Consider the following 57671-nt stretch of genomic DNA (forward strand, 5'->3'; position numbering starts at 1 on the left):
GCTCGAGACCACGGTCGACATCCTGCAGAACCTTGTTGCCAAATTCGCCGTGCCGCAGACGGCCGGCAAGCAGGCGGCCGGCCAGCAGGCGGCGCGATGAGCCCCCAGCTGGCAGATCTCTTCTCGGTGGCTGCCGCCGTGCTGCCCGCGCTTGCCTGCCTTGTCGAGTGGGCCGGCAGCGTTGGCATCTCGGAGCGCCACCACAGCCACCACGACACCTACGTGATCTCTTCGGCGCTCTCGCGTTCGCTGGCGTTTGCGATGGTGCTCATGGGGGCAATTGGCCTCATGCTGGGCTGGCTCTGCGACGTGGGCGGCTTTGACGCCAGCGCGGACGTGGTGGTGCCGTTCTTCTCGTCCTTCGTTGTCGTGCTCTTTGTGCTGTGGGCGTTCATGCGGCGCTACCGCGTCTCGCTCTACGACGACTTCATGGACGTGCGGCCCTACTTTGGCCACATGCGTACGGTGAAGTACGACCAGATCGAGCGCATGGAGTGGACTGGCGTGAGGTGTGGGACGGGCTTCAGGAGCCTCGTGATTCACCCGGCAGGGGAGCGCTCCGTGAAGCTTCCCGGTGTCCTCGATCTGGAGCATATCCTTACGCGCATCGACCGCGACGACGCGCTGGTTGGTGGCATGCCGCAGCGGCGCTAGCGGGGGGCTTCTCGGCGTGCAGGGTTTTCTTTGATGGCCTCTTTCGCGGAGCTTGCCAGAAGCTGACGTATGTCACCCGCCCCGCGCCTGTGCGCCCTTATGATGGTACCTAGTCGCACAACTGCGTTCCTCGGAGGTATCTCGTTGATTAAGCTTGTCCTCTCCGACATGGACAACACCCTCATTCCATTTGGCGCCCCGAGCGTCTCCCCGCGCACGCTCGAGGCAATCCACGACGTAATCAACGCCGGGATTCACTTTGGCCCGGATACCGGGCGCGACTACGTGGAGCTCATGCGCTTCTTCCACATGGACGAGTCCTGCTTCATGACGGGCATCATGTCCAACGGCAAGCGCGTGCGCGTGGACGGGCGCGACGTGTGGACCTACTCGATACCGCACGACTGGCTCCAGCGCGTAGCTGATGCGCTCAAGCCCGAGCGTGGCATGTTCCTCGTCTGCTTCCCCCTGGACACCAACCTCTTCAACCCCGCCTACGTGGTTGGCGCGTCCGAGGAGGAGATGAACGAGTACGAGCGACTCGTTCACTTTAACGGTGGCCGCGTGAACGACGTCCCTGACATCGACTTCATTGCTGCAGCCATTGCGTGCAACGGAGACGAGAAGCGCCATAGCTACTGTCAGCAGCTTGTTGCCAAGGCGTGTCCCGAGGTAGAGACCATCATGTCGATTCCCAACTGGTTTGACGTGCTGCCGCACGGGATTAACAAGGCGTCGGCACTTGATACCATCCTTGATGCCGTGGGGGCCACGCGCGACGAGGTTGTGGTCTTTGGCGACTCTGGCAACGACGTCGAGATTCTGAAAGAGGTCCACTACTCCGTCGCTGTGGCAAACGCGACGGACGAGGTCAAGGGAATCTGCAACTTTAGCTGCGGCGCGTCTGCGGACGAGGGCGTGGCGGACGCGCTGTTCGAGATTGCCCGTGCGGCGCGTGCACACGAGGTCCCGGCATTCCTGAGGGAGGGCTAATGGTACGGCTGATTGCAGCAGACATGGACGGCACCCTGCTCGACGAGAACTCGCTGCTGCCCAAGGAGACCTTCGAGCTCATCGAGGCGCTGCGCGACCGCGGGGTCCTTTTCTGCGCAAGCTCTGGGCGCAGATACGAGACGCTGCGATGGCTGTTCGAGCCCGTGGCGGACAGGATCGACTACGTGGCTTCTCTCGGCACGCAGGTCTATGCCGACGGTCAGCTGCTTGACCGCGAGGTCTTCTCGACGCGCGCGGTGCTGAGGCTCTTCCGCACGTGCCAGGAGTTCGACTGCTTTCACCTGGTGTTGTACGATCGTACCCATACCTTCCTGCTTGACGACCAGAGCAGCTACGTGCGCGAGCTTGACAAGGATTTGCCCAACGCCGAGCGCGTGTTCGATCCGCCGGCGCCGGACGTGAGCATCATCAAGGCTGCAATTTGCTACGACCGCCCGCACGAGATCATGGACATGGTCTATGTGCTTGAGCGCGAGCTTGGCGACGTCTTCTCGTTCATGCCGTCGGGCAACACCTGGATTGACGTGACGCCGCGCGGGATAAGCAAGGCAACGGGGCTGGAGGCACTGCTTGGTTACTACGGCATCGACCGTGCGGACGTGGTTGCGTTTGGCGACTCGATGAACGACTACGCGATGCTGCGCTATGTTGGGCATCCGTACGTGATGGGCAATGCGCGCTATGCGGTGAAGCAGATTGCCGAGAAGGTCGTGGGCACGAACGTCGAGCACGCCGTGCAGAAGGAGATGCGCAGGATTCTCGAGGAACTGGGGTAGGGTGGCTGTGAGGACGGCATTTCTTTGCACGTCTCGTCGCGCTTTTGTCTACTCTGTGAAGATATCGCGTGGTGTTGACCGGCGGCGTACGTGAGCCTATAGTTACTTCTTGCGCTGAGGCGCAGCCTATTGCGGGGTGGAGCAGTTTGGTAGCTCGTCGGGCTCATAACCCGAAGGTCGCAGGTTCAAATCCTGCCCCCGCGACCATAAATACTGCCCTGACCTGTGAAAACAGGCCAGGGTTTTGCTTTGAGGGTCGTCGATTTTCAGCGGCAGTAACTGTGTCGGTAACAGTATCGCGGAAAAAACATTCGGCTCACAGGCCCCTTCCGTGCGTCTTCGCACACGCTGCCCTATGTCGCAGTAGTTCACACTGCTCACCGCCCATACAGGTTGCCGCGGTTATCCCCCAGTCCCAGCACTTCTCACCATTTCCGCTTCTGCAATGACGCTGTCAAATTAACATGTATATTTACAGCACGGGGAGGCGCGACATGCCCAACATCAGGCCGATATCCGACCTCCGTTCTTATACGGCAGTGCTCGACGAGGTGGCGCAGGAATCTCCGGTGTCCCTCACTAAGAACGGGCGCGGGCGATACGTCATTCAGGACATCTCCGACTATGAGCGCAATGAGGCCGAGAAGACCCTCCCTCGCTCAGCTAGATTACGGCAAGCGCGTTGCTGACGAGCGCGGGGCTCTCACGACCGAACAGGTTAAGGGCATCTTCGAGGGGCGCTTTGCGCAGGAGGCCTAGATGGAACTCGTATGGTCGCCCGTGGCGGTGGACGAACTGAACGCCGGTGCCGACTGCATCGAGTCCGAGCTAGCAAGCCCTATGGCGGCGAGGCGCCTTGTCGATTCCGTGGTTGAGAAGGCGCAGCTTTTCGCCGACGCCCTGGGGGCTGGGATGGCGCTTCGTACTCTCAATGGGGTCGACACGGGATACCGCTACATGCTCAGCGGGAACTGGATGGTCTTCCTGAAGCGATACAACGGACGGGCGCTCGTTGTAAGGGTGCTCTGTGCGAAAAGCGACTATATGAAAACGCTTTTCGGGGAAGCCAGTGGCTAGCTCTAGCGCAGTGATGGCAGGCTGCGTGGCATAGGCTCATGCAACTAAGTTACCGAGCAATCCAGTTGCATAGACGCCCATCAATGCAACTCAGTTGCCGGGCAAATCAATCCCGTTTGCTCTATTGGACGAAATCGGGGAAATCCGTACAAGCCGTACTTCTGCCATGGTTCTACATGCGAGAATGATGTGAAAAAGGCATAGGTTCAGCGTGAGGCGCAGCACAAGGGGGCAGGTGCAGGTGAAGGTCACAAGTGTAGTGTCACGTGGCAACGGGCGCTTCAACATCAATCTGGACGACGGCTCCACCGTTAGGGTAATTGTGGAGGTCCTGCCGGAACTAGACAACCTCGTTACCTTTACGGCGATGACCCCTTCGGCTTGGACGCTTACTGGCGTTGTGGGCGGTATCGCTGGTGACGGTCTTGATTATTCGGTAGAGCCGATAGACATGGGCGGATTGGGCACGTTTGGCGACGCTCACGAGAGCATGTGCGCCATTGCAAAGTCTGGCGAGATGCTTGCTGCCACCATTGACGCGATTCGTGACATCATTGAGGACGTCTGCCCTGGTGCTTTGGATGAGCATTAACCGCTCGAAGTCCAAACGCGACCGGCAATCCCCGTGCATCGGGCTTGAGCTGTCCATCATTGCGCGCCAGTTGCGTTGCTGCGGGAGTGGTTGTCTGGGGTGAATGTTATCCTTGGCTTGTTGGCCGAAGGCGCTCGGGTTTGGGCCTGCCGACTCTTTGTCGGTGAGCACGTGTGACTTCTTCAGCGGAAAGGGGGACGTAATGCCTCTCGTCTGGTACAACGTGAGTAAGGAATCGTTCGAATAATTCTACGGGGATCAGACCGAGTTTATGGCCAAGCATCCTGGAGTTGCAAAGCCCCCAGAAGTATCTGAAGAGATTGCCCAACGAGCAGTGGAGATGAGCGGTTACTGGGGTGGACCGATTGCCTTCACGGATGGCTCGTTCTTTGCAGACTCTGGTAGAGGAGGGGCGGGCGTCGTCCTCTACGTGGGTGACCACTTCGACTTGGAAGCAAAGTCGGGTGACCCAACGCCGACGTGGACGTACCATGGTCCCTCCGACCCCATGGCAGAATCCGCGGGCTCGTCCGATGGCAAGGGTCCCGAATACGGCAACGCCCAGCTGGCAGGGGAGTTCGATGCTGTCAGGGTGCTGCTTGCCGAGGCGGTAAAGCGCAATCTCAAGGGCGTTACGATAGTCCACGACCTTATGGGGGTCTCTGAGTTCGCCCTGGGCCTTTTTCAGGCAAGAGCTGGGGTTACCAAGTCGTACGTCAAAGACATCTCCGATTTCATGACTAGCCATCCGAACTTTGAGCTCCGCTTTGTCTGGGTGCATTCGCATGCTGGTAACGGCACGTTTGCCCAGAGGGGTAATCAGCTTGCGGACCAGCTTGCCAAGCAGGGCGCGGAGGACAAGGGTGAGAGCGAGAGTTCCCACGACAAGGTCGACGATACGGGCTTTGTGACGGTGGGGAGACGTAGCCAAAAGACCTCCACGCTCAGACCCATTCCAATGGATTCCGTATTACCAGGGGGACTTGCTGATGGCAGGGCAATCTCTCGGCGCTGCGACGAGATAAAGGCCAGGCTTGGCGAGTGCGTTAAGGGGCAGGCTGGTCCAATCGAGAACTTCTGCACGGGGATTGAAGCGGCCCTCGTGTGTAGGCTCGTGCGCTCGAGAAGGAAGGCCGGCGGGCGGTCCGGCGACGACAAAAGGCCACTCGGTGTGTTTACGTTCTGCGGGCCCTCTGGCGTGGGGAAGAGCTTCCTATCTGAGAAGGCTGCCGAAGAGCTCGAAAGCTATGGCTTTTGCTATCACCGCTTTGACATGTCCGGCTACATGGATCACGAGTCTGCAAACTACCTTGTGGGATTTCCAAAGACGTATAAGGATGCACGATCGGGTGACCTTACGAGGTACGTGCGCGAGAACCCACAATCCGTGATTGTCTTCGACGAGATCGAGAAGGCACACGAGCAGGTGAAGCACCTGTTCCTGCAGGTGCTTCAGGAGGGTGAGCTCTACGACAACTATGAGGAGAAAAACGTCTCCTTCTCGGATACCATCCTGATCTTTACAACGAATGCTGGTCGGGCTGCATATGAAGGGGAGACCGGCACCGATTTATCAGGAATACCGACCCGAGTGATTGTCGACGCCATCGGGAAGGACAGGCTGAGCAATGGCGCCCCCGCAATCCCCTCGGCGCTTCTCTCGCGCCTTGCTGCTGGCAACGTGATCATGTTCAACCGGCTGGGGGCCCGCGACCTGCTTGCTATTTGCAACAAGGAATTCGATCGCATGGGTGCCCAGTACTTGGAGACCTCGAACATCGAAGTAACGCATGACGAGTATGTACCCACCGCGATTCTGCTTTCAAAGGGTGGATTGTCTGATGCCCGAAGCGTCCGGGGAGACACGGAGAAGTTCGTCACCGAGAACATGGGCGAGCTGTTCCATTCACTCGACGAGGAAGCAAGGCGGGGCGCTCAGCCAGATAGACCTCAAAAGGTCGAGTTCAGCGTCAACCTTGAAGGCATTGCCGACGAGCGCATTCGTGGCTACTTTACTGGCAAGCGCAGCTTCAAGGTGGCCTGCCTCGCAAATCCGAGCAATGCGACGCGCGAGAAGCTCAAGGGCAACGAAGTCGCGGAGCACACGACGCGCGATGGCAAAAGGGTCGAGTTCCTCTATCCGCGTGACCTTGGGTTTGGGGAGGCACCGGAGAACCGCCCAAGTCTCCCCGAAGTAGTTGACAAGCTGGATTCTTGTGACGCCGTGCTTATAGACTTTGCCTTTGGGTGGGACACGACTAGACCAGACGACTCTGTCCGCTTCTATGATGCGATGGACCTCAAGACCTATGGCCGAAGGTGCTTCGAGTACCTGCGGGCGCGGAAGCCCCTGCTTCCCGTCTTTGTCATCAGACCAAGGGGCGGATGGCACTATCCCAGTAAAGCCGAGCGCCAATCTTTCTTGGAAAAGGGCGCGCGCGGGTTTATCGACACGGAAAAGAGTTCCTTCTTCGAGGACCTCTGCGATGCAATCGATGTCGCCGAGCAGGAGAAGGATATACTCTCGCTCGCGCGTGCGAGAAAGGTGCTGGAGTTTCGAACGGTGATTCCTCGTGCGAGGAGATCTGGTCTCCTCTCAAGTAATGCCTACTCCATACGGCTAGATGAGTTCTCACTGAGCGTTGCTCCGGACTCTGGAGATGCTGACGATGTTCTCAATGGGCTCGACATTCCCGAGGACTCCTTTGACGACGTCATTGGCAACCGCGTTGCTGTAGACTCGCTGAAGAAGGCCTCCGCCTGTCTTCGGGATCCGTATCCGTTCTTGGACAATTCGCTCAGCATGCCCCGCGGCATCTTGCTCTATGGCTCTCCTGGCACGGGAAAGACGATGATGGCACGCGCGATGGCGCACGACGCAGATGCCGTGTTCATCCCAACGGAGGCAAACAAACTCCTCAACGGCGGATCACGAGAGATTCACCGCATCTTTGGGGTCGCGCGGCGCTATGCGCCTTCCATCATCTTTATCGATGAGTTTGACAACATTGGCCAGCCAAGGGAGAGGCTGTCCGTTGGTGGCCAGGCTGTGGTGAACGCGCTCCTCACCGAGATGGATGGGTTCAAAAACGATTCGACGCGCCCCGTGATGGTGCTTGCTGCAACGAACTTCTCCCCCTCCGACCTTGACGCGGCTGCGATGCGGCGATTCGACACGAAGCTTCTTATCACAGTACCGGGGGATAGCGATCGCGAGAGGCTCATCATGAGGGCGGTTGCCAGGATTCCGGCGCTTGGTGTGAACAAAGAAGGCACCAGAGGAATAAGTGCCGCTGGCATAACCTATCTTGTGAATGAGACCCGAGGGTGGAGTCCCGCGAAGATAGTCGACCTCATCAACTTCATGGGCAGGGAGGCCCTGCTCGCAGATGACAACTCGTCAAAGTCCTGCGACGCCTGGGTTCGCGAGCTCTTCGAGCTCCACGAGTACGGCGAGGCGCATGAGGTGAGTAAGGAGGACGAGAAGGCCGTTGCCGTGCACGAGTCCGGTCACGCCTTAGTTGCCTACGTGAGCGGCATCAGACCACGTAGCATCACGAATATTGCGCGCAGCTGGTATCTGGGACTGACGAAGGTCGACCTCGACACGCATTCGAACCGCAGCCTTGCGTCTTTTCTCGCAAATGTGCGCGTTTCTCTTGGCGGTCGTGCTGCGGAGTGCGACTATTTTGGGTCCATTCCGGGCAAGGGTTCGGCGGAGGGCATTAATACGGGTGCTAGGGCCGACCTCCAGAATGCTACGCAAAACCTCTTGAGAGCACTGTGCCAGTTTGGTCTCGACCGGAGATTTGGGATGGCAATATATCCAAATGGCCAGTATTCGCCATCTGCGACGGAGAGGGTGAATGGATACCTCGACTACGAGTTTTCGGAGGCGTGTCGGATTATCCAAGAGCACAAGGATGCTCTCTACGGACTCTCGACGGTTCTGAGTAACAAGAGATACTTGAGCGGTGACGAGATCAAGGGAATTCTCGAGGAGTATCACGTGAAGTTTGACAGCTACGTGCCTGCTGAGATTCCTGGCGGCGAGGAGGATGATGGCAGGTGACGGGAATGCGAGTCCACTGCCCACGCGGTAGATAGTGCTTTTCCGGCGGTCACCTGGTTGCCGGGTGGTCTGGAGGTTACCATGCAGCATGCAAGAGACGACTCAATGTCTTCTGGCGCCCGGGAACCGTCACGGGATAAGAGAGCAGGGCTTCTCGCTGCGCAGGCGCGGGTTGGACTACTCTGGACGGCCGAGGATGACTTGCTGTTTGGACCAGAAACACGTGAGCCCACAGGCAGTATTCCATGCGGTCTGGACGTGGGGGATTTGATTGACTGTATGATTCAGTCTACCGATGACCATGCGGTGCGTTCCCGTATTGGGTGGGTCTGTGAGGTTCGGGATCCCAAGGACGAAGTTGATTGGCGCATCCATATCGCCCCCGCGGTCGACTTCAACGATGCTCGTGGTGGTTGGCCATGGGGGTACAAGCCGAGATTCCGCAAGGAGGGCGTTGCATCCTTCGAGGACATGGCGAGCGCCAAGGCAGCCATCGACGAGGTGGTTGCAGAATGTGCCGACGTTCTTCTCGCCTGGCTCGACTCGGGTGAAGAGAAGTTCGAGATCACGCATACCATTTGCGGGGCGCATGATGGGGGCGTGGGGGTTGCGGCATGTAGGGGCGTTGCGTGGAATGCTAGGACAAACGCCATCCGCGAGACCTTGACGCATACGTTTGTGGTTGGACTCGCGCGTGCTGACCGCGCGATGGGCATGAGAGTGACGTATGCACGGCCGCTTGCGACATCGCCCGACGCAAGGGAGACCGACGCAGACCTGAGAGAGGCGTTTATTAGGGAGGTAGAGAGACCGCGTGTTCCAATTTACCGCGTCTACAACGAGTGCAGGCTCGACCCCTCCTGTCCCTTCGAGGTTCGGCTCTATATGGAAGACAACGCTGCGGATGAGGCCTGTGACGAGGTGGAGTTCCGCATAACCGAGCCAGATGGGGCAGTGGACCTGATTGCCGTCTCCGCGTGGACGTACGAACAGTCCGCGCTCACGATTCGTGGCCAAGATGCTGTGGAGTCTGATTTCACGAACTGGTTCTATGGCGAGAATGGCGCATCCTCTGAGGTGCCGGTGCGCTGGGCCGAGCTTCGGGACTATGCGAACGCCGCAGCGAGGCGTCTCGAGTACCTCGAGAACTAGGGATTCTGGGTTCGCATGCACAGGGGTCTGTGAGTTCGAGGCGGCCAGGATTCTGCTTGCCGAAGCGGCTAGGTGTGGGCTCTCGGGTGTTACGATTGCCTATGACTACCGTGGGGTTGCCGAGCTCTACCTTGGCCTTCAGAAGGCGACAACCTCGGTTCCAAGGCCTACGTCCATGACGTCTCCGAGTTCATGGCAAATCATTCCGGCTTCAATCTGCGCTTCGTTTGGGTGCACTCGCATGATGGCAAGAGCGCGTTTGCCAAAAGGGGCAATGCCCTTGCGGACCAGCTTGCCAAGCAGGGCGCGGGTGGCGCTTGGGGCTAGTCGGGGAAGTAGCAAACTGAGGGCCGAGAGTCTGCTGAGGGGTACCACTCGGCATTAGATGCCGTCCGGTGCCCGTGTACTTTTCCGGGCAACTCAATCCCGTCGCGAGAACATCGACGTTCCCTTCCGCGGGATTTTCTTCCCCGGCAACGGAATCCCGTTGCCGGGGAAGAAAATCCCGCGGGCAACTCAGTCCCGCAGTAGCGCCACAAGCTCGTCAACGTCCTCATCGATGGTGGCCCAGCTCGTTGCCAGCCGCACTGCCGTCCGGCCGTCGGCCAAGTGCTCCCAGAAGCTCATCTCGACGCGCTCCGAAAGGTGCACGTACTGCTTCTCGTCCAGCGCGACAAACACCTGGTTGGTCTGCTGCGGATACATAAGCTCGCAACCAGCGTCATCGAACGCCCGCGCGATTCGCCGAGCCTGCTCTACGGCACGTTGGCCAATCTGCTGGTAGAGGCCATCGGAGAAAAGCGTCTCAAACTGAATGCCTGCAACCATTCCCTTGGCGAGAAGAGCTCCGCGACGCTTTACAAGCGTGAAGAAGTGGGGGCACGTCTCCGGCTTGGGGAAGACCACCGCTTCGCCGAGAAGCGCCCCGCACTTTGTGCCGCCAATGTAGAAGGCGTCGGCAAGGCGGGCCAGGTCGGCAAGAGTCACGTCGTTTGCCGGCGCCGCCAGCGCGTACGCCAGTCGCGCGCCGTCAACGTAGAGTCGCATGTCGTGCTTGTCGCATGCTGCCCGCAACGCGATAAGCTCGCGCAGCGAGTAGAGCGTGCCGTACTCGGTTGGCTGGGAGATATACACCAGCCCCGGCATGACCATGTGGTCGCGGTTCTCGTCCTGCTCCCACGACGTTGCCAGGGCATCCACGTCGGCGGCCCCCAGCTTTCCGTCTGTCTCGGGCAGCTGGATAACCTTGTGCCCGCAGGCCTCGATCGCCCCGGCCTCGTGGACGCTTACGTGGCCCGAGCTCGCCGCGACGACGCCTTGCCAGGGGGCGAGAAGCGCATCAATCGTGACGGCATTCGCCTGCGTGCCCCCTACCAGGAAGTGGACCTCCGCCTGCGGCGCACTGCAGACATCGCAGATGAACTTGCGTGCGTGCTCGCTGTGGGCGTCCATCCCGTATCCGGCGTTGGCCTCCATGTTCGCGGCGGCCAGGCGCTCGAGGATGCGCGGGTGCGCACCCTGCTGGTAGTCGGATGCAAATGGCAGTCTCTTCTCGGTGGTCATCGTAATTCCTTCCTGCAAGGTCAACCGGACCCATAGGGTGGTGTGTCAAGTCCAAAACAGTGCTGTGGTACCGCGTTGGGCCTTGACCCTGATATGCTCTCTTGAGGTTACCTAATACAGGCGACAAGCAAAGGAGCTCCTCATGGCCATGATCATACTTATCGTCATTATTGCGGTTCTCGTGCTCTCGACGGGCTACGTCGTGCGCCAGCAGCATGTCGCGGTGATCGAGCGCCTGGGCAAGTTCCACGGGTTTGCCGGACCGGGCTTTCACGTGAAGTTCCCCTTTATTGACGTCACGCGCGACGTGAGCCTCATGACCGAGGACGAGCACATGACCTTTGATGCCAAGACATCGGATAACGTGACTATCGAGCTGGACGTCTCCATCCAGTACCACGTGGATTACGGCGACGTCGAGAAGGGCGCGGATTCTGGCGTCTATCGCAGCTTCTATACGCTGCAGGATCCCGTTGGGCAGATGCAGGACTACCTGGCCGACGCACTGCGCTCGCAGATTCCCGCGCGCACGCTTGACGAGGTCTTCTCCGAGAAGGACGCCATTGCCCACGCGATCGACGAGGTCGTTGCCGCCAAGATGCTCGACTACGGCTACGTGCTGGTGACCACCCTCATCACGCGAATTAAGCTCCCCAAGGAGGTTCAGGAGTCGATGAACCACATCATCGCCTCGAAGAACAACCTCGAGAGTGCGACCAACGACGCCAACGCGGCCAAGGCAAAGACCGTCATTGCGGCGCAGGCCAAAGCCGAGGCAATGGCAGCCGAGGGCAAGGGTATCGCCGACCAGCGCGTTGCCATCGCGCGCGGCATCAAGGACTCCATCGACACCATCCGCGAGTCCGGCGTGACCGAGGAAGAGGCCAACCGCCTCTTCGAGTTCACGCAGTGGACGGACATGATGAACAACTACGCCGCAAGCGGCAAGGCTACCACGGTGCTGCTGCCCGAGGACTTCGACCAAAGCGGCGTCTTCAAGAGCATCGTCGCTGGTAAGAAGGCCGGGGAGAAGTAGGCGAGAAGGCCGCAGGGCAGTGGGCGCCGCAGCGGGCGTTGCGGCGGGCGTTGCGGCGGGCGGCGGGCTTGGGCGCAGCCGGGTGCCGTCGGGGCTCCCCGCCGCTGCCTGGCGGCCTCGGAACCTTAGCTCTGCCTCAATCGGCACTCCAGGCGTTTGCTTACGGCGACAAGTGCCATCACGATTACGTAATAGATGACGGCGACGGCGATGAACGGCTCAAACGCGCGGTACGTGAGTGCTTGCACGCTCTGTGCCGCACGCATCATGTCCATGAGCCCGATGGTCGCCACAAGCGAAGAGCTCTTGAGCACCGTAATGACTTCGTTGACCAGAGCGGGGGCCACCGAGCGCAGCGCCTGCGGGATGATGATCTCCCACATCATGAGGTGGTAGGGGAGACCCAGTGCCCGCGCGGCGTCGTATTGACCGCGATCGACCCCCTCGATGCCCCCGCGCACGGTCTCGGAGACGGTGGCGGATCCGTTGAGTCCCAGCGTGAGCACCGAGGCGGCAAACATCGAGATCTTGTACCCGGTGAGCTGCGGCGTTGCGAAGTACGCAATGAAGAGCAGCACGATGAGGGGAATCCCGCGGAAGATCGATGTGTAGAAGTCGAGCACCACGCGGAGCGGCTTGCACGGCAGCACCTTGAGCACGGCGATGAGAAATCCCAGCACAAAGGCCAATACCAGGGCGGCTGCCGTCACCTCAAGGGTGACGGCGAGCCCGCTCAAGAACATGGGAGCATATGGTTCGATGACCGAGAAGTTCATGCCACTCTTTCGCTAGTTGGCGCTGGATGAACCCACGCCCTCGGTTGTAGAGCCAGATGCCGAGAAGTCACCGCCCCATTCGAAGTCTGGGCCAACGTAGGTGCCAATGAACTGGTCGATGGTTCCGTCCTCGAGCATCTCGCCGATGCATTGGTCGAAGGCGGCCACGAACGCTGCGCCCTTCGTGGCCATGACGCGGTAGACGCCCACGTAGTCCTTGGTCTCGTTTCGGTCGAGAAGGCCTAACACCAGGCCGTCGTTGGCGTCGCGCATGGACTGACCCTCGGCGCCGTCGCACACGTAGGCGTCGATGCGGCCGGCGAGAACCTCTTGCAGGCACTGGTCGCCGCCATCGTAGGTGTGGACATCGGCATCTGGCAGGACGGCAGTGACAAACTTGTTCTGTACCGTGCCCGTGGTGCAGGCAATGCTCTTGCCTGCCAGGCCGTCGATGCTTGTGATGGGGTCGCCTCCCAACGTGAGTACGCCAACGAGCGGCTGGTAGTAGCCGCGGGTGAAGTCATAGGTCTGCTCGCGCTCCGCGTTCGAGGACATGGCCATCGTGAAGGACGTGTCGCTTGCCTGGACGGAGGCAAGCGTTGCGGCAAACTCCTGCGGCTCGAAGTCGTAGGTGAAGCTAAGGCGGCTGGCCATCTCGTCTGCTATGGCGATATCCAGGCCAACGACCTTCTGGGTGCCGTCTGACTGCATCTCGATGTAGCGGTATGGCGCAAAGGCGTCGTCGCCCACGAAGGTGAGGTGCTGGCCAGAGAGGTCATTTGTCGCGGCGCCACTTGTGGCTGACGTGTCCGTGGCACTACTCGTGCCATCGCCCTGCTGCGTGCCGCCACATCCCGCAAGAGCCAGCGGCGCAAGGGCTGCTCCTGCTGCCATCACGCCGAGAAAAGATCTGCGATTCAAGGTGCTGCTATGTCTGGTGCGCATCCACTGTTCTCCAAAAGTTGACATCAGTGCTAGTCATTGTAGCCCACTAATAATCCCAGTCGATTAGTAGGATACAAAGTGGAAGCTTTGCATCGGTTGGCTTCGGATGAGGTGACATCGGAGGGGTCGCTGTGAGTGCCGGGGGCTAACCGGGTGGGCCGGTGCCGCAAAGCGGCGCCCGGCCAAGGCCGGACGCCGCCAGGGGTGACGCAATGGCGAGGGTCCTCGCCGTGATGCGCTGTGCTTGCCCTAGAGTTCGTCTCGAAGCTGGTCAACAAGCTGGGAGAAGTACGTCAGCGCGTCTTCGACCGGCTTGCTTGTGGCCATGTCCACGCCGGCGCCTCGCAGGAGCTCGATGGGAGGCTTGCTCGAGCCGCCCTTGAGGCAGCCCAGGTAGTCCTTCACCGCAGGCGCACCCTCGGCAAGGATGCGGTTCGAGATGGCGATGGCGGCAGCGTAGCTCGTCGCGTACTGGTAGACGTAATAGCCGTAGTAGAAGTGCGGGATGCGTGCCCATTCCAGGCGTATCCCGTCATCCACGGTCACCGCGTCGCCAAAGTACTGCGCGTTGAGCTCGCCCCAGCGCTCGCAGAGGGCGTCCGCCGTGACGCCGCGGCCGTCAGCGTTCATCTCATTCACGTCGCGCTCGAACTCGGCGAACATGCACTGGCGGTAGAGGGTGGCACGGAAGGACTCCACAAAGTTGTTGAGCACGTAGGCGTGGGTGGCAGGGTCCGTGGTGTGCTCGAGCAGGTAGTGCGAGAGCAGCGCCTCGTTGCAGGTGGAGGCAACCTCGGCCACGAAGATGGGATAGTCGCTGTAGGTAGGCGATTGCGTATGGCACGAGAGGTACGTGTGCACGGAGTGGCCCATCTCGTGCGCGAGCGTGAAGACGTCGTCAAGGCTTCCATCAAAGCTCGTGAGAATCACGGGATTGGTGCCGTAGGAGCCTGCGGAGTAGGCGCCAGAGCGCTTGCCGGGGGTCTCGTATACGTCGATCCAGCGCTGCTCGAGGCCCTGGCGCACGATGGCCAGGTAGTCCTCGCCAAGCGGTGCCAGTGCCTTCAGGATAAGGTCCCATGCCTCCTCGTAGGTGAAGGTAAGGTCCACGGAGTCGACGAGGGGCACGTACATGTCCCAGAAGTGCAGCTCATCTACGTCCAGCACGTCCTTGCGCAGGCTTGCGTAGTTGTGGAGCGCGCCGAGGTTCCTGTGCACCGCGTCCACGAGGTTGTCGTAGACGGAGGTGGGAACCTCGTTGGCATCGAGGCAGTACTCGAGGGCGTCCTTGTAGCGGCGGGAGTCCGCAAAGAACTTGAGCTGCTTGACCTGGGCGGCGAGAAGCCCGGCGCAGGTGTTGCGGTGCGCGCCGTAGCTCGCGTAGACCGAGTCGAAGGCGGACTTGCGCAGCACGCGGTCGTGGCTGCGCTCGAGGCCAATAAAGCTGCCGTGGCTCACAGAGTGCTTCTCGCCCTTTGAGTCCGTGGCGTCCGCAAAGGTGAGGTCGGCATCGTTGAGCTGCGAGAACACGCGCTCGGGCTGGGCCGCCGCGTCACCGGCGCGTGCGAGGATCGCCTCCTCTGCCGCCGAGAGGCGGTGCGGGCGCATGCGCAGCTCGCGCTCGATCGCGCGGCGGTAGTGCTCGAGGTCTGGCTCCTCGGCAAAGAAGGCGGCGAGCTTCTCGTCCGCCATGCCAAGAAGCTCTGCCGAGAACCACGAGCATGCTCCCTGCGTCTCCACCTCCAGGCCCATAACCTGGTCGGAGTAGACCTGGTAGCGTGCCACACGGGTGTCGACGTCGGCGCAGCGGTCGGCGTAGTTGCCCAGGCGACTGAGGGTGACGTTTGCCTCGTCCGAGAGGCGAAGGTAGGCAAGAAGGTCTGCCGCCGAGGCGCTCACACGCCCCTTGTAGGCCGCGAGCTTGCCGGGGAGGGCCTTGGCGTCCTCGAGCTGACGCTCGAAGTCCTTGTCGTCCGCGCACATGGACGAGAGGTCCCAACGGTACTTCTCGGGAATCTGGTCGCGCGACTGGTATTGCATACGTGCTCCTTAGGGTGGAGTTCTTTCAGACTTTCCCATGGTACACGCTGGGGCGCGCGGCGGGCGAGGCGCAGGCGCGGCGTGGCCGTCGGCTGGCAGGCGGTTACGCGCGGGCGGGAAGCTGCGCCACGGCCTCGGCAAGGATGTGGCCCTCCATGGCGTGGAGCAGCTCGTTGAGCCAGAACCCCTCCCTGAGCTGCGGCGCATTGTCAAGCGCATACACGCGCAGTGTGTAGGTGTGGTCACAGTCGGGTGGCTGCGGCCCGTTGTAGCGGCAGGTGAGGAGCGGGTCGTGGCTGCCCACCAGGCGCGACGCCGACGAGTTTTTGCCTTGGACCATTCCGCCAAAGCGCCGATTGGAGGCATCTGCGGGGAACTCGGTTGCGCTTGCCGGAATGTCGCAGGCGCACCAGTGAATCCAAGGGAAGCCGCACACGGGAATGGAGTCGACGTCGTAGAAGACCACGGCCAGCGTTGCAGCGCCCTTGGGTACGCCCGTGATCTCGAGGGGGAACGATCGGGTTGGCGTGCCGGCATACAGGCCGGCTGGGTCGGCAAACTTCGCGTAGGCGTCGGGAATGTAGCCGTTCTCGTCGAGCTTCACATGCACGTCCATGGTTGCCTCCTGAGGTTGGGATGCCACGTGCCTCTCGCCAGTATTGTATCTGGCGCCAAGCTTCTTCGGTCATCGGGCGCGCCCCTTCGTGCTACCGCTACCACCTGCCGGGCTGCTGCCGCCCCGCCCCGGGCTCCGACGGGCGGGCGGTCCTGCATGCTAGAATTACCTCGCCTGACGCGAGGCCAACTTTCGGCCGGACGAAAGGCTCCGCGCTCGGCCGCGCGTGCGGCCACACCACAGACGAGAGGCGCCCACCCAGCGACGCCGACAACATGTGAGGAGAAATCCATGCTCAAGAGCACCAACATCACCCGACGCCAGGCGCTTGCCGCACTCGGCTCCATCACCGCCGGGCTTGCGCTCGCTGCCTGCGGCACCGGTCAGACGGAGTCCACGGATGCGCCCTCTTCCAGCGATGCCTCGTCCTCCTCGGACGCCTCCGCCGCCTCCGAGGACGTGACCGTCCGCGTGGCATCCCTCAAGGGCCCCACCACCATTGGCCTGGTCTCGATGATGGATACCACCTCCGGTGTCCCCACCGAGGATGCCCCCACCGAGCCCGCCGAAGGCTCCACGGGCATCACCTACTCCTACACGATCTCCGGTGCGGCCGACCAGGTCCTGCCGCTGGTCATCCAGGGCGAGACAGACATTGCTCTGGTGCCCTCCAACGTGGCTTCGGTCCTCTACAACAAGACCAACGGCGGCATTCGCGTGATCGACGTCAACACGCTGGGCGTGCTCTCTGTGGTCTCCGGGGACGCCTCCGTCGAGCAGTTCGAGGACCTCGCCGGCCACACCGTCTACCTCTCCGGTCAGGGAGCCACCCCCGAGTACACGCTCAACTACTTGCTTGACCAGGCCGGGATCAGGGATCAGGTGACCATCGAGTTCAAGAGCGAGCACAGCGAGTGTGCGGCCGCCATCCAGGCAGACCCTACCGCCGTCGCCATCCTGCCCGAGCCCTTCACCACGGCAACGCTGGCCAAGGACTCCTCGCTCTCCGCGCCCGTGAGCCTCACTGACGTCTGGGATCGCTACGCCGGCGGCTCGGGCAGCCAGTTCGTGATGGGCGTGACCATCGCCCGCTCCGAGTTTGTGGACCAGCACCCCGCGGCCATCGCGGACTTCCTCTCTCGTCACGCCGAGTCCGTTGACACCGTGAACGGCGACCCGGCTGCAGCGGCGCCGCTCGTGGTGAAGGCCGGCATCGTGGCTAGCGAGGCCATTGCCGAGAAGGCCATCCCCAAGTGCAACATCGTGTGCACCACCGGCGAGGATATGCGCTCGGCGCTCTCCGGCTACCTGCAGGTTCTCTACGACGCCGATGCCTCCTCGGTGGGCGGCTCCCTTCCCGGCGACGACTTCTACTACGAGGCCTAGGCCGCAACTAGGGTGTCTGCCGAGAACAACAAAGCTTCCGTGACCCCGCGCGACGTTCTGCGCCGCGCGGGCGCCGTTGCCTTCTGGCTCCTCGTGTGGCAGCTCGCAAGCATGGCCGTTGGCTCCGAGCTTCTGCTTGCCGGCCCCGTGACGGTGCTTGTGCGCCTGACACAGCTCGTTCCCACGCCCGCCTTCTGGACCACGGTGGGCTTCTCGCTGGCGAGAATCGCCGCCGGCTTTGCCGTGGCGTTTGCGCTGGGTCTGGTGCTTGGCCTTCTCGCTCACCGCTGGTACGCGCTGGCGGAGCTTCTCGCCCCGGCAGTGAGCTTCCTTAAGAGCGTGCCCATCGTCTGCGTGATTGTGCTTTTGCTCATGTGGGTGGGGTCGGTGCGGGTCTCGGCCATCGCGGTCTTTCTCGCCGTGTTTCCCGCCATCTACTTCAGCGTGCTGGAGGGCCGCTCTGCGGCGGATCCCGGCCTTGGCGAGCTGCTCCGCGTGATGGGCGTGTCCGGCTGGCGGCGCTTCCTGGCAGACGCCTGGCAGCAGCTCCTCCCGTACCTTGTGGCAACGTGCAGGAACGCCTGTGGCATGGCCTGGAAGGCAGGCGTTGCCGCCGAGCTCATCGGCAGTCCGCGCGGCTCCATGGGCGAGCGCATCTACCAGGCAAAACTCCTGCTCGAGACCGGCGACCTCTTTGCGTGGACCATCGTGGTGGTGACGCTTTCCTGGGCGTGCGAGAAGGCCTTCCTGGCGCTTCTGCGCGCAACCGCTGACTGGGCGCTTGCGGCAAGCGTGCCACGGGTTGCGGCGGCGCAGCGCAAGCAGGCGGCGCCCGCGCCGGCGGGAATCTTGCTCGACAACGTGACGCTGGGTTACGACGGTGTGCCCGTTGCCACCTGCAACCTCGCGCTTGCGCCGGGCTCGCGCACGGTGCTCGCCGACCCCTCCGGCGCTGGCAAGACCACGCTGGTGCGCACGGTCTGCGGACTTCTTGCTCCGCTCTCGGGGCGCGTCCAGGCACCGGGCTCGGTTGCGCTCTCCGTGCAGTTCCAGGACACCCGACTGGTGGAGGCAATGACTGCCGAGCAGAACGTGCTGCTCTGCTCGGCGGGTGCGCTCTCGGCGGACGAGGCGCACACGCTTCTGGCAGAGCTGCTGCCTAAGGACGCGCTGGGTAGGCCGGTCTCGGAGCTCTCTGGTGGGCAGCGTCGCCGCGTTGAGCTTGCGCGGGCGTTCGCGCATCCCGGCGCGGCAGTTGTTCTCGACGAGCCCTTTGCCTCGCTTGATGCTGCCTCGCACCAGGCGGCGGCGGCCTTTGTGCTGCGCCATCTGGGCGGTCGCACGCTGCTTGTGGCCTCGCATGCCTCCGGTGACGTGGATCTTCTCCGTGCGACGCCTGCGCGCCTGGGCGACGCGTGCGGCGAGAGGTAGCGCGCCCCCGTTCTATGCCCTATACATCTGGTCAAGCGTCACAAGCATCACATCATTGCGGCTTTTGCACTTCTCAGCTGTTCCTTGCGAGACACTCTTTTTGGTAAAGAGCATGATGCCTTCTGTCGCATATCCCCTTACCAGTCCTCGCTTACCGTCGAGATCTGCAAGCTCGCTCGTCTCGTCAAACCCCTCGCGGTACTTGCATTCGCCTATAAGCATCGTGTGCTCCATGGGGTCCGCCGCGATGACGTCGATGTCGTCTTGTGCATGCGTGGAGGGGTTAGTTCCCCACCAGCTGCCCAGCCGCGTGACGGCAATGGGTAGCTGACCAGCGCGCGCCTGCTCTCCCAGCCACTCGAGACATAGACGCTCGAAACGGTGCCCCAGGTAGTCATCAAGCTGCTGCTCGGGAAGGCGATGGGCAAGGGTATCGCCAAAGCCCCCTTCAATGTCACTTACTCGAGGCATGACAAAGCGGAACCAAAAGTCATAGCAGGCGTCGCAGATCCGGTAGATTCCACGCTTGCTCGAGTGCTCGTTCTCCCCAAACGGCGTGGCCTTCTCGATGATGCCAAGCTGGCAAAGCGAGGAGAGGTACTTGGGGATTGTTGTGGCATCCACGCCGACTCTGTCCGCCATAAGCTTTGTCCGATTTGCACCGCCGGCAATTGCGCGGAGGAGGGACGCATAGAGTGCTGGCTCAGAGAACTCTTGACGCAACAGTCCATATGGTTCGTCAAAGAGAAACCCCGAGGGATTGAAGTAGAGATCTGCAAGGTTGTCTCTAAACCCGCGTTGAGGATCTACCTGTTCCAGGTAGTAAGGGACTCCTCCAAAGCATCCGTAATACTCGTATTGTTCCTGCGGAGAAAGGCCGGGAAACATCTGGGCAGCCTCAAGGTATCCCAGAGGCCCAATCTTCATCTGGGCTGTTCGCCTGCCGTAGAGTGGGCTCTTTCTCCCCAGGACATCGCTCTCCATAAAGCCTTCGTTGCTGCCGCAGAGCATCACGAATACATTTGTTTGCTTGAAGGCGCGGTCAATGGTGACCTGCAGCGCGGAGGGAATGGACTCGTTTCTCTGTGCGGCATAGGGAAGCTCGTCGAATACGAACACAAAGCGCTCGCGCTTGCCACGCTCGGCAATGAACTCGAAGGCATCCGCCCACGTGGCAAACGCACCTACCGTGGCGGGCAGGTCGAAGAATGAATAGACTGCACGGCTAAAGTCTGCAAGGTTGTCCTTGTCGGCCTGGTCAAGCGCGGTGAAGAAGAGCGTGCGCTTGTTCTCGCAGAACTTGGAGATAAGGGTGGTCTTGCCAACGCGTCTGCGCCCGTACACAACGACGAGCTGGAACTTCTCGGCTGTGTATAGCTGTTCGAGCTGTGCAAGCTCCCTCTGACGCCCAACGAACACGATGGCCTCCTCGTCTGTTTGAGCCCCTTTGCCCGTGCCGTCACGTTGTGTCCGGCAGTGAGAGATGCATTATTCTACAAAGAATAATTCTCTTGAGAATAATATATGCGAGAAACCGACGCGCCCGGACCAGAGGACTGGGGCGCGGACGCTGAGCGGAGATCTTTATCGCCGAGGCGCGCCTACTTGGAGTACGCCGCCCGTACGCTGACGCCGGGAATGGCGCCAATGCGCCCGGCCAGCGCCGCAATGGCGTCTTGCGGCGCATCGACCGCCACGGAGATGATGTTCATGCGCCGCTTGGGATAGGGGATGCCCATGCGCCCGATGATGATGCCGGCATTCTCGTGCAGCACCTCGTTGAGGTGCGCGACCGAATCCGGGTCTTCCACGATGATGCCCAGCACCGCTACGCGAGTCTCCATGGCTGCCTCCTGTGACCTGCGTTTCTCTCAGCTTCAACCGACAGAATACGCGCCTCAGGCGAGGTGATGTCGCCGGAAGGCTCCGTATGTTGCAAATCGCGCCAAAAGGGAGGCTCCGGCGACAAAATATCGCCGGAGAGGAGGTTTTTGCGACAATCTGCGCAAAACGTGCCCCTCCGGCGACAAACGCCCGTGCCGCGCCCCGCGCCCTACCGTGCGAGAAGCGGCGTCAGCTCTCCCTGCGACACAATTGTGACCTCGTGCATCGCGCGGCTGATGGCGGTGTAGAGCCTGCGGCGGGCAAGCGGCGTGTCCGGGTAGACCTGGGCCTGTGCGTCGGGCACCACCACGTGGTCAAACTCCAGGCCTTTTGCCAGGCGCAGGTCCATGAGCACCACGCCGCTTGCCGGCATGAGCGAGTTGCGGTCCACAAGCTGCACGCTCTCACCCAGCTGCTTCGAGAGCCAGTTTGCGCGCGCGGCGTCGGCGGCGACGATGGCGGTGAGGCCCTCCTCGCCCGCGGCCTTCTCGGCAATGCGTGCCAGCTCAGCCACGTAGTGCCCCGCGTCGCCGTCCACCACCTCCACAACGCGCGGCGGCGTGCCCGCGCGCTGCACCGAGGTGAGGCGCGCACGCTCGTCCAGCGGCAGCAGGCTCGTGAACAGCTCCGTAATCTCGGGACTCGAGCGGTAGCTGGTGAGAAGCTCGCAGGTCTCGACCTCGCCATGCGTTGCCGAGAAGATCTGGCGCACCTGGTCGAAGGTCGCCGTGCCCTCGCGGATGGCCTGGTGCTCGTCGCCCAGCAGCATGAAGTGGGCGCGCGGGAAGTAGCGCGCCAGCACCATGAGCTGCGTCACGGTGTAGTCCTGCACCTCGTCCACCATCACGTAGCGCGCGGACTTCTCGCCCCCGCCCATCACCAGCAACTTGAGGTAGACCCACTCGGCCGCCGTGAGCGCGCTCTTGCCCAGCACGCGCATGCCAATGCGGTCGATGCGCAGCCAGTTGCCGCGCTCGATCTCGTCGTGAGCGCCGCTAAAGAGATGCCGCAGGTAGGTGAGGGCGTAGGCGGCGCACTCATCGTCGTCGGCGGGGCTTATCGTCTGGCCAAAGACCTCGACCTGCTCCTCCACGTCAAGGCCCAGCATCTCCTCCCAGACCTCCTCGCTCTTGGAGAGCGCCGCGAGCTTGCGGTCAAGGCGGTCGTGCAGCTCGTCCTTCACCAGTGCGGTGAGGCGCGGACCCACGGGAATCTGCGAGAACTTGGCCACGGCGCCCGCCACCGAGGACGCCTTGAGCATCACGCGCTCTCCGCAGCGGACCTCGCGCAGGTCATCGGGCTCAAGCGTCATCGTGCGCACGCCCTCCTCCAGGTGCGCGAGCTCCTCCGGGTCTCCGTCGCGCCCGTCGCCGCGCTCGGAGAGGCCCAGGCTGGCGAGAAAGCCGCGCCACGTGAAGATGCGCGGGTTCTTCTCGCCCATGCTTGGCAGCACGGTGTCAATGTAGTGACGGAAGACGTCGTTGGGCGTGAAGAGAAAGATCTGGTCGGCCGAGAGGGTCTTGCGCTCCTGGTAGAAGAGGTACGCCACGCGCTGTAGCAGCACCGAGGTCTTGCCCGAGCCGGCGATGCCGCTCACGAGCAGCACCGGCACGTCCTCGTGGCGGATGACCGCGTTCTGCTCGCGCTGGATGGTCGCGGTGATGGCCGCGAGCTTCTCGGAGTGGTGCTTCTTGAGCGCGCCGAGAAGCAGCGAGTCCTCGATGGCCACGGTGGTGTCGAAGTATGAGTTGAGCGTGTCGCGCGTGATGTCGAACTGGCGGCGCAGCAGCAGGTTGACGGTGCGCGTGCGGCCGTCCACCTGGTAGGAGGTGGGGCCCATCTCCTGGTTGTAGTAGGTCTCGGCCACGGGGCTGCGCCAGTCCACGATGAGCGGGCGCTTGTGCTCGTCGGTCATGCCCGCGGCGCCAATGTAGACGTCGCGCGGCGGACGGCCGGGGCGCATCTCGAGCGTGACCTTGGCGAAGTAGGGCTGGCGCAGCAACAGGAGCACGCGCTGGAGCTTCTCGACGGTGAAGTCGTGGTACTGGTTGTACGTGTCGATGACCGAGTTGAGCGTTTCGATGGCGGCGAGCGTCTCCATGGTCTCGTCAGTGCCGCCAAAGTCGGGACGAATCTCCTCGCTCATCTCGCGAAGGTCGTCCGCGGCGCCCTTGTGGCTGGTCTCAATCTCCTCGGTGAGGGTGTCGCGCAGGTCGCAGAGCTGGGCGTATATCGCGCTCAGGTGGTCCTGCTCCTCGCGGAACGTTGCGTCGTGCGTCTCGTCTGCCATGCGTCCTCCCAGTGCCCGGCACGAAAGCGTGACGGACTATTGTAACGCGAGAGGAGCGGGCGGCGCAGCGCTCGAACGACGCCGGCGCGGCGGGCAGGACCGCGGGCGCTAGGCCGTGGCTTCCTCGCTCGTCACGATGCGCACGGTGCAGGAGGGGAAGCCCCCGGCGTTCGAGTACGTCACGGTGCAGGGGATGCGGGCGGGGAGCGCCTTGGGGTCGAGGCCTGCGCCCAGCGCCAACGCGCCCATCTCCTTTGCGTTGATACGGCCAACCAGCTCCTCGAAGACCTGACAACGCCAGGTGGAGCCAATGCCCAGCGGGCCCTTCTCGCGCACGAACTCGCCCGGCGCCGAGGTGACGGAGTGCTTGGTCATCTCGAGACCGGCGGCAAGGACCATCGTGGTGCTCTCAAAGACAAACTCCTCGAGCCTCTCGGGCTCGCGCCTACGTGCCGACATGCGTGTCTCCTTGTTGCGTTGGTGTTCTCGATGCGGGCGGCGTGCAGCGGCGGGTCGCGCTGACCGGTCTCGTCGTGTGCTGCCTAGTCGCAGGCCTTCTCGATGCGGTGGCGCAGCTCGTCGATGCCCAGGCCGGTCTGCGCGGAGGTAAGCAGCATCTGCTCGCGCGGCACCTCGAGCTGCTGCGAGAGAAGCTCCACCTGGCGCGTCTGCTTGGGTCGGCTGAGCTTGTCGGCCTTGGTGAGCGCAACCACAAAGGGGAGGTCGTTCTCGCGGAGAAACGCGAGCATGTCCTGGTCGAGCTTTTGCGCCTCCAGGCGCACGTCGACAAGGGCGATGACCAGGTTGAAGCTGCGCTCCTGGGCAAAGTAGCCCGAGATGAGGTTTGCCCAGCGCTGGCGCTCGGCCATCGAGACGCGCGCGTAGCCGTAGCCCGGCAGGTCTACAAAGCTGATGCCGTCTGCCTCGAAGAAGTTCACGTTGGCCGTCTTGCCCGGTTGCGACGAGACCTTCGCGAGCGCCTTGCGCCCCAGCAGCTTGTTGAGCAGCGACGACTTGCCCACGTTGGAGCGGCCGACAAAGGCGACCTCGGGCGTGGTGGGGGCGGGGAGCCCGTCGACGGTGCCGTATGAAGCAATGAAGCGAGCGTTCTGCAGGTTGAGCGCCATGGTTTCCTCTTTTCGCGATGCCTTTGGGTGACGATTCTACCCGAAGCAGGCGGTGCCGCCGCGTTTCTCGGCGTCGAATCCCTTGCTGCTTGGGCTTTGCGTTCGCGACGCTGCCGTTCTCCTCTAGATTCTGCGCTCGCGACGCTGCCGTACTCCCCTGGATCTCGCGCTCGCGACGCTGCCGTACTCCCCAAACTACGCACGGTCGCAATTCAGGTTTGTGGATTGCTGGGCTTTTGTCCGCCCCGTCTTCAGTCGTGCGTAGTTCGGGGAGCTGGTACGCGTTGCGAGAAGGGCCTCGCCGCTGAATGGGGCCCACTGCAGACAAGGGCTTGCTGCCCGGATGTACCTCTGACAGGAAACTTGCACGAAGCAGTCAAAACTTTTTCGCCGTCCGCCGACGAATCCCTGGTACAGGCCACAGCCGAGATACGGTGAGTCCACCAAAACCAACGGCCCCCCGGAGAAGCCATGATTCAAACGCTTACCGATGACATTGCCGCATGGAAACCCGTCGTGTTCGTGAGCCACGAGTCGGCGAGAATTGCCTGTTGGAATCTAGTGGGGCGTGAGGTGGGGCGTTGGCCCGTTGGGCGTTCGCGGCTCCTTCTGCCAGACGACGGTTGCATTACGCGCCAGAGAGAGTTCGCAAAGCTTGCTGCAACCATTGACCTGCATGCGCTTGGCCTGGACACGGCTCCTGTCGACCTTCTCGTCCCCACGGCTTCCGCGCGCTCGCGTGGCAAGCGCGCGATTCTTCACGTGTGGCAAGATGCAATTCTCCGCAAGAGCTTCCTTATTGCTGAGAGGCGCCTGTTGGTGAGCAGCCCGTGCTTCACAGTGCTCCAAATGGGATGCGCGCACCGGCCAACCCAGCTGTCACAGGAGCGCGCCAGCACAGAGATGGAGGCAGAGCGAGTGGTGCGCGCGTCTCTCGGCCTGCCGGAGCAGGACTTCTCCGCAACAGACCTTGTGGCGTGGGATAACATCTGGCGTCTTGTATGCCTTGCGCGAACGGTCACCGAGTTCGCTGGGACTTATCGGCCAGCCGTCCCGCCTTGTAACCAGGTGACCTTTGGGTATCCGCCGCTCGCCACGCGAGATGAGATGCGCGCGTTTATCGGCGTTCTTCCCGCCTCGGCCGGCGTGATGCGGGCGAGAAGGGCTATCGAGCTGGGTTTTGACCGCGCGGCGTCTCCCATGGAGACGGCGTTGGCGCTCATGCTGTCTCTCGATGTTGATCTTGGTGGCTTTGGCTTGCCTCGACCAACGCTTAACCATCCGATAGTCGTTGACCCACGGTGGCGTGACCTTGCGAGTCAGGATTGCATGGAGGTCGATCTTGCGTGGGATGGGGTTCGCCTTACCATAGAGTATGACGGTGATGATCACCATCCGGTTGAGGATACCGAGAAGGCCGCCGATGACAACGAACGGCAAAACTCCCTGGTAGCAATGGGTCATATGGTGCTACGCGTGCGCTATCCGCAGGTTGCGGACTACTCTCGACTGGCGCTTCTCGTGCGGCAGATTGCCCATATTCTTGATTTTGAGCTGGTGCAGCCAACTGATTTACAGATGGTTCGCCGGCGCAGACTCCACGCGGCGCTCCTGGGCCGCGGGACTACGTGCGGATAAGGCCGAGAAACGCGACGGCCTGTCTCTGCGTCAGCAAGATGGTATCTTCCGCGGCCCTGTGTCGGTGCTGTCGGGCAGTTTTCGGACAGAATTCGCCGCTGGGGGGTGCCCAAAACGTCTACTTTCTGCCCGGTAGCGCCCGTGGTCACAGAAGAACGCTGCACAGGGGTTAATCTCCGCGTGCAGAGAAGACGGCTGCACAAGGTATGCTCGGCGGCCCAACATGTGTTGGAACTACGTATGCTCGGCGGCCCAACATGTGTTGGAACTACGTATGCTCGGCGGCCCAACATGTGTTGGAACTACGCACGGTAGAGGTTGAGGATGACAAAAGCCCAGCAATCCACAAACCTGAATCGCGACCGTGCGTAGTTCGGGAGAGCCGGGAGGAGCTCGGGAGGTGGGGGAGCCGGGAGGGGCTCGGGAGGAGCTCGGGGGAGCCGGGAGGGGCTCGGGAGAGCCGGGAAGGGAGCCGGAAGTAAGGATTCCGCCGCCCGGAGTGCGTTTCTGACCCCTTGCAACTCGGGGTAGAATGTCGCCGTGCAAAAAGCAGGCGAGGAGGTGTGGAAGCGTGAGCGAGAACCCCAAGGACCAGAGTCCGGACGAGCAGCCTAGGCGCTCCATTCTCGTCACGCTTCTCATTGCCGCGGCAATCGCGCTGCTCGCGGGGTTTCTCGCCTGGGGCGTTCCCGTGATGCTAAAGGCCGGCGCGCGCGAAGACGCGCAGGACACCTTCGCAATCTTGGACGCCGAGCCCCAGGACCCCGGCCAGCAAGCCCCCGCGCCAGCTTCTCTCGCTGAATGAGACAAAGGGAAACTCCCTTTGTCTCGCATAGTTTTTCGCTGAATGCGCCGTGCCTGCGGCCCGTGCGCCGCGCTGCCCCTTCATCATTGACCCAAACGCAACAAATGCAAGCACCCGCGCCCGTCGCCGGACGGCGCAAGGAGGGGGAAACGTGGATCTTCTCGAGCTTCTCAAGGCTGCAATCTATGGCGTGGTCGAGGGCATCACCGAGTGGCTGCCCATCTCGTCGACGGGGCACATGCTCCTTCTCGAGCAGTTCATGCCTCTCAGCGTCTCGAAGGACTTCTGGGACATGTTCCTCGTGGTGATCCAGCTTGGCGCCATCATTGCCGTGCTTGTTGCCTTCTTCCACGAGCTCAACCCCTTCTCGCGCTCCAAGTCCGCCGACGAGCGCCGCTCCACTTGGACGCTCTGGGGCAAGACCATCGTCGCCTGCATCCCCGCCGCGGTGGTTGGCCTGCCGCTTGACAACTGGATCGAGGACCACCTGGGCACACCCTTCGTGATTGCCGCCGCCCTTATCGTCTACGGCATTGTCTTCATCGTGATCGAGACCGTCCGCGAGCGCCGCGCGCAGCGCCTGATGGCCGCCCCCGCCCCCACCGCAGCTCAGGCGTCCGGCCCCTATCGCCCGCGTCACCTTGCCGCAGCCACACCACAGCCCCAGCAGGAGCTCACGATCTCGCAGGTGGCAGACGCCGACGCACGCATCCAGGACATCGACGACCTCGACTGGAAGACCGCCCTGGGCATCGGTCTCTTCCAGGTGCTCTCCATCGTGCCGGGCACCTCGCGCTCCGGCTCCACCATCATCGGCGGCCTCATCCTGGGCTGCTCGCGCACCGTTGTGGCGCAGTTCACGTTCTACCTGGCCATCCCCGTCATGGTTGGCGCCTCGGGTCTTCGCCTGGTGAAGTACTTCCTCAAGGGCAACACGTTTTCCGGCACCGAGGCGGCAATCCTTCTCACCGGCTGCGCCGTAGCCTTCCTGGTCTCGCTTGCTGCCATCCGCTTCCTCATGGGCTTTGTGAAGAAGCACGACTTCAAGCCCTTCGGCTGGTACCGCATTGTGCTGGGCGTTGCAGTTATCGCCTACTTTGCGCTGGTGGCGGCCTAGGCGCAGGCGCTGCAACCGCCGGCAGGCGAGAAGAAAACACAGCCGAGAGGAGCACGTATCATGCTCAAGGAGCGCGAGGGTTACATTCCCTTTGCGGGATACCAGACCTACTACCGGGTGGCGGGAGAGTGCCAGCTGGGCAGGCTGCCCCTTCTCGTCCTGCATGGCGGCCCGGGTGCCGCCCACTACTACCTGCAGTCCCTTGACGGCATAGCCGAGAAGTACGGTCGCGCCGTCATCTACTATGACCAGATCTCCTGCGGCCGATCCAAGACGCCTCCCATGCCGGAGCGCTGGGGCTGCTCGCTCTTCCTTGACGAGCTTGCCTGCGTGCGCGCCTTCTTGGCCGCAACGTTTGGCTGGGACTGCCTGCACATCCTGGGCCAGAGCTGGGGCGGCATGCTTGCCATGATGTACGCCATCGGAAAGCCCTGGCACGAGCACGGCCACGAGGGCCTGGCCTCGATGGTGGTGGCAAGCTCGCCCGCAAGCATGGACCTGTGGCTCCACGAGGCCATACGCCTTCGCCACTACCTGCCGCGCGAGATGGACGAGGCCCTCGCGCAGGCCGACGTCGACGGCGACTACGGCCGTCCCGAGGTGCGTGCGGCGACGGCCGAGTACTACCGCCGCCACGTCTCAAAGGTGCCGGAGGATGAGAGGCCCGCGAACCTCCACAGCCCCGAGCCAGACCCGGTGGGCGACGAGTGCTATCACTTCATGCAGGGCATGAGCGAGTTTGTGGTCACGGGCGCACTCTCGCACTGGAGCGTGGTTGACCAGCTGCCCACGATCGACGTCCCCACGCTCGTGACCTCCGGCGCGGCAGATGAGTGCACGCCGCTTGTGGCCAAGCAGGTGGCAGACGGCATCCCTGGCGCCCGTTGGGAGCTCTTCCCCGACGGCACGCACTGGGTGCACGGCGAGCAGCCCGAGCGCTACAACGCCTTGGTTGAGCGCTTCCTCGAGGAGCACGAGTAGCGCGAGCAGCCGCGGCCTCCGCGCGGGTCGCCGCCCGTTGCCCGCCGCCCGTTGCCGCCGCCCGTTGCCCCCACCCGGCGTCCCAGCTACGACGCCATCTTTGTGAGCGCGTAGAACTTGCCCGTGGATGAGCTGGCAAGTGTGTCGGCGTCCCAGGTCTTTGCCGTCACACTGCTCGACGTGGGGTCGTGCACGGTGTAGGTGCCGTCGGAGCCCTGCTCAACAATCAAGATCCAGTGCTCGTACGAAGTGAGGCTGTCTGCCCTGACCTCCATGGCAAGCACCGTCCCAGACGTAAGCACCGTCGAGATGTTGTCCGCCGAGGTGTCGTAGGTGTGATAGACCACGCCCAGCGAGTTGGCCTCGGTGGTGAAGAAATCGCCGCTCATACCGGAGTCACCGGTGGCCAGGCCGTCCTTCTCGGCCAGCGCGGCAATGGTCGCGGGCGTGTTGTCGGTCGAGCCGGTGAGGCCAATCGTCGCCATGGCCATAACCGTGGGGCCAGAACCCGTCACTGCAAGCGCGCTGCCGGCGTAGTCCACGGCACCCCAGCGGGAATCCCAGTCGAAGAGCTGCGGATAGCTGCCAGCCGATGCCTCCTCGCCATAGGCCTGCGCCGTCTTGTTGGACTCCAGGTAGCCGGCGACAAGCGAGACGGCGTCCGGCTCGTTGAGCGCCAGCTCAACCAGACGCTCGTCCGGGTACTGGTCCGCATTGCTCGCAATCTGGGCGATCTGGTCGTCCTGGTCAAGCCGGGCAGTAAGCTCCTGCGAGAGGCTATCCGAGATGCCCGTAGCCACGCGGGGCTTCTCGACTGCGGCCTCTTCTTGCTGCTGAGCGGCATTGTTTGCGACGCAGCTGGACACCGCAAAGATGAGAAGCACAATAGCGAGAATGGCTAGAACCAGCGCAAGCACCATGCGGGCGTCAAAGCCGCCAATGCGCCGGCGGCGCCCCGCGTTGCCAAAGTCGATGCTGCGGCTGCGCAGCTCGTAGCCGTGCTGCCTGTTGCCACGCGACCCAGAGTTGAGGGGGCGCTGCTGGCGCGGCCGCCCGGCCCCGCTCATCCCACGCCCATTGCGCGAGCTGTTGCCCCTGCGTGACGGTCCCTCTCCGCTATATGGGCGCGAGCTGCGAGAACGCCCCGCGTCTCGCTGGGGCCTCTGGGACCTGCCGTCGGAGTACTCCATGACCCCCTCCTTGCGTGGCGCGCGGGCTTGCGGCACGTGGTCGTGCTCAAGGTCGATGCAGCTTTGCGAATGGACGACATCTTGGGCCGGCCATTCGGAATGCCACCTCACATGTCATGTATGCACTATAAGACAGCGTTGCGTTTGCGGCATGCGAGAGTCCCCCGAGTGGTGCCAATGCGATAAAACAAGTACTCAAGCGGCACGGCGTTGGCCTCTCGCTGAGAAGCGCCTCTCGTATTCTGCAGGTATGGTGCATGTGTGACCCCTGTGTGAACGCGTACATATGAGTCAACTTTGATACGTATAATCCGAAACAAGTATTCACCATTACTAGTGGTGGAGCAAAAGGTAGCAGCTGTTAGTTGAGGGGCGTCACGTGGCTAAGCAGAGAAACGACAGACAAGAGGCCATAAGGCAGATAATTCGTGAGAAGTCTATTCGCACCCAGCGCGCACTGGTGGAAGAGCTCCAGGAGTTGGGCTTCTCGTGCACGCAGGCAACGGTCTCGAGAGACATCACCGAGATGGGCCTGCGCAAGCTCCCCGAGGGCATCTACGTACTCTCCGAAGACCTCCACCTGCAGCGCATGCTCTCCGAGTTTGTGGTGGACGTGCTCCGGGCCGAGAACCTCGTGGTGATCAAGTGCCAGCCGGGAACTGCCTCGGGCGTGGCCGCTGCCATCGACGGCGCCGCGCTCTCCCACGCGCTGGGCTCCGTCGCCGGCAACGACACGGTGCTTGTGGTTGCGGTTGACGGCAAGCAGGCCGCCGACCTGCAGGCGCTTGTGAAGAAGCTCGGCAGCTCCAAGTAGCACCTCTGCCGGCAGCGCCGCCTGGCTGGCGAGAAGGACTGGCGAGAAGAACCATCGTCACAGAGAAGGGCCCCGGCGCATCGCCGAGGCCCCTTTCATGTTCTGCGCGGGCGCAGCTCCGCCTTGAGCGCTACCGACCCGTAGTTCCGCCGCCAGTATTCTCGCCAGTGCCACCGCCGCCAGTCTCGCCGGTGCCGCTGGTCCCACCGCCACCGGTTTCGCCGCCAGTGGTGCCGCCGGTGGTGCCGCCGGTGTTGCCGGAGCCGCTACCGGACCCACTGCCAGATCCGCTGCCGCCAGTGCCGCTGCCCGAGGTGCTTCCGCCGTTGCCGGTCTTGGAGCCCGTGCTCTCGGATGTGGTGGGGTTTGTCGTCGACTGCGAGTCCGTGGTGGTTGTGGTGGTCTCGCTGACGGTGTTGTACGAGGTCGAGTTGGTGGAGGCTGAGGTGCCCACGAAGGTCCACGAGCTGTTGTCCTTGTAGTCGACCGTATCGGTTGTGGTGGGGAACTCCTCGCGCGCCACGCCGGCAAGCACCTTGTTCATGAAGTTTGTCCAGATGGGCTGTACGGTGTTCTGTGTTGTGCCTACGCCCCCGTTGACGGTGACCGCAACGCGCGCGTCGGGGTAGCCCGACCACACCGCGCAGGTGATCTGGGGTGTGTAGCCGCAGAACCACAGGTCCTCGGCGTCGTCGGAGGTACCGGTCTTGCCGGCGATGGGCTGGTTGGTGGTGTTATAGTCGGCAACGTAGTAACCGGTGGCGCCGTTGGCGACAACGCCCTCGAGCACGTTGGTCACGGCTTCTGCCACAGCCTCGCTCACGGCGCGCGTGGGGTTGTCCTGGTGCTCGTAGACCACGTTGCCGTTGCGGTCCTCGATCTTGGTGATGCACACCGCGTCACGGTGCAGGCCGCCGCTGGCAAGCGTGGAGTAGGCGTCGCACATCTCAAGCGGCGAGACACTCACGGCGCCAAGCGTGATGGACAGGTAGCGCGAGAGCGTGGAGGTAATGCCCATCGAGTAGGCGGTGTCGACGATGGCATCGGCGCCAATGGCTTCCGCCACCTGGGCGTATGCCGTGTTGGACGAGATGGCCGTTGCGCTTGCCAGAGATCGGTAGCCATATTGGTGGTTGCCGTAGTTCTTGACCGTCCATGTGCTTGTGATCTGCATGGGCGAGCTGCAGTTGAGGGTGATGTTGGGGTTCATGCCCGCGCTTATCGCCGCGGTGAGGGTGAACGTCTTGAAGCTTGAGCCTGCCTGTCGCGTTGACTGCGTGGCCAGGTTGAACTGGCTCGAGGAGTAGTCGCGGCCGCCCACCATGGCCTTCACGTAGCCGGTGTCGTTGTCGATGCACACAAGGGCGGCGCTCAGGCGATCGTTGTTGGCGCTGTCGAGCGTGGTGCTCACGGCCTCCTCGGCGGCCTCCTGGTAGGTGGGGTCGAGGGTGGTGTAGACGCGCAGGCCGCCCTTCAAGATGGTGTCGTTGTCAAAGTCGCTCTGGAGGAGCGTCTTCACGTAGTCGGTGAAGTAGGGGTACGAGCCGGACGTCTCGTCCTGCAGCGAGCCGGGGTTGAGGGTGAGCTCCTCGGCCGCGGCCTCGTCGTACTCCTCCTGCGTGATGTCGCCCATCTCAAGCATGTTTCCAAGAACTTTGTTGCGGCGCTCGACGCAGGCGTCCGGGTTCACGAAGGGGTCGTAGTAGGAGGGCGAGTTGGGGATGCCCACAAGCGTTGCGGCCTCGGCCAGCGTAAGCTCGCTCGCGTGCTTGTTGAAGTAGGTGACGCTTGCTGCCTCAATGCCGTAGGCACCCTCACCGTAGTAGATGGTGTTGAGGTACATGTTGAGGATCTGGTCCTTGGAGTAGGTCTTCTCCATCTGGATGGCGATGTACGCCTCGCGCACCTTGCGCTTGAGCGTCTGGTCGAACTGCTCGGACGAGAGGACCGTGTTTCTCACCAGCTGCTGGGTGATGGTGGAGGCGCCCTCGGAGCGGCCGCTGAGCTGGCTCACGATGGCGCGCAGGATGCCCTGGGGGTCAACGCCGTTGTGCTGGTAGAAGCGCTCGTCCTCGACGTCGACGGTGCCCTTCTTCACGTAGTCCGAGATGTCGTCGAGCGTGACGGAGCGGCGGTTCTGGAGGTAGTACTGGGCTATCTCCGTGCCGTCGGCGGCATAGACAATGGTGGGCTCGGCCACGAGGTAGGCGTCTGCCGACTCGTAGTCGGGCAGGTCTTGGAGCCACGAGTCCACGACCGAGCCCAGCGACAGGGCGAGCGCCAACGCGAAGAGCGCTATGAAACCAAAAACGCCGGCAATGCCAAAGCCGACGGCGTGCGTACTGGAGTGCTTGTGAGCCCTGCGGGTTCTGATGCCCATGGAACCTCCTTGTGTGGACACAATCGTCCCCATTATAGGGAATGGGCTTTATGGGCTTGTGTCCGTTCTGCGTGGACGCAAGGCGAGAGGTGCTCGCGCACGCCCTGTGCGGCAGGCGCGTGGCGCCAACCTGCGCTATCCTTGTGCGTGCGCGGTCGCACCAGATGCGGTCCGCGAAGACATACGAACTCACACGGAGGACAGAGCCTTGCTGCCAGTCGAAGAACAGCTGAAGGTCATCACGTCGGGCACCATGCAGATTGTGCCCATGGACGAGCTTCGCAAGAAGCTTGAGCGCGGGGTGCCGCTCAACATCAAGCTGGGCGTCGATCCCACCAGCCCCGACCTTCACCTTGGACACGCAGTCCCCCTGCGCAAGATGCGCCAGTTCCAGGACCTGGGCCACAAGGTCACGCTCATCATTGGCAACGGCACCGCCCTTATCGGCGACCCGTCCGGCCGCGACTCCACCCGCCCGCCCCTCACCGAGGAGCAGGTAGAGGCCAACGCCAAGACCTACGTTGCGCAAGCCATGAAGGTGCTGGACCCCGAGAAGACCACCATCGTCCACAACGGCGACTGGCTTAAGCCCCTTGACCTCTCCAAGATGCTCAAGCTCATGAGCCAGTTCAACGTGGCGCGCATCCTCGAGCGCGAGGACTTCCACAACCGCTACACCAACGGCCAGTCCATTGCCCTGCACGAGTTCATCTACCCCGTCCTTCAGGCCTACGACTCCGTTGTGGTGAAGGCGGACGTCGAGATGGGCGGCAACGACCAGATCTTCAACCTCCTTGCCGGCCGCGACCTCATGCGCGCCATGGGCATGGAGCCGCAGGTGGCGCTCACCGTGCCGCTGCTCGTGGGCACCGACGGCGTGAAGAAGATGTCCAAGTCCTACAAGAACTATGTTGGCCTCACGGATCCCGCGGATGACATGTACGGCAAGATCATGTCCATCACCGACGAGCTGGTGCCGCTCTACTTCCGCCTGTGCTCCACGCTTTCCGTGGACGAGATTGACGCCATCGATGCCCAGTTCAAGGACGGTACTGCCGACCCGTACGCCCTCAAGCGCGAGCTTGCCCGCAACATCTGCGACCTCTACCACGGCGCGGGCGCGGGCGATGCCGCCCAGGCGGCCTTCGACGCCACGTTCAAGAAGGGCGAGGTCCCCGAGGACATCGCGGAGTTCCCGCTTTCCACGGTCCAGGTGAACGACGAGGGTAAGGTCTACCTGGCCAAGCTCCTGGTGGATGTGAAGATTGCCAGCGGCACGGGCGAGGCGCGCCGCCTCATCGACGGCGGCGGCGTCAAGATCGACGGCAAGGCCGTGGCGCCCAAGTGCTACAACGTTGACCCCGCACTCTTCTCGGCAGGCACCGTGCTGCAGAGCGGCAAGAAGCGCTGGGCTAAGCTGGTGTAGGGGGCTGCGTGAGACAAAGGGACAGTCCCTTTGTCTCAGGGGCGGCCGTCCCGCGCGGGTGGCGGGTTGTCGCTGCGTGGTCTTTTCGCACGTATGATGCGTCTGGCCTTGCCAGGCGCCCAATAGTTTCAGAATGGTTCATCCGTGGCCCGCGCACGTGTGGCGGGCTGCGGATGAACTTTTGTTGGCGAGACACTCAAGAGGTCTTCATGCACTTCCCCAACTTTCGAGATACGCATTCCGTGCCAGAGCTCCTGGCGCCAGCCGGCGGGCCAGAGGCGTTCAACGCTGCGCTTGCAGCCGGCGCCGACGCCATCTACTGCGGCTTGGGCAACAGCTTCAACGCCCGCCGCGGCGCTCACAACTTCACCGACGAGACCTTTGGCGAGGCGTGCCGCCGCGCGCACCTTGCCGGCGCTCGCGTCTACGTGACGGTGAACATCGCCGTTGCCACGCGCGAGATCCCGCAGGTGCTCGAGCTCATCCGCCGGGCCTGGCTGCTGGGAGCGGACGCCTTCATCATCCAGGACTGGGGGCTTCTCGCCGAGGTGCGTCGCAGCTGGCCGCAGATTGAGTGCCACGTCTCCACCCAGGCAAACGTGCACGACGCCCGTGGTACCGCCTGGTGCCGCGAGCTGGGCGTGGGCCGCGTGACGCTCTCGCGCGAGCTCTCGCTCGACGAGATGCGCACCATCGCGAAGGAGGGCGTGGAGCTTGAGGCCTTTGGACACGGGGCACTGTGCTTCTGCTACTCCGGCGTGTGCATGATGAGCTCGCTTGCCGGCGGGCGCTCGGCCAACCGAGGCCTCTGCGCGCAGCCTTGCCGTCTGCCATATGACCTGGTGGACGAGGAGGGCCACGCAATCGAGGCTCCCGGTCGCACGCGGCCCCTCTGCCCCAAGGACTATTGCGTTGTTGATGATCTTCCCCAGCTGCGTGACGCGGGCGTGGCCTCTCTCAAGGTTGAGGGGCGCATGAAGTCGCCAGACTACGTGTACGCCGTGATCTCTGCGTACCGTTCGGCGCTCGACGCGCTTGGCGCCGGTGGCGAGAAGGACTCGCGCGCCGACGCTGCGCGCCACCGCACGTTGCGCCGCGTCTTCAACCGCGACTTCACTGACGCCTACCTATGGGGCCGCTCCGGCGACGAGATGATGAGCTACGAGCGCTCCAACAACCGCGGCGAGCTGGTGGGCGAGGTCGTCTCGTCTCGCAAGCTGGAGGACACGCTGGTGCGGCGCGGCGGCTCGGATGGCGGGCGCGAGCGCATGCGGCGCCTCACCCGCGCGGACGTGGAGATTCGCCTTGACCAGCCGGTGGGGGAGGGCGACCTGCTCGAGCTGCGGCCGCTGGATGACCCCTCGCAGTTCCTCACCGTGCGCGCCGAGCGCGCGGCCGTAGCCGGCGAGACGATCACCTGCCGCGCTTCTCGGCCCATACCGGCTGGCGCGGTGGTGCGCGTGATTCGCTCGCAGGCGGCGATGGACGCCGCTGCGCGTGTCTCGGGGCTGGACGTGCCGCGTCGCCGTCCCGTCACCGTGAGCGTGCGGGCGCGCCTGGGCGAGCCCTTCTCGGTGACGCTTGCCTGCGCGGACGGGAGCGCCGTTGCCACGACTGAGGGCTTTGTGATGGAGCCTGCCCGCACCAAGGCTGTGACCAGGGAGGACCTTATCGAGCACGTGGGTCGCATGGGGCAGAGCCCCTTCGAGCCCGTCTCGTTTGAGGTGCAGATGGACGAGGGCGCAGGCATGGGATTCTCGGCCGTGCACAAGGTACGCGCACAGGCATGCGAGGCGCTTGAGCAGCAGATTCTTGCTCCGTACGATGCGCGCGCGGAGCGGCTTGCCGTTGCGCCCTCGGCACGCGGCGTGGCCGGGCGCCTGGCAGAGGTGCGCGAGAAGGACGGCCTTGCCGCGCCGGATGCGTGGACAAGGCCCGCGCCGGAGGCCTGTGCGCTGGTTGCTTCCGCCGAGGCGGCACGCTCTGCGTTTGACGCCGGTGCCACGCGCGTCTACGCGACGGCAGACGCGCTTGCGGATGGCGCCGCGTGGCCGGAGGGCGTGATTCCCTGGCTTGACGAGGTGTGCCGCGAGGGCGACCACGCACGTCTCGACCCCTGGGTGGGCGCCGGGCAGCCCGTGGGTGTGGGCAACGTCTCCGAGCTGGCGCTCGCCGCATCGCGCGGGGCGCTGGCCGAGATTCGCACCTGCATTCCTGTACACAACGAGAGCTGCCTTGTGGCACTCGAGGAGGCGGGGGCAGCGGGCTTCTGGCTCTCGCCCGAGCTCACGCTTGAGGAGGTCTGCGCACTGGCGGGGGCTGCCTCCGTGCCGGTAGGACTTGTGGTCTCCGGACGCGCCCGCGCCATGACCAGCGAGCACTGCGTGTTGCAGGCCGCCGGCCGCTGCATCCATGACTGCCCTAACTGCGAGCTGCGCCGCCGGCGCCTCTCGCTGCGCGACATCGACGGCAACCTCCTGCCGGTGCGCACGGACGTCCATGGGCGCTCGCGCATCTGGGCGGCGCACCCGCTGGATGCAACTCCGCAGGCAGACGCCCTTGTCGCAGCTGGCGTCACGCGCCTTATGGCCGATGCCACGCTCCTCTCGCCCGAGGAGTGCGCGTTTGCCGTCGAGCGCGTGGTGCGCGCGCTTGCCGCCGCGGCGGCGGGGAAGCGGCCTGCTCCTCGTGTGCAGGGCGCAACCTCCGGGCATCTTTTCACGGGCATTGGGTAATATGTCACCTTGTAACCCATCATTGCGCTAGGAATTCGCACATCGTGAGTTCGAGCGAGACTACAGGCGCGGGGGCACCCGCGCGGGAGGAGAGGACCATGGCAGAGAACGAGACCCCCAGCACCGAGCAGACCGCTGGCGACCAGGCGGCCGAGGCCAAGCCGGTGCTCAACCGCAAGCTTCTGTCCGAGACCATCGACATCATCCGCCAGAGCCTGCAGGCCGACGGCGGCGACATTGCCCTTATCGACTGCACCGACGACGGCGTGGTGACCCTCGAGATGCAGGGCGCCTGTGCTGGCTGCCCGCTCTCGACCTACGACATGTCCGAGGGCATCGAGCGCATCCTCAAGGAGCACGTGCCTGGCGTCACCCGCGTGCAGCCTGCGGTTCTCTAGGCCGGGTGCTGCCCCGTGTGGCTGAACGACTTCTACCACTCGCTGAATCCCATCGTGTTCACGCTTGGACCCTTCCAGGTGCGCTGGTATGGCATCGCGTACCTGGCGGGGTTCGTGTGCGCGGGGCTGGTGATTGCGCGCGTGGCCAGGCGCTGGAAGCTTGACCTTTCCACCGACGACGTCCTCTCGGTGATGATTGACGTCGCCGTGGGCGTCATTGTGGGCGCGCGCGTCTTCTACGTGGTGTTCTACGGCGCGGGGTACTACCTCGAGCATCCGCTCGAGATCTTCGCCCTCAACCAGGGCGGCATGAGCTTCCACGGCGGGCTGGTGGGCGCCCTTGTCGGCGGCACCATCGCGTGCAAGCGTTGGAAGCTCTCGGTGCTCACGGTGGCCGACCTCGCCGCCATTGGCGCGCCTATCGGGCTATTCTTTGGCCGCTGCGCCAACTTCGTGAACGGCGAGCTGTGGGGCAAGGAGACGTCGCTGCCGTGGGGCGTGATGTTCCCCACTGGCGGTGCGGTGTATCGGCACCCCTCGCAGCTCTACGAGGCCCTGCTCGAGGGCGTGGTGCTGTTCTGCGTTCTGTTTCGGCTGTCGAGGCGTCAGCCGGCGAGGCCGCAGGGCACCTTCATAGGGACGTTTCTCATGCTGTACGGCGTGTTTAGGTTTCTCATCGAGTTCGTGCGGCTGCCGGATGCACAGCTGGGATATCTTCTCGGCACCGGCTGGCTCACGATGGGCCAGGTCCTGAGCCTGCCGCTTGTGGTGGCGGGGGCTGTGGTGCTGGTGCTGGCCTCGCGGAACAATCGTCCGCAGGTGGGGCACCTCGACGCCGCGACGGATGACGTCGCGGCGGCGTAGCGGCGCGCCGGGGCGGGGCGCCGGGCCCCGCCACACATTCGGGCGCGAATCTGTATCCCGCGCAGGTCGATACACGTTCGGGCAACGAATCTGTATCGCGAGAGGCCGGGGGCTGCCACACATTCGGACACGAATCTGTATCCCGCGCAGGTCGATACACGTTCGGGCAACGAATCTGTATCGGCTGAGGCCATCGCCAGGCTCTTGTCTGTGGCTCTCCCAGAATCTGCGTGTTGAAACCTGCCGCATATGACCGCGACGCGGTGTGCACGCCTAGAACAGCAAATCTTTGATGCTCGTTCCCTTCACGTTGTCTTCATATCTCACACGTGCTCTGAACTGGGCATTTCCCGTGGCGATCACGATACGCTGCAAGCGAGGATAACTGGAAGCCCGAAAAACGCACCCACGTTTTCCTGCGCAAACCCCGTGTGCTGCAAGTTGGCTGTCTGGCACGTGCAAGAACCCTGTCGGCCTTTCTCGGAAACTTGATCGCTCGCCTGGCAAGTGCCCATATGCTTGGGCCATGGCAATCTATTTGGGACATACCACGGCTCTTGAGTACTGGCGCATCCACGACTGGCCGCCGGCGGGTGCGCCGGGGCCGGTTCGAATAGCTCGGCTTGGCTCGACCAACTCCTCGGAAAGGCAAGCAGCTGCCTTGGCTCCGTCGGTCATGGGGCTCACGACTCCTTGGGAAGTGCTCGTCAATAGTTCTGCTCGGCGCAACTGCACCTCTCTAGCAAGTCTCCGTTTCTGGAAGTGGGGAGGATTATTCCTACCGATTGGCAATGACGTCTTTGTTGCGTCTCCCGAGGACACGATTCTCCAGCTTTCACATGACTTTGACTTCCTCGAGCTGCTTCTTCTTAGCTACGAGCTCTGCGGCTCGTACCGCTTTCCGGTGCAAGGAGAAGAAACAACTTATGGACGCCCCGTCTGCTTGACGCCCGTATCGCTGCAGCGCGCGTTGGATGGGCGAGAAGGGATGCATGGCATAAAGAAAGTCCGTCTGACGTTGCGGTACTTGCTGCCAAGGTCTGCTTCCCCAATGGAGTCGGTGTTGGTACTCGTGCTCACCCTGCCCCCGCGTCTGGGCGGGTACGGATTCCCTGCGCCGGAGCTCAATATGCGCTGCTACGTCGATGAGTGCGGGATAACGTATTACATACCAGACCTCTGGTGGCGATATCGGAACGTGGTTCTGGAGTACTTTGGCGGGCGAGACCACACGGAGCTGCACGACATGGTGTCCGACAATCTGCGACGGAACGATCTGCTCGACAATGGGCAGCAGGTACTGGTTGCCGTGTATGAGCACCTGATCAACGGGGCGAGCATGGATCACCTGGCGGTGCAACTGTCTCATCAGCTTGGGCTTGGCGAGATTGACATGTCGCGAGAGGCGCGGGAGCGTCGGCGCGAGCTGAGGACTGAGCTTCTACGCTGGGAGGGCGGCCTGCCCCGGTAGAACGGTGAGAGCGTGCGGCGGCGGGTTGTCGGGCTGGGCGGGTACGTCCGGCGGATACACATTCAGGGTCCGAACGTGTATCGACCTGCGCGGGATACGGCTTCGGGTGCAAATGTGTGGCAAGCCCCGGCCCCTCGCCCCGGCCGCTCGCGATACAGATTCGGGCCCCGAACGTGTATCGACCTGCACGGGATACGGCTTCGGGTACGAATGTGTTGCGAGGTCGCTGCGCATTGAGGACTGCGAGCGCTTCTCGTCTATACTTCAGGCAACATTCAAACCGAGGGCACGGTTTGGGCAGCTGTGAGGCCTGCAAATGGATCCCGGTTCTACTCCGGGTCAGCAACCAGAACTGTGCTCAGTCGCGCGCGCCGCGTAATCGTTGGCGCTGCGCCATGAGGCTACCGTCGCCACTCGACGGCCCTGCCTGCCCTCGAGCTCCCAAGGGAGCACAAGACAGGGAGGCGGGGAATGAAACCCACGGAACCCACAACCATGCCTGTGCGACGGCTGTGCGACCGCATTCTGGCGGTGACGTTGTCGCTGGTCACGGCGGCGTCGATGGTGCCCACGCGAGCGCTTGCCGAGGCCGCGGCGGAGGCGTCGCCGGCAGCGACGGCAGCAGCCGCTTCGGCCGAGGCAAGCGCCTCCGATGCCGCGTCGGTCAGCATCTACTCGACCTACCTCACCACCAGCGCAAGCTCCACGAGCGGTACCTATGCCTTTGCCGCCTCGGACACGCTGTGGGCATGGGCGCGCGAGAAGGGCTCCGGCACCCCCATCGACCCCGCCACTCTCACCTACCAGTGGCAGGTCAGCAGCGATAACTCAACCTGGGAAGACATCCCGGGTGCCACCGCGCAGTCCCTCTCGCTTGCAAGCTACGCCGGTCGCTACGTGCGCTGTACGCTCGCAACCGCCGACGTCAGCTCCTCGCGCACGACGCGCAGCCGCAACAAGGTGGCTGCTGCCGGTTCGGTCAACCTCGTGAACGTGTCGCTGAGCAACGCCGGCAAGCTTGCCCCCGGCAACACCATCACCGCTACAGCAAAGGACGCAAGCGGTGCCGACGCCACCTCCAACGCCAGCGTGACCTGGTCGTGGTACGCCAGCGACTCGGCGTATGGCACGGGCGAGAAGATCGCAGGCGCCACAACCTCAACGCTTACCGTGACCTCTGACCTTCTCGGCAAGTACGTCTACGCAAGTGCGGACGGCGGCTACGGTGCAACCAAGAGCTTGGCAGCGGGCCCCGTGCAAGAGGCCGGCACCGTCATGCTGTACAAGGTGACGGTCGACGCGTCCGGCTCCGCGAAGGTTGGCCAGACCCTTACCGCCACGGCCTATACCAGCTCCTACACCCAAGCGTCCTCCACGGACGTCGTTCTCTACCAGTGGCAGTGGGCCGCAAGCAAGACGACAGATGACTCCGCGTTCACCGACATTTCGGGCGCCACCTCTGCCACCTTTACCGTTCCCGAGCAGACCTCTGACGGCACCTCGCTTCTGGGCACGTACCTGCGCGTCAAGGCAACAAGCGGCAACTCGGTGGTCTCGACCAGCGCGCCTTCCTACTACGGAACCACCGCGACTGACCCGGTGGGACCCGTTGCGCTTGCGGGCGCCTACGACGTCTCGAGCGTGAAGCTCTCGTCCTCGGCCACAAACGCGCAGGTAGGGGCAACGCTTACGGCGCAGCCTCAGTACGAGAAGACCAGCAGCTGGGGTTCGTACGAGACGGACCTGCCCTCGGACGCCAAGCTCACGTGCACCTGGTACGCGGCCGATGACGCGGCGGGCACCAACGCGCGCGAGCTCACGCCCGAAGACGGCGCCACCGGCGTCACGCTCAAGCTCTCCTCGCCCCTTGAGGGCAAGTACGTGTGGGCAAGCTGCAGTGCGCTCATGGCGTCTGCCGAGAGCGAGAAGAGCCAGGTCAAGGCTGCAGGTGCGTACGACCTCCACCACATTGTGCTGTCACCCTCGTCGAGTGCGCTTGTCACCGGCGACACTGTGAAGGCAGTGGTCTACGCCTCGCAGCTTTCTGGCAGCAACGTGGACGTGACCGGCAATGACGGCGTAAGCCTGCAGTGGTACGTCGCCGACACGCCGTCAGGTGAGTGGCAGCCGCTTGACGGCTGCACGTCCGCAAGCCTGCAGGTTCCGGAAAGTGCAGCGGGAAAGTACCTCAAGGTTGTGGCAACGAGCGGCACGGCCACTGTTGAAAGTACCTTTGACCAGGCCGTTGTTGGGGCCAACACGCTCGCGGGTGCCGCCGCGCGCCTCAAGAACGAGAACTGGCGCCCCTCTCTCACCTATGGCACCGACACCAACGTGAACGACGTGCTTCTCGCCAAGCTGGCAGACGAGGGCGTGGACACTACGGGGCTCGCCGTGCGCGTGAGCAACGTGTCCTTCTCGGACGCCGACGCCAACGCTACCGTGGGAATCTCCACCGCAGACGCGGACAACGGTGCCATCACGTACTTCTCGTGCGACACCGATAAGGTCTCTAGCTGGAACATTTCCTCGCTTCAGACGGTGAGCTCGATTACGTTTACGCTCACCCGCGGAGACGAGACCGTAACCTACACCCCCAACCGCACCTTCCAGGTGCCTTGGGACGAGAACGCCGCGCGCGCCGTGCTCCAGAAGAAGGCCGATGCCATTACGCTTGGCTTTGCTCAGGGCGACTCCGCGGACTCCGTGACGCAGGCCTTCACGCTGCCCGCAAGCCTGGGCGGTGCCAGTGCAACGTGGACCGCAAGCGACAGCTCCGTGAGAGTATCCGGAGAGAGCTGGGACAGCACGCTCACGGCAACGCCCACGCGCGGCTCTTCTGACACGCCAGTCACCCTTACGGCAACCGTGTCCTTCACGGGCTACGGTATGCCCGAGGTCTCGGTGACCAAAGACTTCCCGATTACCGTCAAGGCAGACCCAGAGGCGGTGGCTGCAGCTCAGACCGAGCTTGTGGCTAAGGTCGAGAGCAGCTTCGCCTACGACAAGGTGACCGCTTTCTCCACCGGTGACGTCATCGACCCCACCGCGGTGACTGGCGATCTGCAGCTTCCCACCACGCGCACGCTTGGCGTGGACGGCAAGTACTACGCCGTTGCGTATAGCAGCAACGATTCTCTCGTCAGCTTCAATGGGTACCACGCAACGGTTGTGCGCCCGCTTGGCACCGCGCGCACCGTTACCATTACCTGCACGGTTACCGACAAGTCAAACCCCGAGATAACCTCATCGAAGTCGCTAGAGTTCACGCTCTCTCCCGTGAGCGAGCAGGAGATTGACGCGGCGGTTTCGCTTATGGAGAAGGCCAAGGCGGGGTATGCCCTGGCGCTCCTTGACGGACAAGACGCCAGCAACGTGACAGGTAACCTGCGAAGTTTCCTGGGCGCCTACGAGGACGCATCGGGGAACCTCGCCTGGGCGCGCGACCGCGCCACGCAGTCCGCGCACCCCGGCATTGTGCCGGTTGACCTGCCCGGATACAGCGACATGGGCGGCATGACCTGGCGCACCTTCAAGTCCAGCCGTCCGGACGTAATCTCCAACGAGCTTCTCGCCTATACCCAGCCCACCGACAACACGCGGGTTACCGTTACCTCGCGCCTTGCTGACGAGCGCTTCCAGGCCTACTACGAGTTCTACAAGGATGACCCCACGGTAAGCGACCAGCTCAAGGCCAAGCTGGCAAGCCTTGTAGACCAGGACGTCTCGGCCACTATTACGGTTACGGGCACCTCGGGCAAGGACGCGCCGGAGCAGGTTACCGCTAGCTGCTCGGTTATTGGCTCCAATGCTGCTGGCGCCAACGTGAGCTGGGCGCCGGAGACCTCGCTTTCCGTCGAGCCGGGAACCACCGCGGCAGGCCTCACCAAGAAGATCCTTGATGCCAACGGCATCACTTACGACAATGGCCTCTACACCTTTACCAAGGACGGCAACTCGCTGGGCTATGACGCCGCAACCGGCAAGTGTTGGCAGCTCTTCATCAACGGCGAGTCTGCCACGGTGATGGCGTCGAACTACGTCCTCAAAGAGGGCGACCAGGTTGTTTGGTACTACTCCGCCTGGGGAGACTCGCTTCCTGGCCAGGTTACTGGTTCGGTGAAGGTGATTGGCAAGGACGCCTCGGGTCTGGATCAGGTGTGGGCCGATACCACGTCGCTCACGCTTGTCGAGGGTTCGACGGCGGCGGATCTCTCGGAGGCGGCGTTTTCTGCGTGCGGCCTCACGCGTGCCTCGTCTACCAGCAGCTGGGGTTACTACCTGAGCACCATCACTTCGCCCGTGGACGGACGTGTGTTGGGCTGGGATGCCTCGACGGGCGCGTACTGGCACCTGTTTGTAAACGGTAAGGCGTCGCAGGTTGGCGCAAGCAGCGTGAACATTGCCAACGGCGACGAGGTCGTCTGGTACTACTGCACGGATTCTGACAGCCTTCCCAAGAGCGATGCGCTGGTAGTGGACCCATCGGCAACGCGCCCCACAAGCCTGAGCGCCGCTTGGCCTGGCTACAAGGGCACGGACGAGACGGGCGTAGTGCGCGGGCTCGCCACACCAGTGCCCGGCTCAAGCACCTATGCTAGGCTTGACTGGGCGCGGTCACGCACTACGACCAGCATGTTTGTCAACGCGAGCGACGCGATTGTCGTTAACGGCGACGTCTACGATGCCGCGCAGACGCAGCTCTATCGCCGTGACGCGTCCACGGGTGTGGTTCTTGACGAGGCGCGCCTGGCTGCAAGCGTGGACTCCACTGCGCGCCTGCAGTACGCCGACGGTCTCATACTTGTGCCGCTGCACGGAGGCCGTATCCAGGCGCTCACGGCAGACACGCTGACCACGGTTTGGGTCTCGGCCGCGCTGCCTGCCTCTACCAGTGCGAGTGGCAAGGCCGTTGACCAGCAGCTCCTCTCGTCCGTCACCGTGCGTGACGGCAAGGCGTACTTCTCGACCGTGGCACCTGACGGCAGCGATTCCTGCGGAGGCTACGTGGCCTGCGTGAGCTTGGCTGACGGCAGCCTTGTGTGGTCGCACGAGGGAACGGACGCAGGCTACTACTGGACGGGCGCCGTGCCCACTTCTGCCGGCGTGCTTACCGCCAACGACGAGGGGCGCGTCTCGCTGTTCGATACCGCTACGGGGGAGGAGCTTTCCTCGGTCGAGCTGGGGACGCGTTGCCGCGCACAGCTGGCAGTGAGCGGAAATACGGTCTACGCGGTCACGACCGACGGCACGCTGCACGAGCTCTTCCTGGGTTCTGACGGCTCGCTGACGGCAGGCCGCAGCGTGAGGTTCGGCTCGTACTCCACCTCGTCGCCTGTCATCTGCGACGGGCGAATCTACGTGGGCGGTTCCTCCTCCGCAGACGTGACGCGCGGCGCGCTCTTCGTGATTGACCTTGCCTCCATGAGCGTGGTGCACGAGGTACTGGTGCCTGCGACCGCTGTCGAGGGCCAGGTGGGGACCGGTGACGTTAAGAGCGCACCTCTGGTGAGCGTTGCCCTCGATGGCAACACGTACGTGTACTTCACAAGCAACGGCAAACCTGGCGGCGTGTACGCCTACCGGCTTGGGGACGCCGAGGCCACCACGCTCTACCAGCCCGCGAGCGACCTCTGGCAGTACTGCATGAGCTCCATCGCCTGCGACGCAAGCGGCAACCTCTACTATTTCAACGACTCCGGCACCCTCTTCAAGCTGGACGCGGGCGCAGCCACGGCCGCGCCGGGCGAAAAGGGCCAGGGCGGCGAGAACAACGCTGGCTCTGCTGGCGGCAGGGGCAACGCTGGTACCAACGGTAACGCAGGTGGTAACACTGCGGGCAGCGCCTTTGGCAACGCCACGTCGACCTCATCCGCAGCGAAGCCGTCAAAGCCTCACGTAACCGTCTCTGGCGGCAATGCGTCGACTGGCTCCGCGACAGCCGACGCCCTCGCGTCAGAGAACAGCTCGCTTCTCGGCAGCTACTCCTCGGAGGACGTGACCGCCGTCACCTCCACGGGGGCCAAGGAACCCGCTGAAACCGGCGAGACTTCTGCAAGCGAGACTTCAGCGAACCAGTCGGGCCTTCCCATCTGGCCCATCATTGGCACCTGCGTTGGTGCGGCGCTGCTCATCCTGCTGCTTGCCACGCGTCGTCGCCGCGGCGATGACGGAACCGCCGAGGGGAGGCGCGGCTAGATGTCAGACAACGGCATGAAACTTGACAGTCAGCAGCCAGCAAACGGCAAGCACACTGCCAGGGTGATTCTCGCGATTCTCGCCGCTGCGCTCATTGCCTTCTGCGTTTGGGCGATGTCCGTCTACGCGCAGGGCGGCGACCCGCTTGCCTGGGCAACCGGGTCTGCTGCATTCCAGACCACGACCGAGGAGGGCCAGCCCGCCGACCAGGACGCCGCTGTGTCGCAGGAGGCATCTCAGGCGCTCAAACTCACCACGGACGACGTCTACTCCGCTCTTGCGACGCTCCAGTTTGACGGCACAGACGTCTCGCTCGAGAAGGGCGTTGCCCGTGTGGTCCTCTCCTCAGATGGCATCTGGGTTGAGGAGGCAAGCTCCGCTGATGCGCCGGACATGGTGCTTGTCTGCGCTCAGCGCTCGGCTGCCCTTGCGGCCTGGGCCTCTGAGCAGGGTGTGGGTATCCCAGGTGCCACCTGGATTTGCGAGGACGGCACCGGCGCCGTGCGCATGGCCATAACCATGCCCACGGCCGGTGCCCCTACCACGGGAGACTTGGCAACGCTCCTCTCGGCAGCAACTGGCTACGGAATCTCCGGCGACGCGTACGCCAAGCTGAACGCAGACAACATTTCCCAGTTTGCTGGCGTGGCTCCGACACTTCCGGACGGCACGGCCGTCTCGATCAATGCCAACGTCACGTCTGCTGGCGAGAACCTCTCCGCTACAGATGTCGCAACGCGTCAGAAGGACGTCAGCTCCGGGACAGTTGGCGTCACTGGCACTGGCACGTCCAGCGGCGTCGGGAGTTCCTCGTCGGCAACCGGCGCGCAATCGGGAAGCTCGTCCGCGCAGTCCACGCAGAACGCCAAGGTTCGCGTCACCGTGACCATCGACGCCCGTGCTGACGGAGGATCGTCCAGCTCGTACACCGTCTCGCTCGACCCTGGAGCCACCGCATACGACGCCCTGGTGGCAACCGGTGCAGGCGTCAACGCGCGCAGCACGGCCATGGGCATCTACGTTGCTGCCATCAACGGATATGCCGAGAAGGACCAGGGCGGGGAGAGCGGCTGGAAGTACGCGGTTAACGGGAGCTACCCCAACTACTCGGCGGGCTCCTACACCCTCGCGGATGGCGATGCGGTGACGTGGGTCTACGTCACGTCGGCATAGCGTCAGAGATTAGAAAGTGCGTCATACTCGTCACATGCTGACCATGCGAGACACACACACCGCCTTCGACACCTGCCACCCGGCTGTGCCGGCGACGTACTTTGCCGCAACCATCCTCATCGCCATCTTCGCGATGCAGCCGGTCTGCGTGGGCATCTCGCTGGCCGGTGCGCTTGTGTTCTCGCTTGCCGCGCGTGGATGGCGACGCACGCTCGGCGGCCTTCGCTGGCAGCTGCCCATGGTGGCCCTTGTCGCCGTGGCCAACCCTCTCTTCTCGGCGTCTGGCTCCACGCTGGTGGCGCAGCTTGGGCCTATGGCTATCTACCAGGAGAGCATTGCCTACGGCGCCTGTGCTGGAGCGCTTCTGGTGGCGGTGGTCCTGTGGTTTGAGGATGCCGCCTGCGTGCTCACGCAGGACCGTCTGCTCCAGCTGGGTGCCCGCGTTCTTCCAACGGTGACGCTTGTGACCTCGATGGCAGCGCAGCTGGTGCCCCAGCTCATGCAGCGCTCGCAGACCGTGCGGGCAGCCACGCTCGCTACCACGGCGGCCGCACCGGAAGGCTCGCGCGATCGCGGCGTGCGCGTGGCCGACCAGCTCATGAGTTGGTCGATGGAGGATTCCATCGAGCGCTCCGACGCCATGCGCGCCCGCGGGTGGGGTGCCACGGACCGCCGCAGCTGCTATCTGCCGGATTCCTTCCGGAACTCCGACGCGTTTGCGCTTGCGGGTATTGTCCTGCTTGCCGCCGTGAGTGCATTTCTCGTCTACGCGGCTTGCTCGCAGTGGCACTTCTATCCCACCATGCCGCGCCTGGTTGCCTGGTGGGGCTATGCGCCGCATGCCGTGCTGGCATTCCTTCCCACGGCGCTAGACCTGGGACAACGTCTTCGATGGGGGAGGGTTGCATGAATGCGCTCGAGCTTAGGGACGTGAGTTTCTCCTACCCCGCAACAGACACAGAGCCCAGCCCCGCGCCGGTTCTTGAGCATGTCTCGCTCGTTGTGCCCGAGGGAGCGTTTGCGCTGCTCACGGGTAGTACCGGCTCTGGTAAGTCGACGCTTCTGCGCCTGGCCAAGCCGGAGGTGACGCCGGCGGGCGCACTTGTCGGCCACGTGCTCGCGTTTGGCAAGGATGTGCGCACGCTCTCGCCGGTGGAGTCCGCGCAGACCGTGGGGCTCGTCTTCCAGAGCCCCGACAGCCAGATTGTGTGCGACACTGTGTGGCATGAGATGGCATTTGGCCTGGAGAACCTGGGGACGCCGGTGTCCGAGATGCGTCGCCGCGTGGCTGAAACCTGCATGTTCTTTGGCATGGAGCCCTGGTTTCGCCGTCAGACGGCAAGCCTCTCCGGCGGTCAGCGCCAGATGCTCGCACTTGCTGCAACGCTCGCCATGCGGCCGCGCCTGCTGCTTCTGGACGAGCCCACTTCGATGCTCGATCCGGTAGCCGAGAAGGACTTCCTAGCCATGCTTTTCCGCGCAAACCGCGAGCTGGGAGTCACCGTTGTTGTGGCAACGCATGCGCCCGAGCCCATGCGCGACGTGGCTACCTGTGCCTTTCGTGTGGAGCAAGGCCGCGTGCGCGAGCTCTCGCTTAACGAGGCCATTGCTGCCTGCGCCTTTAGACCGGAGGTAGTGAAACGCGCCACCGGCAAGCCAACTGTCAGCCACTCGAAACCCGCACTCTCGCTGCGCGATACGTGGTTTCGTTACGAGCGCAATTCCGACTGGGTCCTGCGCGGTCTGGACCTCGCGGCGCCCGAAGGCGAGGTTACGGCAATCGTCGGCGGCAATGGCTCGGGCAAGACGACCCTCTTGCAGCTGGCGTGCGGCGTTCTTGCACCGCAGCGCGGACGTCTTTCTCGTCCCCATGCGGCGTCGCAGGCGTACCTGCCGCAGAGCCCGCGTGCCATTCTCTCTGCGCAGACCGTACGCGAGGAGCTCATGCTCTGGTCAAAGGGCGCGGGCTACGGCGAGGCCCAGGTCACGGCAATGATGGAGCGCCTGGGGCTCACGGGCGTGGCGGCGAGAAACCCGCTCGACCTCTCCGGTGGCCAGCAGCAGCTCGTGGCCTTTGCAAAGCTGCTGCTCACAAGGCCAAGCCTGCTCATTTTGGACGAGCCTACCAAGGGCCTCGACGCCGCAGCTCGCACGAAGCTTGCCCGTCTCGTGCAGGAGCTGCGCCAGGAGGGGAGGAGCGTCCTTCTCGCCACGCACGACCTTGCGTTTGTCTCTGCGGTGGCAGACTCCGTGTCGCTGCTCTTTGACGGGACCGTGACGTGCACAGAAGGACCCGACGAGTTTCTCGCCGGGTCTTGGCTCTACCATGCGTGAGTTGTGGCGCGCCGCCGCGTGAACGTCGTGCCGTCAGCGCGCCGTCGGCTGCTGGCTAGAAGGTGAGGAATGGCTCCTCCATGCCCTCTTCTTCGAGGTCATCTTCCGAAAGGTCGTCAAGGTCCTCCATGTCCTCGAGCTCGATCTCGTCGCCGTCATCCTCGCCCCAGCCGTATGCGCTGGCGGCAAGCTCGTCCACGCTCGTGTCGGGAAGTGCGCTCGTCACCGAGCACAGGCCGTCAATGGCGGGCACGATCTTCTGCCACTGCGTGATCACCGGGTCCTGCGGCACGCCCTCCAGCTCAACAAGGGAGTCGAGGTAGATCTCGCTTGCGCCCTCAAGCAGGTCAGACTCGGCGCGCACGCTCGCGAACTTTGACGCAAACTTCTCGAGGGCCTCGTCCGCCGAGTCCGCCTCAACCACGCACGGCATGAGGCAGTAGTTGTTTGCCTGGTCCTTGTCATCGTTGTAGCTAAAGTTTCCAACGTAGAGCATGGGGCCTCCTCCGGTCGATGGGTGCGGCACATGCCCATCTTAGGCAATTCTGCGCAGGTTGGTGGTTGTTTCCTGTAAGCGGGCGGTACGCTGTGGCATAGAGTGTTGCGTGCGGGTTTTCTGACGAGAAAGGCAAGGGCCATGGCAACGAGCAGCGCGAGCGCAACCTGCCAACGTGTCATCGCTGCCCTCGAGGTGCCGTCGATAGTCGCCGTTCCCGCGGTTCTCGTTGCCTGTGCCGTGAACGGCGTGCAGGCGGCCGCGGGGCTCACGCTTCTGGTGGTGGTTCTCTGCGTGGGGCTCTTCATGGCCAGCTTCGAGGCCTCACGGCCTGCGCTTCGACAGGTCATGCCCACTGCCACGCTCGCGGCGCTGGCGGCGGCCGGGCGAATCCTCTTTGCCCCCATTCCCGACGTCAAGCCCGTCTCGGCGATTGCCATTGTCGTGGGTGCCACGCTGGGCAGGAGCGAGGGCTTCATGGTGGGTGCGCTGGCTGCGCTGTTGTCGAACTTCTTCTTTGGCCAGGGCGTGTGGACGCCCTGGCAGATGTATGCGTGGGGGCTTGTCGGCTACCTCGCGGGCGTGCTGGGCGAGCGCGGTCTTCTTAGGCGCCGCGGCGCGTTGCTCGCGTACGGGTTTCTCTCAGCACTCTTTTACGGGGCGATTCTCAACGGCTGGTACGTGATTGGATACGTGGAGCCCATCACCTGGTCTACCGTGGCCGCAGCGTATGCGGCTGGGCTTCCGTGGGACTGCCTGCACGGAGCCGCCACGGTGGGCTTCCTCGCGGCGATATGGGTGCCGTGGGGCGCGCGCATCCGACACGCCGTCGCGAAGTACGGCCTGTAGCTGCAAGTCCCGGCCTACGGCTGGAACTTTCGGGGACTGCCCCCGATACACGTTCGGAGCCGAATCTGTGACCCGCCCAGGTCGATACACATTCGAAGAACGAATGTGTATCGAACCGCCGCCTCAACCAGCCCCCAAGCCCCTCTTCACTCCCCAAATGTGAAGAAACCCGGACTTCCACCCCGCGCCGCGCCACCCCGCACCCGCTCACCCTTGCGTCGCAGCCGCCAGAGAGTAGAATTTCTTAGGTTACATGGGTATCGACCGCGTCCGCAGCCCCCACGGCCGCCAAAGGGCGGCATCCGGCCGCGCACAGTCGCACCCGCATCAAGTACAAGCGCGGACCTCGCAGCCAGGCTCGCGCGCGGTGTGGATAGGAGACTCAATGTCCGGACACTCTAAGTGGGCTACCACCAAGCACAAGAAGGCGGCCATCGACGCCAAGCGCTCGTCGCTCTTCTCCAAGCTCTCGCGCAACATCACCGTTGCCGCCAAGATCGGTGGCGACCCCAACCCGGACAACAACGCCACCCTCGCCGCTGCCGTCCAGCGCGCCCGCATGGTCTCCATGCCCAACGCCAAGATCAAGGCAGCCATCGACAAGGCCTTCGGTGCCGGCGCCGACGCGGCCGTCTACGAGGAGATCACCTACGAAGGCTACGGCCCCGCAGGCGTTGCCGTCTACGTTGACTGCCTGACCGACAACAAGAACCGCACCGCCGCAGACGTCCGTTCCGCCTTCACGCACGCTGGCGGCAACCTGGGCACCTCCGGCTCCGTCGCGTTCCAGTTCGAGCGCAAGGGCTCCATCGCCGTCGAGAAGGTCATCCACAGCGACGAGAAGAAGGTCCCCGACCGCGAGAACGCCGTGGACGAGGACGAGTTCATGCTCGCCGTGGCCGAGGCCGGCGGCGAGGACTACGAGGACGCCGGCGACGAGTGGATCGTCTACACCGCGTACGACAAGATGCAGGACGTCCAGAAGGCGCTCGAGGCCCAGGGCATCGAGGTCAAGGGCTCCGAGCTCACGATGATGCCCACCACCCCCACCGACGTCTCGGTCAACGACGCCAAGAAGGTCCAGCGCCTCATCGACCGCCTGGACGAGCTCGAGGATGTCCAGAACGTCTACAGCACCATGAACGTCACAGACGAAATCGCCGAGGCCCTCGCAGAAGACGAGGACTAGGCACGCATCGGCGCCGGTGACCCTAAGGCACCGGCGCCGCTCTCTTCTCGGCGTCTGTTCGCAATGCTTCCAAGCCAAACTCCCGTACAGGGGAAAGGCCTATGACACTTCTCGAACTGTTCCATCTGCTGCGCAAGCACCTCAGGCTTGTCATCCTGCTTCCCATAGCCTGCGCAGTAGTCACCGGCGTGTACGCCCATTTCCTCCCCAACCAGTACACGGCCAGCACTTCGATGTACGTTCTCTCCAAGTCCACGGCAGCAGACGGCACCACAGCGGTCACCCAAGGCGACCTCTCTGCATCCCAGATGCTCACCAACGACGTGGCCACCCTCATCAAGTCGGACCGCGTGAAGGGTGACGTGGCCAAGCAGCTGGGCCTCGACGGCCTCAACGGCTACAGCATCGACGTCACAAGCTCCACCACTACGCGCGTGATTGATCTCGCCGTTACCGGTACGGACCCCAATGAGTCCGCCCAGGTGGCTAACGCTCTGGTGGCGGACGTCTCGGACGTTGCCGTGCAGGTCATGAACGTGCAGTCCGTCAACGTGATCGACTCTGCCGTGGCACCCACCTCGCCCTCTGGCCCCAGGCGCGCGCTGTACACGGCAGTGGCGTTTCTCGTCGGGCTCTTTGCCGCAATTGTGATTGTGGTTGTGGCAGACATGGCGGACACGCGCGTGAGAAACAGCAAGGACGCCGAGGTGATCGCTGACCTGCCTGTTGTGGGCCACTTCCCAAAGGTCGAAGGGATGTAAGCAGATGCCTAGGAGAAACCAGCGCGCCGAGGAGCAGGGCCAGGCAGTTGCAAACGCTGCGCAGACCCTCTTTGCCAACATTCGCTTCATGAGCGTTGACAATCCCGTCCACGTCCTTGCCATCACGTCTTCCATCTCCAACGAGGGCAAGACCTTCGTCTCTATGAACCTCGCCTCCGCCATCGCGGCATCCGGCGCCTCCACGCTCCTCGTTGAGTGCGACATGCGCCGCCGCAGCATGGCAGCCCGCATTGGCGTGCACGCGCAGTCTGGCATCTACTCCGTGATGACCGGCCAGGTCTCGCTGGAGCAGGCGGCCGTGCGCACGCCTACCAAGAACCTGTACTTCCTGGATGCCGAGCCGCACATTCCCAACCCCTCGAACATCCTCAACTCGCACCACTTCCAGAGCTTCCTGGACAACGCCCGCAGTCGCTTTGACTACGTGGTCTTTGACACTCCGCCCGTGACAACCTTCGTGGACGCGGCCGTCCTGGGTACCAAGGTTGATGCCGTGCTGCTGGTTGCACGCGAGAACTTCGTCAAGCGAGCCGAGCTTCAGCAGGCTGTTGATCAGCTCCGTGCTTCTGGCTGCAACCTTGCCGGCATCGTGATGAACGGCTGCGACTTTGGCAAGGGCAACAGCTACTACTCGTACTACTACGAGAATGGCGAGGGCGGCCGCCGCAACCGCGCGGAGGAGGAGTCGAACGCTCCAAAGTTCGTGCCCGCCAAGCCCCAGCAGTCATCCGCAAAGTCCGCCAGCAACGCGCGCAAGGGTGGCGCTGCCCCTCAGCAGTCCGTCCCGGCAGGCCCGCCTCCGCGCAGGAGCCAGGCTCAGCCCGCGGCTCAGCCCGCCCAGTCGCAGGCCCGTGCGGCCCAGCCCCAGGTGGCAACTGCGCAGCGTCCCGTCCAGCAGCCACAGGTGGCAACGCAGCCGCAGCTCCAGCGCACCCACATGGCCGGCCCCGGTGACACGGCCATGTACCAGCGCTTGGCGGAGCAGTCCCGCGTTGCGCGTACTGGTCGCAGCTACCCGCGCTACGATGAAGAGGACTACTAGCCAAGGGTAGAAAAGCGCCATTGTGCACGATATTCACTGCCACATACTTCCCGGTGTAGACGACGGCTCCTCCTCTATGGAGGAGTCGCTTGCTATGCTTAAGGCCGCGCGTGCCGCCGGCGTGACGGAGATAACCTGCACGCCTCACTGCCGCGACCCGTACTTTGACTACGATGCCATGTGGCAGGCCTTCTACCAGCTGCAAGACGCTGCGGGAGACTTCCCCCTCCACATGGGCTTCGAGGTTAACCACCACAAGCTCATGGACCTGGGGATGGGTTGGGCGCGGGTGCTTGGCTGCTACGGCACGGCGGACTTCTTGTTGGAGCTCTCGGTAAACGCATCGCCTTCGCGCTTTGCGGACTACGAGAGGACCATCTTTAAGCTCCAGGGGATGGGCTACAACGTAATCATTGCGCACCCAGAGCGCTACGTGGCGGTGCAGAAGGACGTTGGCCTGGCTCGGGAGCTGGTGGACATGGGCTGCAGGCTCCAGGCCTCCGCGGACTTCATTGCAGGGGGGCGTCTGGGTGCCGAGAAGCGCCCGGCCATTGAGCTCATGAAGCAGGGCCTCTACACGTTTATTGCGAGTGACGCGCACTGCGTGAAGCACTACCAGTACCTGGCCAAGGCGCTGAGAAAGTACGGGAGCTGCCTTGCGTAGACCAAGGGCAGCCTGCTGCCTGTGCACAACATGCCAAAGGCTACAGGCTATGGGCTTGGTTCGACATACCGATGTGATGATTGTGACGTGCAGGACTGAATGTCCTTTCCATTGGCCTGAAACGCGACCAAGACATAGAATGGACTTACACCAAAAGATAAATTGTGATCCCCGAAAATTGCTCGGGGGGAGGTCTTCGTGGAGCGACAGAGTTGCGAACAATTATGCTTGGCTGAAGCCGGTCAAGCATCGAGGGAGCAGGCGTCGGTAATGCCCTCTAAGTCTCGCAAGTCTACCGAGTTCACAACTCTCCAGGGCACCAAGGATGCCGTAGCCACCTCTGCTAACTCGGAGCGCATCACCGGCGTAGGGTATCAGGACGACGATAAGGTCAGGGCTTCCGTGGAGCGCCTTGCGCATCGGTATGGCTACCGCTTTGTCAAGCGGCTATTCGATATCGCCTTTAGCCTCCTGGTGTTCGCCCTGTTCTGGTGGGTCTACGTTATTGCTGCAATTGCAATAAAGATCGATGACCCAAATGGCCGGGTTTTCTTCGTGCAAGAGCGCATGGGCAAGAACGGGGTGCCCTTCAAGATGTTCAAGTTCCGCTCGATGTACGCGGATGCCGAGGAGCGCCTGGTCGAGCTTAGGGACCTCAATGAGAAGGATGGTCCGGTCTTCAAGATCAAGGATGACCCACGCATCACCAAGGTGGGCCGATTCATCAGGAAAACGAGCATCGACGAGCTGCCACAGTTCTTCAATGTGCTTCTTGGTAACATGAGCATTGTGGGTCCGCGTCCTGCACTGAAGAGAGAGACTGATCTCTACACGTCGCACCAGCGTGAGCGTCTTCTCGTTAAGCCAGGCATTACGTGCTACTGGCAGACGAGAATGAACCGTGATCTCATCAGCTTTGACGAGTGGGTTGACCTTGATCTGCTCTACATCAATCAGTGCAGCGCCTGGGCGGATTTCAAGCTTGTGATTCAGACCGTTGGGTGCGTTCTTACGGCACAAGGAAACTAAAATAACACTTGGCTTTGCGTGTTCGGCTATGAGGGCTGTTAGGAATCAGCTTGCGTATTGCGATGATTGGACATAAGCGCTTCGGCTCTCGGGAGGGTGGAGTCGAGGTTGTTGTCACTGAGCTGGCCAAGAGGATGGCTGCTCTCGGCCACGAGGTTACCTGCTATGATCGATCGGGTTCCGATGTTATGACTGGTGATGCGGCCGAGACTCGTGAACGCATTATAGATGGCGTCCGTGTCGTGCCAGTTAAGACCATCGACAAGAAGGGACTCGCCGCTGCGAGCGCTTCATACTATGCAACTAAGGCGGCGATTGCCGATAAGCCTGACGTTATTCACTTCCATGCTGAGGGGCCGTGCGTGTGTCTTCCTATGGCGCGTAGGGCGGGAATTCGTACCGTCGCAACCATCCATGGGCTTGACTGGCAGCGCGCCAAGTGGGGAAGGCTTGGGTCTGCCTATATCAAGCATGGCGAAAAGGCTGCTGCCGAGAGCGCGGATGAGATTATCGTGCTCTCGCATTCGGCGCAGGATTACTTCGAACAAACTTATAATCGAAGTACTGTTTTTATCCCCAACGGCATGAATCCTAAGGAATATCGACCAGCAGACGAGATTGAGAAACGTTGGGGTTTGGAGAAGAACTCCTACATACTCTTCCTGGGAAGACTTGTTCCGGAAAAGAGACCAGAGCTGTTGATTGAAGCTTTCAACAGGCTTGATACAGACAAACGGCTCGTGATTGCTGGCGGTGCCTCTGATACCTCGGAGTACGAGAAACAGTTGCGGGATATGGCAGAGGGCGACAAGAGAGTTCTGTTTACGGGCTTCGTGACTGGCAATACTCTGGCGGAGCTCTACTCTAATGCCTATTGCTACGTCTTGCCCTCGGATGTTGAAGGCATGCCCATGAGTCTCCTAGAAGCCATGGCATACGGAAGATGCTGCGTAACGTCTGATATCCCCGAGTGCGCCGATGTGCTTGCCGGACATGGGATGACGTTCGAGAAGGGCAATGCTGATGCGCTGGAAACGGTACTCGAGAACATATTAGAAGCACCAGAACGAGTGAAGCTGCTTGGCAAAGCTGCAAGAGAACATGTAACAAGAAGTTACGATTGGGATATCGTCGCTCAACAAACTCTAGAAATATACTCCGGCACGCGTGAAAGGTACTAGATGGCAAAGTCAGAAAAGAAGCTAAATGGGACAATAATAGTCACCTATCGCTGTAATGCTCGCTGCACGATGTGCAATCGCTATAAGGCGCCAAGCCGTCCGGATGAGGAGATATCTCTCGATACGATCAAGAAGCTCCCCAGGATGTATTTCACGAACATCACGGGAGGAGAGCCTTTCATCCGTGAGGATCTTCCTGATATCGTGCGCGAACTCTACAAGAAGAGCGACCGCATCGTCATCTCTACGAATGGCTACTTCACAGACCGCATCATCAAGCTTGCCGAGGAGTTCCCCAAGGTAGGCATCCGCGTATCTATTGAGGGTCTCGAGCAGACCAATAACGAGATACGTGGCCTGCCCGATGGCTTCAACCGTGGCTACTCAACGCTCAAGAAGCTTGTCGAGATGGGACATCCCGATGTGGGCTTTGGCATGACGGTACAGGACAAGAACGCCCCGGATCTTGTGCCGCTCTACCATC

The 57671-nt window shown here is 62.9% G+C and carries 49 protein-coding genes and 1 tRNA gene (2 of these 50 running past the window's edge); 37 read left to right on the plus strand and 13 right to left on the minus strand.

What is annotated here, in order from left to right; genetic code table 11:
• The 12 genes from pepT to AUL39_RS11565 form a co-directional block, all read left to right on the plus strand.
• On the plus strand, positions 1 to 100 hold the 3' portion of the coding sequence (gene pepT / locus AUL39_RS08060; RefSeq protein WP_059055098.1) for a peptidase T. 1178 nt of this gene lie to the left of the window's left edge; only the last 100 of its 1278 coding nucleotides appear in the window; its start codon lies off the left edge, out of view; its stop codon occupies positions 98 to 100.
• The gene (locus AUL39_RS08065; RefSeq protein WP_059055101.1) at positions 97 to 654 is read left to right on the plus strand and encodes a hypothetical protein; all 558 of its coding nucleotides are present in this window, start codon (positions 97 to 99) and stop codon (positions 652 to 654) included. The genes pepT and AUL39_RS08065 overlap by 4 nt, the downstream gene beginning before the upstream one ends.
• Positions 655 to 798: 144 nt before the next feature.
• A complete protein-coding gene (locus tag AUL39_RS08070; protein WP_059055104.1) occupies positions 799 to 1647 on the plus strand; it encodes an HAD-IIB family hydrolase in 849 nt (282 codons plus the stop codon).
• Positions 1647 to 2444, plus strand: a complete 798-nt coding sequence (locus AUL39_RS08075; RefSeq protein ID WP_059055107.1) for an HAD family hydrolase — start codon at positions 1647 to 1649, stop codon at positions 2442 to 2444. Before AUL39_RS08070 ends, AUL39_RS08075 begins: the two co-directional genes overlap by 1 nt.
• A gap of 130 nt (positions 2445 to 2574) precedes the next feature.
• Positions 2575 to 2651, plus strand: a tRNA-Met gene (locus tag AUL39_RS08080).
• A gap of 287 nt (positions 2652 to 2938) precedes the next feature.
• Positions 2939 to 3133: a type II toxin-antitoxin system prevent-host-death family antitoxin gene (locus tag AUL39_RS11650; RefSeq protein WP_082667325.1), complete on the plus strand. Its 195-nt coding sequence runs from the start codon at positions 2939 to 2941 to the stop codon at positions 3131 to 3133.
• Entirely contained in the window at positions 3069 to 3203 is a 135-nt protein-coding gene (locus AUL39_RS11560; RefSeq protein ID WP_268873229.1) for a hypothetical protein, read from the plus strand. The genes AUL39_RS11650 and AUL39_RS11560 overlap by 65 nt, the downstream gene beginning before the upstream one ends.
• A complete protein-coding gene (locus tag AUL39_RS08085) occupies positions 3204 to 3521 on the plus strand; it encodes a type II toxin-antitoxin system RelE/ParE family toxin (RefSeq protein ID WP_059055109.1) in 318 nt (105 codons plus the stop codon).
• Positions 3522 to 3732: 211 nt separating this feature from the next.
• Positions 3733 to 4113 (plus strand): hypothetical protein, encoded by a 381-nt coding sequence (locus AUL39_RS08090; RefSeq protein WP_160327055.1) that lies wholly within the window; start codon positions 3733 to 3735, stop codon positions 4111 to 4113.
• A 340-nt stretch (positions 4114 to 4453) separates the two neighbouring features.
• Complete coding sequence (locus AUL39_RS08095; RefSeq protein WP_059055113.1) at positions 4454 to 8185, plus strand: AAA family ATPase; 3732 nt, start codon at positions 4454 to 4456, stop codon at positions 8183 to 8185.
• A 279-nt stretch (positions 8186 to 8464) separates the two neighbouring features.
• Positions 8465 to 9337: a hypothetical protein gene (locus tag AUL39_RS08100; protein ID WP_059055114.1), complete on the plus strand. Its 873-nt coding sequence runs from the start codon at positions 8465 to 8467 to the stop codon at positions 9335 to 9337.
• A 192-nt stretch (positions 9338 to 9529) separates the two neighbouring features.
• Complete coding sequence (locus tag AUL39_RS11565) at positions 9530 to 9664, plus strand: ribonuclease H family protein (RefSeq protein WP_268873230.1); 135 nt, start codon at positions 9530 to 9532, stop codon at positions 9662 to 9664.
• Between the two features lie 189 nt (positions 9665 to 9853).
• Here the strand turns inward: AUL39_RS11565 and AUL39_RS08105 are convergent, their stop codons facing one another.
• A complete protein-coding gene (locus AUL39_RS08105; protein WP_059055115.1) occupies positions 9854 to 10900 on the minus strand; it encodes a threonine aldolase family protein in 1047 nt (348 codons plus the stop codon).
• A gap of 142 nt (positions 10901 to 11042) precedes the next feature.
• Between AUL39_RS08105 and AUL39_RS08110 the strand changes: the two genes are divergently transcribed.
• Positions 11043 to 11936 (plus strand): SPFH domain-containing protein, encoded by an 894-nt coding sequence (locus AUL39_RS08110; RefSeq protein ID WP_059055118.1) that lies wholly within the window; start codon positions 11043 to 11045, stop codon positions 11934 to 11936.
• 125 nt (positions 11937 to 12061) lie between these two features.
• Here the strand turns inward: AUL39_RS08110 and AUL39_RS08115 are convergent, their stop codons facing one another.
• The 4 genes from AUL39_RS08115 to AUL39_RS08130 all read right to left on the minus strand — a co-directional run bounded on the left by AUL39_RS08115 (position 12062) and on the right by AUL39_RS08130 (position 16313).
• On the minus strand, positions 12062 to 12712 hold the full coding sequence (locus tag AUL39_RS08115; RefSeq protein ID WP_059055119.1) for an amino acid ABC transporter permease: 651 nt from the start codon (positions 12710 to 12712) through the stop codon (positions 12062 to 12064).
• Between the two features lie 12 nt (positions 12713 to 12724).
• Positions 12725 to 13606 carry a substrate-binding periplasmic protein gene (locus AUL39_RS08120; protein WP_160327056.1) on the minus strand — a complete coding sequence of 294 codons (882 nt, stop codon included), beginning with the start codon at positions 13604 to 13606 and terminating at the stop codon, positions 12725 to 12727.
• Between the two features lie 300 nt (positions 13607 to 13906).
• On the minus strand, positions 13907 to 15697 hold the full coding sequence (gene pepF, locus AUL39_RS08125; RefSeq protein WP_059055125.1) for an oligoendopeptidase F: 1791 nt from the start codon (positions 15695 to 15697) through the stop codon (positions 13907 to 13909).
• A gap of 103 nt (positions 15698 to 15800) precedes the next feature.
• Complete coding sequence (locus tag AUL39_RS08130) at positions 15801 to 16313, minus strand: YbhB/YbcL family Raf kinase inhibitor-like protein (protein WP_059055132.1); 513 nt, start codon at positions 16311 to 16313, stop codon at positions 15801 to 15803.
• A gap of 291 nt (positions 16314 to 16604) precedes the next feature.
• On the opposite strand from AUL39_RS08130, the gene AUL39_RS08135 reads away from it, so the two are divergent.
• Positions 16605 to 17699, plus strand: a complete 1095-nt coding sequence (locus AUL39_RS08135) for an ABC transporter substrate-binding protein (RefSeq protein WP_059055135.1) — start codon at positions 16605 to 16607, stop codon at positions 17697 to 17699.
• A gap of 12 nt (positions 17700 to 17711) precedes the next feature.
• Positions 17712 to 19130 (plus strand): ATP-binding cassette domain-containing protein, encoded by a 1419-nt coding sequence (locus AUL39_RS08140; protein ID WP_059055137.1) that lies wholly within the window; start codon positions 17712 to 17714, stop codon positions 19128 to 19130.
• A gap of 12 nt (positions 19131 to 19142) precedes the next feature.
• On the opposite strand, the gene AUL39_RS08145 is transcribed toward AUL39_RS08140, so the two are convergent.
• The 5 genes from AUL39_RS08145 to yihA form a co-directional block, all read right to left on the minus strand.
• Entirely contained in the window at positions 19143 to 20549 is a 1407-nt protein-coding gene (locus AUL39_RS08145) for an ATP-binding protein (RefSeq protein WP_070807595.1), read from the minus strand.
• A gap of 182 nt (positions 20550 to 20731) precedes the next feature.
• Positions 20732 to 20974 (minus strand): TM1266 family iron-only hydrogenase system putative regulator, encoded by a 243-nt coding sequence (locus AUL39_RS08150; RefSeq protein ID WP_059055139.1) that lies wholly within the window; start codon positions 20972 to 20974, stop codon positions 20732 to 20734.
• Positions 20975 to 21183: 209 nt separating this feature from the next.
• Positions 21184 to 23304, minus strand: a complete 2121-nt coding sequence (locus AUL39_RS08155; protein ID WP_059055141.1) for a HelD family protein — start codon at positions 23302 to 23304, stop codon at positions 21184 to 21186.
• A 108-nt stretch (positions 23305 to 23412) separates the two neighbouring features.
• A complete protein-coding gene (locus AUL39_RS08160) occupies positions 23413 to 23763 on the minus strand; it encodes a hypothetical protein (RefSeq protein ID WP_059055143.1) in 351 nt (116 codons plus the stop codon).
• Positions 23764 to 23846: 83 nt separating this feature from the next.
• Entirely contained in the window at positions 23847 to 24431 is a 585-nt protein-coding gene (yihA, locus tag AUL39_RS08165; protein ID WP_059055145.1) for a ribosome biogenesis GTP-binding protein YihA/YsxC, read from the minus strand.
• A gap of 471 nt (positions 24432 to 24902) precedes the next feature.
• On the opposite strand from yihA, the gene AUL39_RS08170 reads away from it, so the two are divergent.
• The 4 genes from AUL39_RS08170 to AUL39_RS08185 all read left to right on the plus strand — a co-directional run bounded on the left by AUL39_RS08170 (position 24903) and on the right by AUL39_RS08185 (position 28972).
• On the plus strand, positions 24903 to 26069 hold the full coding sequence (locus AUL39_RS08170; RefSeq protein WP_059055147.1) for a hypothetical protein: 1167 nt from the start codon (positions 24903 to 24905) through the stop codon (positions 26067 to 26069).
• A 571-nt stretch (positions 26070 to 26640) separates the two neighbouring features.
• Positions 26641 to 26874 (plus strand): hypothetical protein, encoded by a 234-nt coding sequence (locus AUL39_RS08175; protein WP_059055149.1) that lies wholly within the window; start codon positions 26641 to 26643, stop codon positions 26872 to 26874.
• Between the two features lie 151 nt (positions 26875 to 27025).
• Positions 27026 to 27991 (plus strand): undecaprenyl-diphosphate phosphatase, encoded by a 966-nt coding sequence (locus AUL39_RS08180; protein WP_059055151.1) that lies wholly within the window; start codon positions 27026 to 27028, stop codon positions 27989 to 27991.
• 60 nt (positions 27992 to 28051) lie between these two features.
• Positions 28052 to 28972 carry a proline iminopeptidase-family hydrolase gene (locus AUL39_RS08185; RefSeq protein ID WP_059055153.1) on the plus strand — a complete coding sequence of 307 codons (921 nt, stop codon included), beginning with the start codon at positions 28052 to 28054 and terminating at the stop codon, positions 28970 to 28972.
• A gap of 86 nt (positions 28973 to 29058) precedes the next feature.
• On the opposite strand, the gene AUL39_RS08190 is transcribed toward AUL39_RS08185, so the two are convergent.
• On the minus strand, positions 29059 to 30162 hold the full coding sequence (locus tag AUL39_RS08190) for a papain-like cysteine protease family protein (protein ID WP_153001597.1): 1104 nt from the start codon (positions 30160 to 30162) through the stop codon (positions 29059 to 29061).
• 379 nt (positions 30163 to 30541) lie between these two features.
• On the opposite strand from AUL39_RS08190, the gene AUL39_RS08195 reads away from it, so the two are divergent.
• Positions 30542 to 30976, plus strand: coding sequence for an arginine repressor (locus AUL39_RS08195; protein WP_059055161.1), 435 nt, complete (start codon positions 30542 to 30544; stop codon positions 30974 to 30976).
• Positions 30977 to 31106: 130 nt separating this feature from the next.
• Here AUL39_RS08195 and AUL39_RS08200 read toward each other — a convergent pair whose 3' ends face one another.
• Positions 31107 to 33356 carry a transglycosylase domain-containing protein gene (locus tag AUL39_RS08200; RefSeq protein ID WP_059055163.1) on the minus strand — a complete coding sequence of 750 codons (2250 nt, stop codon included), beginning with the start codon at positions 33354 to 33356 and terminating at the stop codon, positions 31107 to 31109.
• 208 nt (positions 33357 to 33564) lie between these two features.
• Between AUL39_RS08200 and tyrS the strand changes: the two genes are divergently transcribed.
• The 9 genes from tyrS to AUL39_RS08245 all read left to right on the plus strand — a co-directional run bounded on the left by tyrS (position 33565) and on the right by AUL39_RS08245 (position 49955).
• The gene (gene tyrS, locus AUL39_RS08205) at positions 33565 to 34782 is read left to right on the plus strand and encodes a tyrosine--tRNA ligase (protein WP_059055165.1); all 1218 of its coding nucleotides are present in this window, start codon (positions 33565 to 33567) and stop codon (positions 34780 to 34782) included.
• Between the two features lie 242 nt (positions 34783 to 35024).
• Positions 35025 to 37517 (plus strand): U32 family peptidase, encoded by a 2493-nt coding sequence (locus tag AUL39_RS08210; protein ID WP_235810806.1) that lies wholly within the window; start codon positions 35025 to 35027, stop codon positions 37515 to 37517.
• 98 nt (positions 37518 to 37615) lie between these two features.
• Positions 37616 to 37915 carry a NifU family protein gene (locus AUL39_RS08215; RefSeq protein WP_082667328.1) on the plus strand — a complete coding sequence of 100 codons (300 nt, stop codon included), beginning with the start codon at positions 37616 to 37618 and terminating at the stop codon, positions 37913 to 37915.
• A gap of 15 nt (positions 37916 to 37930) precedes the next feature.
• Positions 37931 to 38779, plus strand: a complete 849-nt coding sequence (lgt, locus tag AUL39_RS08220) for a prolipoprotein diacylglyceryl transferase (RefSeq protein WP_059055170.1) — start codon at positions 37931 to 37933, stop codon at positions 38777 to 38779.
• A 1051-nt stretch (positions 38780 to 39830) separates the two neighbouring features.
• Positions 39831 to 40250, plus strand: coding sequence for a hypothetical protein (locus AUL39_RS11110; RefSeq protein ID WP_160327057.1), 420 nt, complete (start codon positions 39831 to 39833; stop codon positions 40248 to 40250).
• 471 nt (positions 40251 to 40721) lie between these two features.
• The gene (locus AUL39_RS08230; protein WP_059055173.1) at positions 40722 to 46448 is read left to right on the plus strand and encodes a DUF4430 domain-containing protein; all 5727 of its coding nucleotides are present in this window, start codon (positions 40722 to 40724) and stop codon (positions 46446 to 46448) included.
• Positions 46449 to 47621, plus strand: coding sequence for a DUF4430 domain-containing protein (locus AUL39_RS11365; RefSeq protein WP_059055175.1), 1173 nt, complete (start codon positions 46449 to 46451; stop codon positions 47619 to 47621).
• A 34-nt stretch (positions 47622 to 47655) separates the two neighbouring features.
• Positions 47656 to 48531, plus strand: a complete 876-nt coding sequence (locus AUL39_RS08240) for an energy-coupling factor transporter transmembrane component T family protein (RefSeq protein ID WP_059055177.1) — start codon at positions 47656 to 47658, stop codon at positions 48529 to 48531.
• The gene (locus tag AUL39_RS08245) at positions 48528 to 49955 is read left to right on the plus strand and encodes an ABC transporter ATP-binding protein (RefSeq protein WP_059055179.1); all 1428 of its coding nucleotides are present in this window, start codon (positions 48528 to 48530) and stop codon (positions 49953 to 49955) included. The genes AUL39_RS08240 and AUL39_RS08245 overlap by 4 nt, the downstream gene beginning before the upstream one ends.
• Positions 49956 to 50010: 55 nt before the next feature.
• On the opposite strand, the gene AUL39_RS08250 is transcribed toward AUL39_RS08245, so the two are convergent.
• Positions 50011 to 50451: a hypothetical protein gene (locus AUL39_RS08250; RefSeq protein ID WP_059055182.1), complete on the minus strand. Its 441-nt coding sequence runs from the start codon at positions 50449 to 50451 to the stop codon at positions 50011 to 50013.
• Positions 50452 to 50592: 141 nt separating this feature from the next.
• Between AUL39_RS08250 and AUL39_RS08255 the strand changes: the two genes are divergently transcribed.
• From AUL39_RS08255 to AUL39_RS08290, 8 genes are all read left to right on the plus strand, one after another.
• Entirely contained in the window at positions 50593 to 51300 is a 708-nt protein-coding gene (locus AUL39_RS08255; RefSeq protein WP_059055184.1) for an ECF transporter S component, read from the plus strand.
• 385 nt (positions 51301 to 51685) lie between these two features.
• Positions 51686 to 52489, plus strand: a complete 804-nt coding sequence (locus tag AUL39_RS08260) for a YebC/PmpR family DNA-binding transcriptional regulator (protein WP_059055186.1) — start codon at positions 51686 to 51688, stop codon at positions 52487 to 52489.
• Positions 52490 to 52590: 101 nt separating this feature from the next.
• Positions 52591 to 53250 (plus strand): YveK family protein, encoded by a 660-nt coding sequence (locus tag AUL39_RS08265; RefSeq protein ID WP_059055188.1) that lies wholly within the window; start codon positions 52591 to 52593, stop codon positions 53248 to 53250.
• 4 nt (positions 53251 to 53254) lie between these two features.
• Positions 53255 to 54313 carry a CpsD/CapB family tyrosine-protein kinase gene (locus AUL39_RS08270; protein WP_059055190.1) on the plus strand — a complete coding sequence of 353 codons (1059 nt, stop codon included), beginning with the start codon at positions 53255 to 53257 and terminating at the stop codon, positions 54311 to 54313.
• A 22-nt stretch (positions 54314 to 54335) separates the two neighbouring features.
• Positions 54336 to 54977 carry a tyrosine-protein phosphatase gene (locus tag AUL39_RS08275; RefSeq protein WP_059055192.1) on the plus strand — a complete coding sequence of 214 codons (642 nt, stop codon included), beginning with the start codon at positions 54336 to 54338 and terminating at the stop codon, positions 54975 to 54977.
• Between the two features lie 270 nt (positions 54978 to 55247).
• Positions 55248 to 56006 (plus strand): sugar transferase, encoded by a 759-nt coding sequence (locus AUL39_RS08280; RefSeq protein WP_082667329.1) that lies wholly within the window; start codon positions 55248 to 55250, stop codon positions 56004 to 56006.
• A gap of 62 nt (positions 56007 to 56068) precedes the next feature.
• Complete coding sequence (locus AUL39_RS08285) at positions 56069 to 57187, plus strand: glycosyltransferase family 4 protein (protein WP_059055359.1); 1119 nt, start codon at positions 56069 to 56071, stop codon at positions 57185 to 57187.
• Positions 57188 to 57671 carry the start of a radical SAM protein gene (locus tag AUL39_RS08290; protein WP_059055195.1) on the plus strand. 737 nt of this gene lie beyond the right edge of the window, so only the first 484 of its 1221 coding nucleotides appear in the window; the start codon lies at positions 57188 to 57190; its stop codon lies beyond the right edge, outside the window. It abuts the gene before it with no gap.

The sequence above is a fragment of the Tractidigestivibacter scatoligenes genome, assembly GCF_001494635.1.
GTDB classification, from domain to species: domain Bacteria; phylum Actinomycetota; class Coriobacteriia; order Coriobacteriales; family Atopobiaceae; genus Tractidigestivibacter; species Tractidigestivibacter scatoligenes.

Bases quoted from the DNA above. Each gene is read 5' to 3' on its own strand.
- AUL39_RS08065 (WP_059055101.1), top strand. From the start codon at position 97: ATGAGCCCCCAGCTGGCAGATCTCTTCTCGGTGGCTGCCGCCGTGCTG.
- AUL39_RS08075 (WP_059055107.1), top strand. From the start codon at position 1,647: ATGGTACGGCTGATTGCAGCAGACATGGACGGCACCCTGCTCGACGAG.
- AUL39_RS11650 (WP_082667325.1), top strand. From the start codon at position 2,939: ATGCCCAACATCAGGCCGATATCCGACCTCCGTTCTTATACGGCAGTG.
- AUL39_RS11560 (WP_268873229.1), top strand. From the start codon at position 3,069: ATGAGCGCAATGAGGCCGAGAAGACCCTCCCTCGCTCAGCTAGATTAC.
- AUL39_RS08085 (WP_059055109.1), top strand. From the start codon at position 3,204: ATGGAACTCGTATGGTCGCCCGTGGCGGTGGACGAACTGAACGCCGGT.
- AUL39_RS08095 (WP_059055113.1), top strand. From the start codon at position 4,454: ATGAGCGGTTACTGGGGTGGACCGATTGCCTTCACGGATGGCTCGTTC.
- AUL39_RS08100 (WP_059055114.1), top strand. From the start codon at position 8,465: ATGATTCAGTCTACCGATGACCATGCGGTGCGTTCCCGTATTGGGTGG.
- AUL39_RS11565 (WP_268873230.1), top strand. From the start codon at position 9,530: ATGGCAAATCATTCCGGCTTCAATCTGCGCTTCGTTTGGGTGCACTCG.
- AUL39_RS08105 (WP_059055115.1), bottom strand. From the start codon at position 10,900: ATGACCACCGAGAAGAGACTGCCATTTGCATCCGACTACCAGCAGGGT.
- AUL39_RS08110 (WP_059055118.1), top strand. From the start codon at position 11,043: ATGGCCATGATCATACTTATCGTCATTATTGCGGTTCTCGTGCTCTCG.
- AUL39_RS08115 (WP_059055119.1), bottom strand. From the start codon at position 12,712: ATGAACTTCTCGGTCATCGAACCATATGCTCCCATGTTCTTGAGCGGG.
- AUL39_RS08120 (WP_160327056.1), bottom strand. From the start codon at position 13,606: ATGGCAGCAGGAGCAGCCCTTGCGCCGCTGGCTCTTGCGGGATGTGGC.
- pepF (WP_059055125.1), bottom strand. From the start codon at position 15,697: ATGCAATACCAGTCGCGCGACCAGATTCCCGAGAAGTACCGTTGGGAC.
- AUL39_RS08130 (WP_059055132.1), bottom strand. From the start codon at position 16,313: ATGGACGTGCATGTGAAGCTCGACGAGAACGGCTACATTCCCGACGCC.
- AUL39_RS08135 (WP_059055135.1), top strand. From the start codon at position 16,605: ATGCTCAAGAGCACCAACATCACCCGACGCCAGGCGCTTGCCGCACTC.
- AUL39_RS08150 (WP_059055139.1), bottom strand. From the start codon at position 20,974: ATGGAGACTCGCGTAGCGGTGCTGGGCATCATCGTGGAAGACCCGGAT.
- AUL39_RS08155 (WP_059055141.1), bottom strand. From the start codon at position 23,304: ATGGCAGACGAGACGCACGACGCAACGTTCCGCGAGGAGCAGGACCAC.
- AUL39_RS08160 (WP_059055143.1), bottom strand. From the start codon at position 23,763: ATGTCGGCACGTAGGCGCGAGCCCGAGAGGCTCGAGGAGTTTGTCTTT.
- yihA (WP_059055145.1), bottom strand. From the start codon at position 24,431: ATGGCGCTCAACCTGCAGAACGCTCGCTTCATTGCTTCATACGGCACC.
- AUL39_RS08170 (WP_059055147.1), top strand. From the start codon at position 24,903: ATGATTCAAACGCTTACCGATGACATTGCCGCATGGAAACCCGTCGTG.
- AUL39_RS08185 (WP_059055153.1), top strand. From the start codon at position 28,052: ATGCTCAAGGAGCGCGAGGGTTACATTCCCTTTGCGGGATACCAGACC.
- AUL39_RS08190 (WP_153001597.1), bottom strand. From the start codon at position 30,162: ATGGAGTACTCCGACGGCAGGTCCCAGAGGCCCCAGCGAGACGCGGGG.
- AUL39_RS08200 (WP_059055163.1), bottom strand. From the start codon at position 33,356: ATGGGCATCAGAACCCGCAGGGCTCACAAGCACTCCAGTACGCACGCC.
- AUL39_RS08215 (WP_082667328.1), top strand. From the start codon at position 37,616: ATGGCAGAGAACGAGACCCCCAGCACCGAGCAGACCGCTGGCGACCAG.
- AUL39_RS11110 (WP_160327057.1), top strand. From the start codon at position 39,831: ATGGAGTCGGTGTTGGTACTCGTGCTCACCCTGCCCCCGCGTCTGGGC.
- AUL39_RS08230 (WP_059055173.1), top strand. From the start codon at position 40,722: ATGAAACCCACGGAACCCACAACCATGCCTGTGCGACGGCTGTGCGAC.
- AUL39_RS11365 (WP_059055175.1), top strand. From the start codon at position 46,449: ATGTCAGACAACGGCATGAAACTTGACAGTCAGCAGCCAGCAAACGGC.
- AUL39_RS08240 (WP_059055177.1), top strand. From the start codon at position 47,656: ATGCTGACCATGCGAGACACACACACCGCCTTCGACACCTGCCACCCG.
- AUL39_RS08245 (WP_059055179.1), top strand. From the start codon at position 48,528: ATGAATGCGCTCGAGCTTAGGGACGTGAGTTTCTCCTACCCCGCAACA.
- AUL39_RS08250 (WP_059055182.1), bottom strand. From the start codon at position 50,451: ATGCTCTACGTTGGAAACTTTAGCTACAACGATGACAAGGACCAGGCA.
- AUL39_RS08255 (WP_059055184.1), top strand. From the start codon at position 50,593: ATGGCAACGAGCAGCGCGAGCGCAACCTGCCAACGTGTCATCGCTGCC.
- AUL39_RS08260 (WP_059055186.1), top strand. From the start codon at position 51,686: ATGTCCGGACACTCTAAGTGGGCTACCACCAAGCACAAGAAGGCGGCC.
- AUL39_RS08265 (WP_059055188.1), top strand. From the start codon at position 52,591: ATGACACTTCTCGAACTGTTCCATCTGCTGCGCAAGCACCTCAGGCTT.
- AUL39_RS08270 (WP_059055190.1), top strand. From the start codon at position 53,255: ATGCCTAGGAGAAACCAGCGCGCCGAGGAGCAGGGCCAGGCAGTTGCA.
- AUL39_RS08280 (WP_082667329.1), top strand. From the start codon at position 55,248: ATGCCCTCTAAGTCTCGCAAGTCTACCGAGTTCACAACTCTCCAGGGC.
- AUL39_RS08285 (WP_059055359.1), top strand. From the start codon at position 56,069: ATGATTGGACATAAGCGCTTCGGCTCTCGGGAGGGTGGAGTCGAGGTT.